This is a genomic window from Gilliamella sp. LMG 34361, assembly GCF_984569075.1.
Map to the genome: position 1 here is coordinate 2,590,781 of NZ_OZ474903.1, position 57,671 is coordinate 2,648,451.

General features: G+C 35.0%; 52 protein-coding genes, 1 tRNA gene and 1 pseudogene. 26 read left to right on the plus strand and 28 right to left on the minus strand.

What is annotated here, in order from left to right; translation table 11 throughout:
- Nucleotides 1-307 precede the first annotated feature (307 nt).
- Both ulaR and ulaG read left to right on the plus strand, forming a co-directional pair.
- On the plus strand, nt 308-1,069 hold the full coding sequence (ulaR, locus tag AC5LXI_RS12155; RefSeq protein WP_493442571.1) for an HTH-type transcriptional regulator UlaR: 762 nt from the start codon (nt 308-310) through the stop codon (nt 1,067-1,069).
- Between the two features lie 26 nt (nt 1,070-1,095).
- On the plus strand, nt 1,096-2,163 hold the full coding sequence (ulaG, locus tag AC5LXI_RS12160; RefSeq protein ID WP_493442572.1) for an L-ascorbate 6-phosphate lactonase: 1,068 nt from the start codon (nt 1,096-1,098) through the stop codon (nt 2,161-2,163).
- A 109-nt stretch (nt 2,164-2,272) separates the two neighbouring features.
- On the opposite strand, the gene recG is transcribed toward ulaG, so the two are convergent.
- From recG to pmbA, 6 genes are all read right to left on the minus strand, one after another.
- A complete protein-coding gene (recG, locus tag AC5LXI_RS12165) occupies nt 2,273-4,366 on the minus strand; it encodes an ATP-dependent DNA helicase RecG (protein WP_493442573.1) in 2,094 nt (697 codons plus the stop codon).
- A gap of 5 nt (nt 4,367-4,371) precedes the next feature.
- Entirely contained in the window at nt 4,372-6,480 is a 2,109-nt protein-coding gene (gene spoT / locus AC5LXI_RS12170) for a bifunctional GTP diphosphokinase/guanosine-3',5'-bis pyrophosphate 3'-pyrophosphohydrolase (RefSeq protein WP_493442574.1), read from the minus strand.
- Between the two features lie 19 nt (nt 6,481-6,499).
- On the minus strand, nt 6,500-6,790 hold the full coding sequence (rpoZ, locus tag AC5LXI_RS12175; protein WP_493442575.1) for a DNA-directed RNA polymerase subunit omega: 291 nt from the start codon (nt 6,788-6,790) through the stop codon (nt 6,500-6,502).
- Between the two features lie 160 nt (nt 6,791-6,950).
- Nucleotides 6,951-8,165: a CinA family nicotinamide mononucleotide deamidase-related protein gene (locus AC5LXI_RS12180; RefSeq protein WP_493442576.1), complete on the minus strand. Its 1,215-nt coding sequence runs from the start codon at nt 8,163-8,165 to the stop codon at nt 6,951-6,953.
- 37 nt (nt 8,166-8,202) lie between these two features.
- Nucleotides 8,203-9,939 carry a SulP family inorganic anion transporter gene (locus AC5LXI_RS12185; RefSeq protein WP_493442577.1) on the minus strand — a complete coding sequence of 579 codons (1,737 nt, stop codon included), beginning with the start codon at nt 9,937-9,939 and terminating at the stop codon, nt 8,203-8,205.
- 6 nt (nt 9,940-9,945) lie between these two features.
- Nucleotides 9,946-11,298 carry a metalloprotease PmbA gene (pmbA, locus tag AC5LXI_RS12190; RefSeq protein WP_493442578.1) on the minus strand — a complete coding sequence of 451 codons (1,353 nt, stop codon included), beginning with the start codon at nt 11,296-11,298 and terminating at the stop codon, nt 9,946-9,948.
- Nucleotides 11,299-11,375: 77 nt separating this feature from the next.
- Here pmbA and yjgA point away from each other — a divergent pair, with 77 nt between their 5' ends.
- The 3 genes from yjgA (at nt 11,376) to cspE (ending at nt 13,107) form a co-directional block, all read left to right on the plus strand.
- On the plus strand, nt 11,376-11,912 hold the full coding sequence (gene yjgA / locus AC5LXI_RS12195; RefSeq protein ID WP_493442579.1) for a ribosome biogenesis factor YjgA: 537 nt from the start codon (nt 11,376-11,378) through the stop codon (nt 11,910-11,912).
- 69 nt (nt 11,913-11,981) lie between these two features.
- Nucleotides 11,982-12,506 (plus strand): inorganic diphosphatase, encoded by a 525-nt coding sequence (gene ppa / locus AC5LXI_RS12200; RefSeq protein ID WP_493442580.1) that lies wholly within the window; start codon nt 11,982-11,984, stop codon nt 12,504-12,506.
- A gap of 391 nt (nt 12,507-12,897) precedes the next feature.
- On the plus strand, nt 12,898-13,107 hold the full coding sequence (cspE, locus tag AC5LXI_RS12205) for a transcription antiterminator/RNA stability regulator CspE (RefSeq protein ID WP_025315032.1): 210 nt from the start codon (nt 12,898-12,900) through the stop codon (nt 13,105-13,107).
- A 134-nt stretch (nt 13,108-13,241) separates the two neighbouring features.
- Here the strand turns inward: cspE and gapA are convergent, their stop codons facing one another.
- Nucleotides 13,242-14,240 (minus strand): glyceraldehyde-3-phosphate dehydrogenase, encoded by a 999-nt coding sequence (gene gapA / locus AC5LXI_RS12210; protein WP_493442581.1) that lies wholly within the window; start codon nt 14,238-14,240, stop codon nt 13,242-13,244.
- Between the two features lie 389 nt (nt 14,241-14,629).
- Between gapA and mutS the strand changes: the two genes are divergently transcribed.
- Nucleotides 14,630-17,188: a DNA mismatch repair protein MutS gene (gene mutS, locus AC5LXI_RS12215; RefSeq protein ID WP_493442582.1), complete on the plus strand. Its 2,559-nt coding sequence runs from the start codon at nt 14,630-14,632 to the stop codon at nt 17,186-17,188.
- 64 nt (nt 17,189-17,252) lie between these two features.
- Here the strand turns inward: mutS and dld are convergent, their stop codons facing one another.
- The 5 genes from dld to AC5LXI_RS12240 form a co-directional block, all read right to left on the minus strand.
- On the minus strand, nt 17,253-18,965 hold the full coding sequence (gene dld, locus AC5LXI_RS12220; RefSeq protein ID WP_493442583.1) for a D-lactate dehydrogenase: 1,713 nt from the start codon (nt 18,963-18,965) through the stop codon (nt 17,253-17,255).
- Nucleotides 18,966-19,598: 633 nt separating this feature from the next.
- Nucleotides 19,599-20,924, minus strand: coding sequence for a hypothetical protein (locus tag AC5LXI_RS12225; RefSeq protein WP_493442584.1), 1,326 nt, complete (start codon nt 20,922-20,924; stop codon nt 19,599-19,601).
- Between the two features lie 721 nt (nt 20,925-21,645).
- Nucleotides 21,646-22,995, minus strand: coding sequence for a hypothetical protein (locus AC5LXI_RS12230; RefSeq protein WP_493442585.1), 1,350 nt, complete (start codon nt 22,993-22,995; stop codon nt 21,646-21,648).
- Nucleotides 22,996-23,765: 770 nt separating this feature from the next.
- Nucleotides 23,766-25,097 carry a hypothetical protein gene (locus AC5LXI_RS12235; protein ID WP_493442586.1) on the minus strand — a complete coding sequence of 444 codons (1,332 nt, stop codon included), beginning with the start codon at nt 25,095-25,097 and terminating at the stop codon, nt 23,766-23,768.
- A gap of 728 nt (nt 25,098-25,825) precedes the next feature.
- Entirely contained in the window at nt 25,826-27,169 is a 1,344-nt protein-coding gene (locus AC5LXI_RS12240) for a hypothetical protein (protein WP_493442587.1), read from the minus strand.
- 685 nt (nt 27,170-27,854) lie between these two features.
- On the opposite strand from AC5LXI_RS12240, the gene rsfS reads away from it, so the two are divergent.
- The 9 genes from rsfS (at nt 27,855) to AC5LXI_RS12285 (ending at nt 34,987) form a co-directional block, all read left to right on the plus strand.
- Entirely contained in the window at nt 27,855-28,172 is a 318-nt protein-coding gene (gene rsfS / locus AC5LXI_RS12245; RefSeq protein ID WP_493444304.1) for a ribosome silencing factor, read from the plus strand.
- Nucleotides 28,173-28,176: 4 nt separating this feature from the next.
- On the plus strand, nt 28,177-28,647 hold the full coding sequence (rlmH, locus tag AC5LXI_RS12250; RefSeq protein ID WP_493442588.1) for a 23S rRNA (pseudouridine(1915)-N(3))-methyltransferase RlmH: 471 nt from the start codon (nt 28,177-28,179) through the stop codon (nt 28,645-28,647).
- A gap of 13 nt (nt 28,648-28,660) precedes the next feature.
- On the plus strand, nt 28,661-29,119 hold the full coding sequence (ybeY, locus tag AC5LXI_RS12255; protein WP_493442589.1) for an rRNA maturation RNase YbeY: 459 nt from the start codon (nt 28,661-28,663) through the stop codon (nt 29,117-29,119).
- An 86-nt stretch (nt 29,120-29,205) separates the two neighbouring features.
- A complete protein-coding gene (corC, locus tag AC5LXI_RS12260) occupies nt 29,206-30,078 on the plus strand; it encodes a CNNM family magnesium/cobalt transport protein CorC (protein WP_493442590.1) in 873 nt (290 codons plus the stop codon).
- Nucleotides 30,071-31,612: an apolipoprotein N-acyltransferase gene (gene lnt / locus AC5LXI_RS12265; protein WP_493442591.1), complete on the plus strand. Its 1,542-nt coding sequence runs from the start codon at nt 30,071-30,073 to the stop codon at nt 31,610-31,612. Before corC ends, lnt begins: the two co-directional genes overlap by 8 nt.
- A gap of 220 nt (nt 31,613-31,832) precedes the next feature.
- The gene (locus tag AC5LXI_RS12270; RefSeq protein WP_493442592.1) at nt 31,833-32,741 is read left to right on the plus strand and encodes a glutamate/aspartate ABC transporter substrate-binding protein; all 909 of its coding nucleotides are present in this window, start codon (nt 31,833-31,835) and stop codon (nt 32,739-32,741) included.
- 76 nt (nt 32,742-32,817) lie between these two features.
- Complete coding sequence (locus AC5LXI_RS12275) at nt 32,818-33,555, plus strand: amino acid ABC transporter permease (protein WP_493442593.1); 738 nt, start codon at nt 32,818-32,820, stop codon at nt 33,553-33,555.
- Between the two features lie 2 nt (nt 33,556-33,557).
- Complete coding sequence (locus AC5LXI_RS12280; RefSeq protein ID WP_493442594.1) at nt 33,558-34,259, plus strand: ABC transporter permease subunit; 702 nt, start codon at nt 33,558-33,560, stop codon at nt 34,257-34,259.
- Between the two features lie 2 nt (nt 34,260-34,261).
- Nucleotides 34,262-34,987, plus strand: coding sequence for an amino acid ABC transporter ATP-binding protein (locus tag AC5LXI_RS12285; protein ID WP_493442595.1), 726 nt, complete (start codon nt 34,262-34,264; stop codon nt 34,985-34,987).
- Between the two features lie 60 nt (nt 34,988-35,047).
- Here AC5LXI_RS12285 and recD read toward each other — a convergent pair whose 3' ends face one another.
- The gene (gene recD, locus AC5LXI_RS12290; protein WP_493442596.1) at nt 35,048-36,886 is read right to left on the minus strand and encodes an exodeoxyribonuclease V subunit alpha; all 1,839 of its coding nucleotides are present in this window, start codon (nt 36,884-36,886) and stop codon (nt 35,048-35,050) included.
- 24 nt (nt 36,887-36,910) lie between these two features.
- On the minus strand, nt 36,911-38,494 hold the full coding sequence (locus AC5LXI_RS12295) for a mucoidy inhibitor MuiA family protein (protein WP_493442597.1): 1,584 nt from the start codon (nt 38,492-38,494) through the stop codon (nt 36,911-36,913).
- Between the two features lie 233 nt (nt 38,495-38,727).
- Here AC5LXI_RS12295 and nadR point away from each other — a divergent pair, with 233 nt between their 5' ends.
- The gene (gene nadR / locus AC5LXI_RS12300) at nt 38,728-39,963 is read left to right on the plus strand and encodes a multifunctional transcriptional regulator/nicotinamide-nucleotide adenylyltransferase/ribosylnicotinamide kinase NadR (protein ID WP_493442598.1); all 1,236 of its coding nucleotides are present in this window, start codon (nt 38,728-38,730) and stop codon (nt 39,961-39,963) included.
- 2 nt (nt 39,964-39,965) lie between these two features.
- Entirely contained in the window at nt 39,966-40,670 is a 705-nt protein-coding gene (gene pnuC, locus AC5LXI_RS12305; RefSeq protein ID WP_493442599.1) for a nicotinamide riboside transporter PnuC, read from the plus strand.
- A 59-nt stretch (nt 40,671-40,729) separates the two neighbouring features.
- On the opposite strand, the gene AC5LXI_RS12310 is transcribed toward pnuC, so the two are convergent.
- From AC5LXI_RS12310 to AC5LXI_RS12335, 6 genes are read right to left on the minus strand one after another with little or no spacing between them, the layout of a single operon-like run.
- Nucleotides 40,730-41,356: a protein-L-isoaspartate(D-aspartate) O-methyltransferase gene (locus tag AC5LXI_RS12310; protein WP_493442600.1), complete on the minus strand. Its 627-nt coding sequence runs from the start codon at nt 41,354-41,356 to the stop codon at nt 40,730-40,732.
- A gap of 2 nt (nt 41,357-41,358) precedes the next feature.
- Entirely contained in the window at nt 41,359-42,378 is a 1,020-nt protein-coding gene (truD, locus tag AC5LXI_RS12315) for a tRNA pseudouridine(13) synthase TruD (protein ID WP_493442601.1), read from the minus strand.
- A gap of 27 nt (nt 42,379-42,405) precedes the next feature.
- Nucleotides 42,406-42,879, minus strand: a complete 474-nt coding sequence (gene ispF, locus AC5LXI_RS12320) for a 2-C-methyl-D-erythritol 2,4-cyclodiphosphate synthase (protein ID WP_493442602.1) — start codon at nt 42,877-42,879, stop codon at nt 42,406-42,408.
- Nucleotides 42,880-42,891: 12 nt separating this feature from the next.
- Nucleotides 42,892-43,593, minus strand: coding sequence for a 2-C-methyl-D-erythritol 4-phosphate cytidylyltransferase (ispD, locus tag AC5LXI_RS12325; RefSeq protein WP_493444305.1), 702 nt, complete (start codon nt 43,591-43,593; stop codon nt 42,892-42,894).
- Entirely contained in the window at nt 43,590-43,883 is a 294-nt protein-coding gene (ftsB, locus tag AC5LXI_RS12330) for a cell division protein FtsB (protein WP_493442603.1), read from the minus strand. The genes ispD and ftsB overlap by 4 nt, the downstream gene beginning before the upstream one ends.
- Nucleotides 43,884-43,904: 21 nt before the next feature.
- Nucleotides 43,905-44,222 carry a TusE/DsrC/DsvC family sulfur relay protein gene (locus tag AC5LXI_RS12335; protein WP_493442604.1) on the minus strand — a complete coding sequence of 106 codons (318 nt, stop codon included), beginning with the start codon at nt 44,220-44,222 and terminating at the stop codon, nt 43,905-43,907.
- Between the two features lie 193 nt (nt 44,223-44,415).
- On the opposite strand from AC5LXI_RS12335, the gene AC5LXI_RS12340 reads away from it, so the two are divergent.
- From AC5LXI_RS12340 to AC5LXI_RS12355, 4 genes are all read left to right on the plus strand, one after another.
- Nucleotides 44,416-44,503 (plus strand) — tRNA-Ser (locus AC5LXI_RS12340).
- A gap of 340 nt (nt 44,504-44,843) precedes the next feature.
- A complete protein-coding gene (locus AC5LXI_RS12345) occupies nt 44,844-45,179 on the plus strand; it encodes an integrase core domain-containing protein (protein ID WP_493442605.1) in 336 nt (111 codons plus the stop codon).
- A gap of 65 nt (nt 45,180-45,244) precedes the next feature.
- Nucleotides 45,245-45,547: a hypothetical protein gene (locus AC5LXI_RS12350; RefSeq protein WP_493442606.1), complete on the plus strand. Its 303-nt coding sequence runs from the start codon at nt 45,245-45,247 to the stop codon at nt 45,545-45,547.
- Between the two features lie 268 nt (nt 45,548-45,815).
- Complete coding sequence (locus AC5LXI_RS12355) at nt 45,816-47,129, plus strand: DUF6271 family protein (protein ID WP_493442607.1); 1,314 nt, start codon at nt 45,816-45,818, stop codon at nt 47,127-47,129.
- A gap of 309 nt (nt 47,130-47,438) precedes the next feature.
- Here the strand turns inward: AC5LXI_RS12355 and AC5LXI_RS12360 are convergent, their stop codons facing one another.
- Nucleotides 47,439-47,957: an NAD(P)-binding domain-containing protein gene (locus AC5LXI_RS12360; RefSeq protein WP_493442608.1), complete on the minus strand. Its 519-nt coding sequence runs from the start codon at nt 47,955-47,957 to the stop codon at nt 47,439-47,441.
- 496 nt (nt 47,958-48,453) lie between these two features.
- Between AC5LXI_RS12360 and AC5LXI_RS12365 the strand changes: the two genes are divergently transcribed.
- The 4 genes from AC5LXI_RS12365 (at nt 48,454) to AC5LXI_RS12380 (ending at nt 51,630) form a co-directional block, all read left to right on the plus strand.
- Entirely contained in the window at nt 48,454-48,684 is a 231-nt protein-coding gene (locus tag AC5LXI_RS12365) for a LuxE/PaaK family acyltransferase (RefSeq protein ID WP_493442609.1), read from the plus strand.
- Nucleotides 48,677-48,847 (plus strand): SDR family oxidoreductase, encoded by a 171-nt coding sequence (locus AC5LXI_RS12370; protein WP_493442610.1) that lies wholly within the window; start codon nt 48,677-48,679, stop codon nt 48,845-48,847. Before AC5LXI_RS12365 ends, AC5LXI_RS12370 begins: the two co-directional genes overlap by 8 nt.
- Before the next feature lie 69 nt (nt 48,848-48,916).
- Nucleotides 48,917-50,092, plus strand: coding sequence for an HlyD family secretion protein (locus AC5LXI_RS12375; protein WP_493442611.1), 1,176 nt, complete (start codon nt 48,917-48,919; stop codon nt 50,090-50,092).
- 8 nt (nt 50,093-50,100) lie between these two features.
- The gene (locus AC5LXI_RS12380) at nt 50,101-51,630 is read left to right on the plus strand and encodes a DHA2 family efflux MFS transporter permease subunit (protein WP_493442612.1); all 1,530 of its coding nucleotides are present in this window, start codon (nt 50,101-50,103) and stop codon (nt 51,628-51,630) included.
- 236 nt (nt 51,631-51,866) lie between these two features.
- Here the strand turns inward: AC5LXI_RS12380 and AC5LXI_RS12385 are convergent, their stop codons facing one another.
- On the minus strand, nt 51,867-52,343 hold the full coding sequence (locus AC5LXI_RS12385) for a hypothetical protein (protein ID WP_493442613.1): 477 nt from the start codon (nt 52,341-52,343) through the stop codon (nt 51,867-51,869).
- A gap of 119 nt (nt 52,344-52,462) precedes the next feature.
- Here AC5LXI_RS12385 and AC5LXI_RS12390 point away from each other — a divergent pair, with 119 nt between their 5' ends.
- Nucleotides 52,463-53,281, plus strand: a complete 819-nt coding sequence (locus tag AC5LXI_RS12390; RefSeq protein ID WP_493442614.1) for an AraC family transcriptional regulator — start codon at nt 52,463-52,465, stop codon at nt 53,279-53,281.
- 28 nt (nt 53,282-53,309) lie between these two features.
- On the opposite strand, the pseudogene AC5LXI_RS12395 reads toward AC5LXI_RS12390, so the two are convergent.
- From AC5LXI_RS12395 to AC5LXI_RS12420, 6 genes and pseudogenes are all read right to left on the minus strand, one after another.
- A pseudogene (locus AC5LXI_RS12395) lies at nt 53,310-54,144 on the minus strand (KilA-N domain-containing protein).
- A gap of 393 nt (nt 54,145-54,537) precedes the next feature.
- The gene (locus AC5LXI_RS12400) at nt 54,538-54,609 is read right to left on the minus strand and encodes a hypothetical protein (RefSeq protein WP_493444306.1); all 72 of its coding nucleotides are present in this window, start codon (nt 54,607-54,609) and stop codon (nt 54,538-54,540) included.
- Nucleotides 54,610-55,211: 602 nt separating this feature from the next.
- Nucleotides 55,212-55,400, minus strand: coding sequence for a hypothetical protein (locus tag AC5LXI_RS12405; RefSeq protein WP_493442615.1), 189 nt, complete (start codon nt 55,398-55,400; stop codon nt 55,212-55,214).
- A gap of 79 nt (nt 55,401-55,479) precedes the next feature.
- Nucleotides 55,480-56,076, minus strand: coding sequence for a putative type VI secretion system effector (locus tag AC5LXI_RS12410; protein WP_493442616.1), 597 nt, complete (start codon nt 56,074-56,076; stop codon nt 55,480-55,482).
- The gene (locus AC5LXI_RS12415; RefSeq protein ID WP_493442617.1) at nt 56,069-56,932 is read right to left on the minus strand and encodes a putative type VI secretion system effector; all 864 of its coding nucleotides are present in this window, start codon (nt 56,930-56,932) and stop codon (nt 56,069-56,071) included. The genes AC5LXI_RS12410 and AC5LXI_RS12415 overlap by 8 nt, the downstream gene beginning before the upstream one ends.
- A complete protein-coding gene (locus AC5LXI_RS12420) occupies nt 56,925-57,080 on the minus strand; it encodes a hypothetical protein (protein ID WP_493442618.1) in 156 nt (51 codons plus the stop codon). The genes AC5LXI_RS12415 and AC5LXI_RS12420 overlap by 8 nt, the downstream gene beginning before the upstream one ends.
- Nucleotides 57,081-57,671 lie beyond the last annotated feature (591 nt).

Below are 57,671 nucleotides of genomic sequence, written 5' to 3' on the forward strand. Positions count from 1 at the left end.
TTTAGCGTTATCCAAATCGGAGAAATGAATAACTATTACTATATTCCACAATCAAAAATAATCACTCAATGATTGTTTATGATTATTTTGACCGAGATCACTTTTCTTACACTATTATCTGAACAAATGTGACTTCTGTCACATTTTGATAAAAAACCGCAAGTAAAACTTAAAAATATAACTATTATTATCAATAAATTGTAGTAACAAGTTAAGATTATTGATTTAAACGATTGACAAATAAACAAACGAAAATTAATATCATTTTCAATCATAAAAAATCATATTTACTTAATAAGAGGCAATAATGAACGAAATATCACGACATAATGAAATTGTAGCGATGGTTAATGATCGAGGAATGGTAAAAGTCACCGAATTAGTTTCCTATTTTTCAATATCACCAGCCACGGCTCGTCGAGATATTACCAAGCTTGATCAAGATGGAAGAGTAAAAAAAGTTCGTAATGGAATTATGCGAATTGAAGTTGCAAAACCCATTTGGGCGCCGATAGGCAATAATAATACTGACCATTATCATGAAAAAGCACGCATTGCGATTAGAGCAGCTAAATTATGTGGAAGTGATGAAAATATCGTGATTAATTGTGGTTCTACAGCATTTTTATTAGGACGTGAATTATGTGGCAAGAATGTTTCAATCATCACCAACTATTTTCCATTAGCGTGTTACTTGATTGAACATGATCATGAAAACGTCATCATTATGGGGGGGTTATATAACAAAACACAAAATATTATTCTCAACCCAATCGCTAACATAACTGATTCTTATGCAGGTAAATGGATGTTTACCAGTGGTAAAACTTTAACACCTAATGGACTATATAAAAATGAAATATTAGGTGCGGTAGCAGAACAACAAATACTTGAAAAAATAGAGAAATTAGTCGTTGTTGTTGATAGTTCTAAGATAAATACCAAAGCAAATTCTGGCATGCTTTTTTGCCCGGTTACTAAAATTGATATTTTAATAACTGGCAAACAAGCAAATAAGGAAGTAATTGAAAGCATAAAGGAACAAGGCACAGAAGTGATTTTAGTTTAATAATTAAATTGTAAAAGGAACAAAGTATGAGTAAAGTAAACGAAATTACCAGAGAATCTTGGATATTAAACACCTTTCCTGAATGGGGAACTTGGCTTAATGAAGAAATAGAAACAACAGAAGTTAAACCTAATACGTTTACGATGTGGTGGCTTGCTTGTACAGGGATTTGGTTGAAATCAGCAGGTAATACTAATATCTCTGTCGATTTTTGGTGTGGTACCGGTAAAAAAACTCACGCAAATCCATTAATGAACAAACAACATCAAATGATGCGAATGGGTGGAGTACGTGAATTACAACCAAATCTTAGAACTAGCCCATTTGTTCTTGATCCTTTTGCAATCAAAGAGATTGATGCGGTAATGGCAACCCATGACCATGCTGATCATATTGATGTCAATGTTGCAGCGGCAGTCATGCAAAACTGCTCACCAAAAGTCAAATTTATTGGTCCTAAAGCCTGTGTTGAATTATGGAAAAGTTGGGGGGTTCCGGAAGATCGCTGTATCGTTGCCAAAGTAGGTGAAACTATCCAAGTTGGTGATATTACTATTCGCGTTTTAGACTCTTTTGATAGAACTTCATTAGTCACTCTACCGAAAGGTGTTTCATCCACCGATAAATCCATATTAGATGGTATGGATGATCGTGCCGTTAACTATTTATTCGAAACCTCAGGCGGATCACTTTATCATTCTGGCGATTCTCACTACTCGAATTATTATGCAAAACATGGTAATGATCATAAAATTGATGTTGCTTTGTTATCTTATGGAGAAAACCCACGCGGCGTAACAGATAAAATGACTTCATCAGATATTTTACGGGCAGCGGAATCGTTAAATACCAAAGTTGTGATTCCATTCCATCATGATATATGGGCAAATTTCCAAAGCGATCCTCGTGAAATTGAAGTCCTTTGGCAAATGAAAAAAGATCGTCTTGAATACAAATTTACGCCATTCTTCTGGCAAGTTGGTGGTAAATATACTTATCCAACCGACAAAAACAAAATGCACTATCAACACTATCGTGGATTTAGAGATATCTTTACCGATGAACCTGAACTCCCATACCGTTCATTCTTATAAAGTAAAACGATAAAACAAGCGGGCTTTGAATAATCTCAAAGTCCGTTTTTTTGCTTGTAATGCAATTTGTTATTTGATCTTAAGCCAAACTAAGCAATTAGTCATACAGCTAGGCATTGATATATTTCTGTCTTTCTGGCAACCAACATTCAATAAGTTGTTGCGCAGACTCTGGATAATCTTGTTGAATATAATATGAGGCTTGTTGGACATCGCTAATTAAATGTTGATCACGGATTAAATCAACCACTTTAAAGTTGGCGACCCCCATTTGTCTGGTGCCTAAAATTTCACCGCTTCCTCTGATTTCAAGGTCTTTTTGCGCAATAACAAAACCATCGCTACTCTCGCGCATCACTTTCATGCGCTGTTGAGCGATTTTACTCAGTGGCGCTTGATACATTAAGACACAATATGAAATGGCACTACCTCGACCAACTCGCCCTCGTAATTGATGTAATTGCGAAAGCCCTAATCGTTCAGCATTTTCAATAATCATCAAACTTGCATTTGGCACATCAACACCAACCTCAATGACAGTTGTTGCCACCAAAAGTTGCGTTTCTCCTGATTTGAACGCTTTCATGACAGCTTGTTTTTCGTCCGATTTCATTTTGCCATGAACTAAAGCGATCTTTAGATGAGGCAATAACATTCGCAACTCTTCAACCAACATTTCAGCTGCTTGCGCATCTAGCGTTTCAGACTCTTCAACTAAAGTACAAACCCAATAAACCTGACGATTATTAAGACAAGCATTATTCACTTTTTCAATAATCTCATCGCGACGTGAATTAGGTATAACAATAGTTGTGACAGGGGTTCGTCCGGGAGGTAATTCATCAATAATTGATACATCTAAATCGGCATAAACTGTCATTGCTAAGGTTCTTGGAATTGGCGTTGCCGTCATGATTAATTGATGCGGATGAAATTCATCTTTGGCTCCTTTTTCCCAAAGACTTAATCGTTGATTTACCCCGAATCGATGCTGTTCATCAATAATGACTAATCCTAAATGGTTAAAATTAACTTTATCAACAAACACCGCATGAGTGCCGATTAACATTGAAATTTCACCCAATTCGATATCATTATAGCGTAGTTGTTTATTTTTAGCGGTTAAGCGACCAGTAAGTAGCTCAACCTTTATCCCTAGTGGCTCAAACCATTGACAAAAATTATGAAAATGTTGTTCGGCTAATATTTCGGTTGGCGCCATTAAAACAACCTGTTGATTATTTTCAATTGCATTTAAAGCGGCTAACGCGGCAACTAAGGTTTTACCCGACCCTACATCACCTTGGACTAATCGCATCATTGGCACTGATTTTGCCATATCTTGATAAATATCCTGCACCACTCTTTTTTGCGCCTTGGTCGGTTCAAATGGTAATGCAGCAAGAAAAGGCTGAGTATAACGTTGAGTAACATGCATTGGGTAAGAATGTTGCCTTTGATTATCGAATTTAATCAGTAGCATACTTAAATGATAAGCAAGTAACTCTTCTAAAATAAAACGTTTTATTGCCTGATGGTCTCCAGCAATTAACCGATCAATATCGGTAGTTAATGAAGGATTATGAATAATGTCTAATGATTCAATGACAGGCAAATATCTGGAACTCAATGTAGCCGGTAAAATTTCATCGGGTGGATTGCGTTTTAACAATATTAATGCCGATTGTATTGTTTTACGAATGACATTCTGAGTTAATCCATAGGTCGTTGGATAAATCGGTGTGAATCGTTCTTCATCTACATCAGAAAAGCTAGAATGTTCTTCTTTTTTTGATTGAATTTTAAATTGTGGATGAATGATTTCCGGATATTGACTGCCATTCTTTATTTCGCCATAAGCACTTACCCATTTACCCGGTGCCAGCGTTGCTTTAATGCCCATGTTAAAATTAAGGAAGCGCAAAATTGCGATACCAGAATCATCTTGGATATGACACAACAACATTTTACGTTTAGTAAAAATGATTTCACTTTTAATAATTCGACCTTGAATAGTGGTCATCTCACCAATAACAACATCACCAATTGCTAAAGATGTCGAACGATCTTCATAACGGAGAGGAAAATGTAATAGAAGATCTTGAACAGATTTTATACCAAGTGAAAGGAATTTTCTCTCTAAACTAGGCCCAATTCCTACTAATTTTGCAAGCGGTATATGATTTAGTAAACGATCGGCCATAATAACTAATTAATATTACGTATCACACTTACCACATCTTGTTGGAGTGATAATTTTCGGATCAAATCATTAAGTTGCTGGGTATTTTTAACTTCAATCTGCAAAATAATGGTATATATTTGTCTATCTTTTTCTTCGGTATTCAACCATTGGATATGGGCTTTCTCATCATTAATGATAGAAAGAACATGCCCCAAAGAACCTTGATTATTAACAATATCTACCCAGATTTCTGCCACAAAAAACTGCTCAATATCAGGCGCCCATTTAAGCGATATATATTTTTCTGGGTTATTTTGATAACCACTGATATTGCGACAAGATTCATGGTGAACTGTTAAACCTTTTTCCGGACTAACATGACCGATAATCGGATCATTAGGAATAGGATGGCAACATCTTGAATAAGTGACTAATACGCCTTCAATTCCGGTTATAACTAATGTTTTATTGGTTTCAGATTGATTTGATAAAAGCGCTTTATGTTCAAGACCTTTGACAATAAAATAGCTCATAATATTGCCAAGTCCTATTTCAGCTAAAACATCATCAAACGAAGGTAGCTTAGTCAGCTCAACGATACGATCTTTTTGCTTATCGGTAAGTGAATCAATTCCACCCGATTTAATTAATGCCAAATTAAGTAATTTTCGCCCTAACAAAACGGCATCTTCTCGTTTCAAATTTTTTAATGCTTGACGAATACGCGATCTTGCTTTGGCACTCACCACAAAATTTAGCCAACTTGCGTTAGGACGACTTTCAGGGGAAGTAATAATTTCAACTGTTTGGCCATTACTCAACGGTTGAGAAAGCGGATAAGGTTTACGATCAACTACCGCGCCAATACATTGGAAACCAATATCAGAATGGACGGCATATGCTAAATCAACTGCTGTTGACCCTTCAGGTAATTGAACGATCCGACCTTTTGGTGTAAAAACATATATCTCTTTGGGAAAGAGATCTGACTTAACATTTTCAATAAATTCAAATGAATTACCCACACTTTGTTGAAGCTCTAATAAACTTTGCATCCAACGTTGAGCTTTAATTTGCGCGGTCGTGTTATTTAACTCATCATTCTCATTATAAATCCAATGTGCCGCAACTCCCATTTCCGCCATTTGATCCATATCTTCGGTTCTTATTTGCACTTCGACCGGTGTACCATGAGGACCGATTAATGAAGAGTGTAACGATTGATAACCATTTGCTTTAGGAATAGCAATATAATCTTTGAAGCGATTGAGTCGAGGTTTATATAGATTATGAACTAAACCAAGTACACGATAGCAAGTATCAACATTATCAACTACAATTCGGAAAACATATATATCCATAATTGAGTGGAAATGCTGTTCACGAAGTTGCATCTTTTGGTAAATAGCATAGATATTTTTTTCCAGTGCTTCCACTTGGGCATCAATATTTGCTTCAACTAAACGTCCATTAATTTCAGATAAAATTTGTTGAATAAGTTCCCTTCTAGTGCCGCGAGCAATTTTAACCACTTTTTCAAGAACTTTAGCACGATTAGGATACATCGCAGTAAAACCGAGTATTTCAAGCTCAGTTTTAATATGATGAATACCTAAACGATGAGCCAAAGGCGCATAAATCTCTAAGGTTTCTTTAGCAATACGACGACGCTTATCCGGTCTTAACGCACCAAGAGTACGCATATTATGCGTTCTATCAGCTAACTTAATTAAAATCACTCGCACATCTTCGGTCATGGCTAAGACCATTTTGCGAAAATTTTCAGCTTGCGCTTCTTGTCTATTTCTAAATTTTAACTTATCAAGTTTTGAAACGCCTTCAACGAGCACTGCAACATGTTTGCCAAATTTTTGGGTTATGTCTTGAAAGGTGACTGGAGTATCTTCGATGGTGTCATGCAAAAGTGCAGCGATAACGGTTTCATAATCCAGCCGCATATCGGCTAAAATAGTTGCCACAGCGACTGGATGAGTGATATAAGGTTCACCGCTAGAACGGAATTGTCCTTCATGCGCTTGCTTTGCAAAGAAATAGGCATCTTGAATTAATTCAACTTGTTTAGTTGGAAGATAAGATGCAACAACCTCTTTTAAGCTTTGAAAATATTGCATGGACAATTCTCAGCAATGTTTATTCGTATGAGGGAGTATTTTCTAAAAGTACTGTTTCATGAAGAGTATTACGCACTTCTAATTCTTCATCTTGACGAGCTTGAAATTCAGCTGTATCAAGAATCTGTTTATTTACAAACCCATTTTCAATTTCGCGTAAAGCAACGACAGTTTCTTTATCGTTTTCTTCTGGAATTAGTGGTGTTTTGTTTTCAACTTGTAATTGACGAGCACGCCTTGCTGCAACTAAAACGAGATCAAAGCGATTACCAATTTTTTCTACTGCATCTTGGACAGTTACACGAGCCATTTTTACCTCTAATATGTTAACTTATAAGCTTCAATTGAAAGATCTGTCATTGTACTTAATTTTGTAAGGTATTGTCCATAACTAATCTTACCAACAATTGAAAAACCATTGCTAAATTATTTGAAAAACGAAAAACCATATTACAAAACTATTAATAAAACTATTGTGTTAACTCTAACCAAACATTAGGCCCAATGATAGGCATATTTAAAAGATAACGACGTAAGCCATCCAAGGCAATCGCTGATAAAATTTGTTGCTGAATCTTATTACTTTGAGCTCGGCCAGTGTAGTTTAATTTAAAATGTAATACTTGATTTTTGCTAGCTATAACTAAAGTAAATTCAGTATTTTTTTCCTGAAAATTAACGATCCCAAGCGCAATATCCACTTTCTGATTACGCAATACTTGTGAAAAATAATCGATGGGTTCTTCCATCATAAAGGGGACTACTTCTGATTTAACTACTGGAGCATTAGCTTCCAACAATTGGTAACTAATCATCCCAGCCGATTGCTGTTCAATAACAACAATAGATTGATTATTTTCGTTTAATAATCTTGATACTACCTGAGCTAATCCTGATTCACTTCGATTAAAACCTTCAAAGAGTAAATTATCGGCAACAATCGACTTAATCCTCTGCCATAAGCTATCCATTTCGCGCTTTTTACTTTCTGGCCCCGTTAATTTCAGCTCAATAATAGGCATCGCTGCACGATAACCAACAGTGATAGTATCAGGAATATCTAATGTTGTCTCGATCGCCTGCCCTAAATCACTTTCGGTTCGCCCCATCGTAGTTAGCCGATAACAAAGTTTGCTTTCTGTTATTGGATAGATCGCCTTAATTTCTGGCAAAATCGAATTTCTAATCATCTCTTTAAATTCAGAAGGTACACCCGGCGTAAAAAATAAGAGACAATCATTTAACCTCATTTTAAAACCACATGCTGTGCCAATAGGATTATCAATTAACGTCGCACTTTGAGGTAACATAGCTTGTTTAATATTGCTTGAAGGCATCACTCTACCGCGATTAAGGAAATAACGCTCAACTGCCTTAAGCCATTGTTCATGTAAAACCAACGACTCATTATTAGCCTGAGCAGCAGCTTGTGCACTAAGATCATCACTAGTTGGCCCTAATCCACCATTCACAATTAAAATATCATTATGTAAGCTACGTTCTTGTAACGTATAGACCAATGTTAACAAATCATCACCAACCGTATGACGGGAGGTAAGGTTGATCCCTGCTTCAAATAAAAAATCAGATAACCAAGCTGCATTTGTATCAACAATTTGACCATATAAAACTTCATCACCGGTACTAAGCATTTCAATTTTGATCTGGTTTTTTATCTGATTCATAATTATCCCTAGCTAATTTAATATGATGATTAAAAATTTAATTATCAATATCCTCGTCAGTTTTACTTTCCATATGCTCTTTACTCTGTACTAATCTCACCGCAAAATAAAGATCATAAGCAAACTCAATATAATCGGTATCTAATTTAAGATTCATTTGCTTAAACCAATTCTTCAATGTTCTGCGTCGACCAGATAAAATGAGTACCACGTTTCTAACCTTTAACGATTTAACCAATTCATCAATCCCGATCAAAACACTCACATCTTTATAAATAAAGCAAGGTATAGCATCGACAATAACATAATTAATTGGCTCATTTGATTCATCAATATGACTAATAATCTTACGTTTAAAGTAAGCAATATTGAAATAAGTTAAAGGAGAATTAAATCGATAGATCATAGTATTACTTAGCGGATTAACATCAGGACCAATTGAATGAATTCGTCCGCCTTCATCAACACCTAGTAACTGGTCATTCGGTCTAAACACCCGACGCAAAAACAAAAACAAACCTAATAAAACCGCCAATGCCATACCTGGAATAATACCAATAACTAACACTGAAATTAGGGTTGTTAAACTTAAATAAAATGCATCACGATCGAATTTAAAAAATCGAATGATAGTCTGAAAATTAATAAGAGATAAAGAAGAATAAATTAAAATCACCCCCAACACACAGGTTGGAATATATTGTAATGGTGATAAAAAAAACAACACCACTAAGCCAATTAAGACAGCTGCAATAATTGATACTAATTGCGTTTTACCGCCATTAGCATCATTAACGGCGGTACGTGATGAGGTACCACTTACAACAAACCCTTGTGATAAGCCAGCGGCGATATTTGCCATCCCCAATGCTTTAAATTCAACATCGGCATTAGTTTCATAATTATTTTTAGAGGCAAAGCTACGAACCGTTATCATCATACTAACAAAACAGATAACTGCGATATTAAGTGAAGGAACCACTAAATCACGCATCAAACCTTTATCAAAATCTATCCATGACTCAGCAGGAATAAAATCACTACTTACACTACCAATAATCCGAACATTATAATGTTCAAAGTTAAATAACCAAGAAAGAAACGTCATAATAATTACAGCAAATAAAGGTGCCGGATAACGTGGTTTAAATTTTTTCAAAACCATCAAAATTACTAACGTAAACAACGATACCAACGTCGTCAATATATGAATTTCTGATATCTTAAAGGGTAAATAAACAATACGCTCAATTAAATAAGAGTAATCATACTTGAAGCCAAACGTCTTAGCTAACTGATCAACCATAATAGTAATAGAAATCCCATTAAGCAAACCAATTAAAATCGGCTGACTTAATAAATCGGCCAAGGCACCTAAATGAAGTTTACCCGCAATCAAGCACCAAATACCGATCATAATGGTCAACAGCACCACCAATTGCCAACGCAAAACCGGATCATTAGCCGCTAAAGGAAACACCACAGCAGCAACAACCGCACAAGTTGCCGTATCAGGGCCAACAATCAGTTGTTTAGAAGAACCAAAAAGCGCATAAACAATAAGTGGCAAAATTGTCGAATATAATCCCGCAATGGCTCCTACTCCTGTAAGCTCGGCATAAGCGATAGAAACGGGCAAAGAAACTGCTGCCACTGATAATCCGGCTTTGATATCAAAGCTAAGATATTCACGCTTATACCGCAATAAACTCATTAATCCTGGCATCCAAAAAATCAATTTTTGGAATAACGCGCTATTGGTAAACTTTCCCATGTTTGCCTATTTTCCTGCTATACTCATATTTTCTATTAATATTGATCCGGTTTGAATATTACTTCTCGTCTCAATATCATTACCTATTGCTACAATATTTCGGTACATATCCTTTAGATTACCCGCAACGGTAATTTCATTGATTGGGTATTGGATTATACCATTTTCCACCCAAAATCCAGAAGCACCGCGCGAATAATCACCAGTGACATTATTAACACCTTGCCCCATTAATGACGTAATGACAACACCTTTATCTAATTTTCTTAGCATTACATCAAAATCAGCATCAGTTTGGCTTGGTGAAACTAACCAATTATGGATACCGCCAGCATGTCCTGTCGATTTTAACCCTAATTTTCTTGCTGAATAATTACTTAACAGATAAGTTTGTAAAATACCTTCCTCAATAATATTACGCTTAACCGTTTTGGTTCCTTCACTATCAAAGGGTGACGAACCAACCCCCTTTAAAATATAAGGATCTTCTAAAATTGTCAGCCAAGCAGGAAAAACCGCTTTACTAACACTATCTAATAAAAAAGAAGATTTACGATAGATAGCACCACCGCTAATGGCGCCAACCAAATGCCGAATCAAACCAACAGCAACATTAGCACAAAATAGAACAGGAACTTGCATAGTTGGAATTTGCTTCGCACCTAAATGCGCAGCTGCCTTATCAGCGGCATGCTCACCGACCCAATTAGGTGATTTTAGCTGGTTAACATCGCGCGATGAGGTATATTCATAATTACGTTCCATTTGCCCATTTTGCTCAGCAATAACCGAACAAGAAAGAGAATGCGAACTCGCGCAATAACCTTGCAACATACCTAAACTATTACCATAAACATATACACCGTAACGGCTATTAAAATAACCACCATCAGAGCTTATTAAAGAAGACTTCGCAAGCGCACTACGTTCAGCCTGCTTTGCCTGTTCGATAGCATTATCAACATTTAAATCGCTTGGATAAAACAGATCTAAATCCGGTACTTCAAATGCCATTAAATCGGGATCACCTAAACCAGAACAGCTGTCGACTGACGTATAGTGCATAATATTAATCGCCATATCCACAGTTTGACTAATTGCCTGTGGCGATAAATCATTGGTCGAGGCACTACCCTTACGCTGATTTTGATAAACAGTGATACCTAATGCACCATCACTATTAAACTCAACATTTTCAATTTCACCTTCTCGGGTACTAACACTTATACCAGTAGATTGATTAATTGATACTTCAACGGCATCGACTCGAGCTTTCGCCTGCTTAATCGCATCGGCGACAATAGCGGACAAATGCTGCTTTTGACTTATCGCATCTTTTTTAATTTGTTCAATACTCATTTTATTATTTTCTACAATTCTGCTAGTGATACGTTATAATATGCCAGAATTCAATTTTAGTTAACAAAAGAAATAGCATGAATAACAATCGAGAGCCAAATTTAGAACCTGACTTCAATATTGACCTAGAAGATGACGAGATTATTTACGTCAGTAAAAGTGAAATCAAAAGAGATGCTGAGGCGCTTAAAAAGTTAGGTGTCGAACTTGTCAATTTAAGCAAAAATGAAATTGCCCAAATTCCTCTTGATGAAGATTTACTTTATGCAATTGAATTAGCGCAAAAAATAAAAAAAGAAGGCTATCGAAGACAAATTCAATACATTGGTAAACTACTTCGAAGTCGTGATATAGAACCAATTACATTAGCTTTAGATAAACTTAAAAATCGCCACAACCAACAAGTCGCCCTATTTCATCGATTAGAAATATTACGGGACGAACTCATTGAAACTGGCGATGCAGAATCAATTATTAGGCTATTTCCTTCCGCTGATAGACAGCAATTACGTACACTCGCACGTTTAGCAAAAAAAGAACTCACTGCTAACAAACCACCTAAAACAGCCAGACAGATTTTTCAATATTTAAAAGATTTGAGCAAAACACAGTAAGTTTTTATAATGTTGGCTTTATTTTTATCATTAAATACTATTCACACATAAAAGATAGAGGATACAAAAATGGGACTATTAAACGTACCAGCAGGTAAAGAATTACCAGACGACATTTATGTTGTAATCGAAATACCAGCAAATGCTGATCCAATTAAATATGAAGTAGATAAAGATACTGGTGCAGTATTCGTCGATCGTTTCATGGCAACAGCGATGTTCTACCCATGTAACTATGGTTATATTAACCACACATTATCCCTAGATGGTGATCCTGTTGACGTATTAGTTCCAACACCTTATCCATTACAACCAGGTTCAGTTATTCGTTGTCGTCCAGTTGGCGTATTAAAAATGACTGACGAAGCAGGCTCTGATGCTAAATTAGTGGCAGTACCACACACAAAACTAACCAAAGAATATGATCACATTAAAGATGTCGATGACTTACCAGAATTACTAAAATCACAAATCAAACACTTCTTTGAACAATATAAAGCACTTGAAAAAGGTAAGTGGGTAAAAGTTGACGGTTGGGACAATGCCGAAGCTGCTCGTAAAGAAATTATCGAATCTTTTGAACGTGCAAAATAATAACCATAATATTACAAAAAAGTAATCGTTTTATTGGGTCATAACAAAAATAATTATGGCTCATCTTTTTCGACTTTTTTTAACTTTCGAAATAACTTCAAATAGTTATAAAATCAATAATTTACCACAGATCAAAAAACGATCAATCACAAAAAAATCATAAAAAAAACTTTACTATAAGATGAAAAAAATGTCATGAAACTCTTGCTTTCGATTATAATTTATGAGGTAATAGTAACGGGCAAACAATAATAGCATTTTTATGGAAACGATTAACTTTTTAATCTAAGTAAAAATTGGTTATATTAGTTTATCAGTTGCTATAATAATGTTAATTAAGCCTAAACAGCCGATAAGGCAAATTATTAATTATTGTTAGGATGTCTAGTAAATGAATAAGAAAACAGGCCAAGTAAAATGGTTCAATGAAAGTAAAGGTTTTGGTTTTATTACTCCGGCTGATGGTAGCAAAGACGTATTTGTTCACTTCTCTGCTATCTCAGGCGATGGCTTTAAAACCTTAGCTGAAGGACAACAAGTCGAATTTGCGATCCAAGATAGCCCTCGTGGACCAGCAGCGGCTGAAGTTGTTGTTATCTAATTTTAGTTTAATTAAATAATAAAAGTAAAACGCCTATTTCTTCAAATAGGCGTTTTTTTATGCTTACAACTAATCATTCTAGCAAAAATAAAAAAGCGACCCAAGGCCGCTTTTTTAATAATTACAATTGTTTCTTATTTTTTAGAAACTACTGCAATTAAATCTAATACTTTGTTTGAATAACCAACTTCGTTATCGTACCAAGATACTAATTTAACAAAGTTATCGCTTAATTGGATACCTGCTTTAGCATCAAATACAGAAGTACAAACTTCACCTAAGAAATCTGTAGACACAACGTCATCTTCAGTATAACCAAGAACGCCTTTCATTGGGCCTTCAGCAGCAGCTTTGATAGCTTTACAAATATCTTCGTATTTAGCAGGTTTTGCTAAACGTGCAGTTAAATCAACAACAGAAACGTCTGGAGTTGGAACACGGAAAGCCATACCAGTTAATTTACCGTTTAATTCAGGGATAACTTTACCTACCGCTTTAGCTGCACCAGTAGATGATGGGATGATGTTTTGAGCAGCACCACGACCACCACGCCAATCTTTGTGAGAAGGACCATCAACAGTTTTTTGAGTTGCTGTAGTTGCGTGAACAGTAGTCATTAACGCTTCAACAATACCAAAGTTATCATTAACAACTTTAGCTAAAGGCGCTAAACAGTTAGTAGTACAAGATGCGTTAGAAACGATATCTTGACCTGCATATTCTTTATCATTAACACCCATTACGAACATAGGAGTACTATCTTTAGATGGGCCAGTTAAAACAACTTTTTTAGCGCCAGCTTGAATATGTTTACGAGCAGTTTCATCGGTTAAGAATAAACCAGTTGCTTCAGCTACAACATCAACACCTACTTCATTCCATTTTAAGTTTGCAGGATCTCTTTCAGCAGTAACGCGGATTGTTTTACCATTAACGATGAGTTTGCCGTCTTTAACTTCAACAGTACCGTCAAAACGACCATGAGTTGAATCATATTTAAGCATATAAGCCATATAATCAACGTCTAATAAATCATTGATCGCAACGATTTCAATGTCAGAACGTTTTTGTGCAGCGCGGAAAACAATACGACCAATACGGCCAAAACCATTAATACCTACTTTGATTGTCATAACAATTACCTTCTTTTTTGTTGTATATGATAAAAATAACTTAAAGTAAACTATCAAATTTTTGGGTCTTATTCAAGATCAATACGCACAATTAAATATGAATTAATTAAATTGTTTTAAAGGAACAACCAAATCAAATTAAATAATAATTAAAATCAATATATTAAGTTGGCATGTTTTTTTTCAGTAAACAAAAATAGTTATCTGAGATATCGCTTGCTCAAGATTATATCGACCAAAAACCGAATATATATTATTCTATGTGCATTATTCATATTTAAAGTAGTTTTCATAACAACAAATTTATAAATACAAAAAAGCGCGTAAATATGAACTATTTCGATTAAATATTAAATATTGATTTTTTTAGAACATAAAGAAATAACGCTATGACAGATAACCAAGATTTGACCGACCACACACCAATGATGCGACAGTATCTCAAGTTAAAAGCACAAAACCCTGATATTTTATTATTTTATCGTATGGGTGATTTTTATGAGATGTTCTATGAAGATGCCAAACGCGGTTCGCAACTCTTGGATATTTCTCTCACCAAGCGAGGCTCATCAAACGGTCAACCGATTCCGATGGCTGGAGTACCATATCATGCAGTTGAGAGTTATTTAGCCAAACTTATCTCGCTTGGTGAATCAGTAGCAATCTGTGAACAAATCGGCGATCCCGCAACCAGCAAAGGTCCCGTTGAACGTAAAATTGTCCGTATTGTTACACCGGGCACGGTCAGTGATGAATCATTATTAGAAGATCGCAAAGACAACTTGCTAGCGTGCATATGGCAACAAAAAAACCATTTTGGTTATGCTACTTTAGACATGAGTTCAGGTCGCTTTTTTGTATTTGAATGTGATAATCCAGAAGCAATACAAGCTCAATTACAACGAACCAGCCCAGTTGAGTTACTCTACCCTGAAGATTTTCAGTCAATGGATTTAATTGAAAATCGACACGGATTAAGAAGACGACCGATTTGGGACTTCGATCTTCAAAGCGCTAAACAACAACTTAATTTACAATTTGGCACCAATGACTTAGTTGGATATGGGGTGGAAGATTGCCATTATGCCTTATGTGCAGCAGGCTGTTTACTGCAATATGTCAAAGATACCCAACGCACAGCCATGCCACATATTCGCTCAATAGTTAAAGAATCTCCGGTTGACTTTGTGGTATTAGATGCATCTACTCGCAGAAATTTAGAGATCACCGAGAACCTATCAGGTGGCACAGAACACACCGTTGCAGATATCTTAGACAAAACCCAGACCGCAATGGGCAGTCGCATGCTTAAACGTTGGTTACATTCGCCAATTCGTAATCTAGCAATCTTACAAAATCGACAACATGCAATTAAAGAGCTACAAGACCATATCATTGATATACAACCGCTATTAAAACAAATTGGTGATCTCGAACGAATTTTGGCAAGATTAGCTCTACGCAGTGCACGCCCGCGCGATTTTGCTCGCTTACGCGATGCCTACAACCTATTACCACATCTCCAACAGATTTTATCGCAATTAAACGCACCATCACTCATTGCATTACGTGCCAAAATCAACCAATTTGATCAAATTGCCGATCTCTTAAATCGGGCGATTGTCCAAGCCCCACCTGTCATTATACGTGATGGGGGAGTCATTGCTGCCAGTTATCATCCAGAATTAGACGAACTACGTAACCTAGCTGATGGCGCAACCAACTACTTAGAACAACTTGAGATTCGAGAGCGCGAAAACTTAGGAATTGATACTCTGAAAGTAGGCTTTAATGCGGTACATGGTTATTACATCCAAATTAGCCGAGGTCAAAGCCACTTAGCACCAATACACTACACGCGAAGACAAACACTTAAAAATGTCGAGCGCTACATCATTCCTGAACTTAAAGAGTACGAAGATAAGGTCTTAACCTCAAAAGGCCGTGCATTGGCACTTGAAAAACAGCTTTATGAACAACTGTTCGATCTACTTATGCCAGAATTAGCCAATATGCAAACCAGTGCAGATGCTATCGCCGAACTTGATGTACTGACTAATCTTGCTGAACGAGCCCTAACACTCAACTATCATTGCCCAACGTTAACCAATCAAACAGGCATTGAAATCAAAGATGGTCGACACATTGTGATAGAACAAGTATTACAAAAACCATTTATCGCCAATTCACTATCTCTCTCATCAGATAGACGAATGCTGATTATTACTGGCCCAAATATGGGCGGAAAAAGTACTTATATGCGTCAAGCAGCTTTGATCGTCTTACTCGCTTACATTGGCAGCTTTGTTCCAGCGTCTAAAGCGACAATTGGCCCTGTTGATCGTATATTTACTCGAATAGGGGCATCAGATGACTTAGCTTCTGGTCGTTCAACCTTTATGGTCGAAATGACCGAAACTGCCAACATTATGCATAATGCTACGCCAAATAGCTTAGTATTAATGGATGAAATTGGCCGTGGCACCTCAACTTATGATGGACTATCATTAGCATGGGCATGTGCTGAAAATTTAGCGAACCAAATCAAAGCGATGACACTATTTGCCACCCACTATTTTGAGTTAACTCAATTACCTGAACAGATGCAAGGCGTCTATAATATCCATTTTGACGCCATAGAACACGACAACAGTGTTGCTTTTATTCATGAAGTTTCCGAAGGTGCAGCCAGCAAGAGTTTTGGTATAGCAGTAGCAGGACTTGCAGGTGTACCAAAAACCATCTTAAAACGAGCCAAGCAAAAGCTAAAAGAGCTAGAAGTCATCTCCAAACAATCGGCTAACAGCCATGTTGAAAGCTCACAGCTCACTTTAATCACTAATGCTGAGCCATCAGAAGTCGAATTTGCCTTACAGCAGATCGATCCTGATGCCCTAACACCAAAACAAGCTTTAGAAGCCATCTACCAACTAAAAAAATTACTCTAAATAAAACAAAAAAACCACCATTAAGTCAACAATGGTGGTATGAATGTCGAATTTAGCATCTAAATTATTTCCAAAATTTCTTCTTAGACGTCTTACCAATACCTGGATTAAAACTATTAGTTGGATCTAACTCATAATAGAAGTTTTTCAAATCTGAATTAGCATGATACAAATGACCAACATTATGTTCAGCTGGATATTGAGCACCACGCTGATCAAGTATCACCAACATCTCCTCTTCAACCTTGGCACAGTCAGTGCCCTTTTTAGCCAGATAGTCTTGATGGAACACCGAACAAAAAAAGTGACCATAATATAATTTATGAATAAAATGCTGACTAATATCTTCCGGTAAAGTCTCGAACCACTCTTTGTCATTACGCCGCAAAGCAATATCTAATGCCACTAAATCCTCGACGGTTTTCGTATGTATATTACGATAAACCGTAGCTGCGCCAGCGGTTGCAAAACGGTGCAACATAGCTGCTTGAGCTTCCTTATCATTACAACGGAAATAGCTTCCACTGCGCTTATTTGTTGGACTATTGGCAAAATAATCCTTTAAAAATGCCTCAGCTTCGGCAATACCATCGTCAGACATTTTCAAAATTAAATGGTGTTCATAACTGTCACGATAATCACGCATTGATTTAGGTAAATGGTTGGGTAACAACTTACAGACATTTACCGCAAACCAATCGGAAAAACTGCCAGAAAAAAAAGGGATTTTTTTCGCAATGCGATCAACCAAATTCTTAAACGCGTACAAACGAGGAATCATATCTGTTCCTAACTTCTTAATTGCTAGGAAAAGATGCTTACCATATACCGCCGCAATATCAAACGCATCACGATGAATATACTCACCAGAAATTGGTAGATTCTTAAAATTACCTAAAATATGACGACGAATATCATCAAGTTCACGAGTATTATTCGTTCCGATATAAAACACCGCAGTGTTTTCCTCTAAAGGAAACGTATCTAATCGCACCGCAAACACCATCAACCGACCAGCACTACCCGATGCTTCATAGTGACGAGCCGGATCAGCATTAAATCGTGCTGGCGTATCGGCGTCGATTTGCCGGACATGATCACAATAATGGTGATCATGCCCCAAACCCGCATTAGGATTAACATCTTTATCGGTATAAGCGCGTTTTTGCAGATTTTGTAAAATCGCATCTGGCCTATCGCCTAGTTCAATCCCTAAATGATTAACCAAATGCAACTCACCTTGCTCATTTAATTGAGCAAATAACGCCATTTGCGTATAAGCAGGACCTCTTTGAATTAACGCCCCACCAGAATTATTACAAACTCCACCCAAAACCGAAGCACCAATACAAGACGAACCGATCACAGAATGAGGTCCACGATGATATTTTTTTAGTTCTTTTTCTAGATGAAATAACGTACTACCCGGTAAACAAACTACCTGATCACCATTTTCTATCACTTGAATACCATCTAACCTACGGGTACTAACAATTACAATTGGCCGATCATAATCATTACCATCAGGCGTTGAACCGCCAGTTAACCCAGTATTAGCAGACTGCGTGATCACAATCACATCAGCCTCAACACAAGCTTTTAAAACTTGCCACTGCTCTAACAGTGTACCCGGAATAACAACTGCTAATGCATCCCCCACCCCAAAACGCGCACCTTGTCGATATGGTAAAGTACGACTTGCATCAGTTAAGGTATATTTATCACCAACAATATTTTTTAACTTCGCAACAAGGTCTGATGTACGATTCTCTGCCATTTTATGTTTCCTTATTTGGGTTATGGTTACACAAAAATTCAACCGTCACCGTCTATATTATAGCCAACTCAACTTATTGAAAAGAACCCATTACGCTTTACGGTGAGATAGATTAAAACTGACACAAAAAGCTAAAACCAATCTAAAATAAAAGATAACCATTAGCGTATTAAGCAGATTAAGGGGAAAAGAAGGTACTGATGAAGAGTAATCGTAGGTTTTCGAATTTCAATCCCTTTCTTTACTTTTTGTAACTTTTACATTCTTTTATGATTGTCTTCAATTATTGGTGGGGAAATTTGAGTTCAAAAACCCCGCTCCTCAACTTTTTTATTGATGATAAGAACGAAGTTAGATTTTGATATGACTAATTATAATGCTCTAAATGGTTACCTTCGGCAATAAAAGTAACAGTTTTATTACTCTAATATCTTCAATCTTCATTTTATATTGCTCCTTTAATATTCAGGTTTATACATCTAATACCATCCCTGTGATGGTGTCGGCTAGACTTCATTGTGCAATCTAACATTCCGCCAATACTGTCGGCTTACTCGCCTGCCTATCACAAAGCAACCATTCACTATTGGTTACTTTGTCGCTCCTGTCTATACCAATCATAGGTAATAAAAACTAAGGTGATACGCAAATACCATAGGACATGCCGCCGTTCCATACTTGACCGTCGTCCGGGTTGACTAGTACTCTTTCTTTCGTAAGATAATTTTTACTAGGATAGGCGTATTGATGGCCCTCAATAAAGTTGGCGTCAGCATAGCTTCGCATACGACCCCATTCAGTAAATAACCCTGCACCAATTCGACGCTGGTAATGATCACCCGGTGACGAAGGTGTAGCACCTATAGAACTTCCATTAACAGCGTTAGTTAAATCCGTAATGCTTGGAAGACGATAACCTATATTATTACACCATAATGTATGGTTATTAGATTCATAAAAACGTCCACGATTGACAAACCACTGCTTTAACTCAAAACCATACTTCACGACCGCCTGACCACTATTATCTCGTCCAACTAACTCAAACGTTTGCGGTAATGTGGGTTTATCTACCTGCTCAGAATTATTCTGAGCTAATTGCTCGCTTTTGGCAAAAGGTCCTGTTAGGGTAACGCGGACTTTTTCACCTGTAACATCCGGTGTCATAGTTACAGTGATACCCCCCTGTGTGATGGGGTCACCCCATTTTAAAGGACCGCTATTTTGTATCAACAAATCAAAATACAAATTATTAGCACCAGTAGTAGGGAAGTTTCGATGATAAGATGACGAATTGGTAGACTGAGGAATAAATCCGCTATAAACATCCCACTCTGAAGAAGGTCCTGCATATTTATCTTTACTATAGGTCATATCAGGCCTTGCAAAACAAACCCATGGCTCTCCTTCTGCTTTAGGTTTGATATAATAAGTTGCTCTACCCTCATCATAAGTGGTTCTATTTGGAACGCCACTACGAGTAGTAAGTATACGGTTACTCCCCGATACTCCTAGTTCAATTCTATAAGGTGCATTACAAATATTTAGTGTCTCGTTACGTGCTACACGATTATTATTCCTATCATAGATAGCTAAGGTAAAAGAAAAATTCCATCCTATTACAGAAAAATCACCATCGCCATCATTATCACCTGCATAATTATATGGTGGACGAATCAGTGTGCCAATCCCGACCCTATCTGCATTGATATCCGTTGGCATAAACGTACCAATATCGGCGAAAGTCTCTCCAGCATTAGGTAATTCGATAGGATTTGATGCACTTGAGTTATTTGTAGCTCGAGTGATGATAGTTCCATCGGATAGCGTTATCCCGAGTAATTCATCGGTATTAGTCGCACGTGTATAACCACCGTCGAAGGTTAAATATGGCGCGTGACCGTTGATAACATTACGTGTTTTAGCTGTTAATGCTTGACTGCAATAAGAAGTCAACATCAATAAAATAGATAATAAGGCTAAAATAACTTGCCGGAATAAAAGCCAGCCACGAATTAGTACTCCAGAAAGTCGGAAAATAGAGGAGAGATATTGAAGAGTACTACGAAAACTAGACCGATTTAAATTATAAGTTAGGCAGGTTTGGTGTTTGGTGTTTGGTGTTTAAAATTATAATGCATAGCGACAGCCTTGTCAAGTAATATTCTAATTTAATTCAATTTTTTCGCTATATCGGCAGTTCTCTAACCGATAAATTCACTTAAAAGTGTTTAAAAGTATATAGTTTAAACAACTTCATTCGCAACTGATTTTAATCGCTCAATTGTTAACTTTTGTAAAGAAAAGCGCGAAGTTAATCATTAAAGTAAATAATTAAAATGGAATGCCTACACTTTTTCATACTTAAGGCGTTATTAAATGCCATCGCGGTTAAATACGACAATATTGTACGCATAACCAAGGAAACGTTGTTTTTTTTCCGAGTAGCTTATCCCTTAAGTACAATTAGTGTATCCACTTCAATCTTCATTTTATATTGCTCCTTTAATACTCAGGTTTATACATCTAATACCACCCTTGCGGTAGTGTCGGCTAGACTTCATTGTGCAATCTAATATTAGTTCGCCAACACTGTTGGTTTATTCGCCTATCACAAATATTGGGTGCTTCGTTGTTCTTATCTCCCCCCCAACCTTTACGATTTAAGCGCTAAGAAGAATTAAGGATAGGCACAAATTAAATATACAGAATAATCGAGAGGTAAATAGCGGATCGCACCATCATTAGGATTCACTTTCGAACTAGTATCACTACTACTACTACTATTAGCCGCAGCCCCATATCCACCACTTTCGTCACTATATGCATACACAAAATTTGCACCAACATAGGTTGACATAACGCCCCATTCAGTAAATAGCCCTGCACCAATTCGACGCTGGTAATAATTACCCGGTGACGAAGGTGTAGCACCACGTCCACCTGCGTTAGTTAAATCCGCAAATATTGGATAACGATAACCATTCCCATTACATATTTTTCTGAGGGTACTAAAGCCAAATGACTTCTTCCCTCCATTAAAAAACCACTGCTTTAACTCAAAACCATACTTCACGACCGCCTGACCACTATTATCTCGTCCAACTAACTCAAACGTTTGCGGTAATGTGGGTTTATCTACCTGCTTAGAAGGATTTACTACTAATTGTTCGGGTTCGGTTACAGGTCCTGTTAGTGTAACGCGGACTGTTTCACCTGTAACATCCGGTGTCATAGTTACAGTGATACCCCCCTGTGTGATGGGGTCACCCCATTTTAAAGGACCGCTATTTTGTATCAACAAATCAAAATACAAATTATTAGCACCAGTAGTAGGGAAGTTTCGATGATAAGATGACGAATTGGTAGACTGAGGAATAAATCCGCTATAAGCATTCCACTCTGAAGAAGGTCCTGCATATCTACCTTTACTATAGTCCATATTAGGCTTTGCAAAACAGACCCTTGGTCCTTCTTCTCCTTTAGGTTTGATATAATAAGTTGCAGTACCACTATTATAAACGGTTTTATTTGGAACGCCATTTCGAGTAATAAGTGAAGTGCCGCCCCACCCTATACCTGCTCTGAGTTCAACTCTATAAGGTGCATCACAAATATTTAGTGTCTCGTTACGTGCTACTACACGATTATTATTCCTATCATAAATAGTAAAATAAAAAACCCCTCCTCCTATTGAAAAATCACCATCACCATCATCATCACCTGCATAATTATATGGTGGACTAATCAGTGTACTCATACTGACATTGTAGCCATTAATATCCGTTGGCATAAATGTACCAATATCGGCGAAAGTCTCTCCGGCATTAGGCAACTCGATAGGATTTGATGCACTTGAGTTATTTGTAGCGCGAGTGATGATAGTTCCATCGGATAGCGTTATCCCGAGTAATTCATCGGTATTAGTCGCACGCGTATAACCACCGTCGAAGGTTAAATATGGTGCGTGACCGTTAATAACATTTCGTGTTTTAGCTGTTAATGCTTGACTGCAATAAGAAGTCAACATCAATAAAATAGGTAATAAGGCTAAAATAATTTGCCGGAATGGAAACCAGCCACGAATTAGTACCCCAGAAAGTCGGAAAACAGAGGAGAGATATTGAAGAGTACTACGAAAACTAGACCGATTTAAATTATAAGTTGGGCAGGTTTGGTGTTTGGTGTTTGGTGTTCAAAATTATAATGCATAGCGACAGCCTTGTCAAGTAATATTCTAATTTAATTCAACTTTTTCGCTATATCGGCAGTTCCCTAACCGATAAATTCACTTAAAAAGTGTTTAAAATTATATAGTTTAAACAACCCTCTTCGCAACTGATTTTAATCGCTCAATTGTTAACTTTTGTAAAGAAAAGCGCGAAACTAATTATTAAAGTAAATAATTAAAATGGAATGTCTACACTTTTCATACTTAAGGCGTTATTAAATGCCATTGCTGTCAAATACGACAATATTGTACGCATAAGCAAGGAAACGTTGTTTTCTTTTTTCAGAGTAGCTTATTCCTTAAGTACAATTAGTGCAGCCTATCCACTTCAATCTTCATTTTATATTGCTCCTTTAATATTCAGGTTTATGCTTTTAATACCACCCCTACGATAGGGTCGGCTAGACTTCATTGTGCAATCTAACATTCCGCCAACACTGTCGGCTTACTCGCCTGCCTATCACAAAGCAACCATTCACTATTGGTTAATTTGTTGTTCCTGTCTATATCAATCATAGGTAATACCAAACCTGCCTAACTTATAATTTAAATAGGTCTAGTTTTAAAAACTAGGGTGATACACAAACACCATAGGCGGACGAAATGGTGCTCGATACGACACCGTCGTTCGGGTTGACTACTACTCTGTTACCTTCGTTCGTAAAGTAATATCCTCCGCTGGGGTAGGTATAGCTCTTAAAGTTGGCGCCAGCATAGGTTGACATAACACCCCATTCAGTAAATAACCCTGCACCAATTCGACGCTGGTAATGATTACCCGGTGACGAAGGTGTAGCGCCTATATAACCTCTACCAACAGCGTTAGTTAAATCCGCAATGCTTGAAAGACGATAACCTATATTATTACACCATAATATATGGTTATTAATATCAGATTCATAAACATTTCCACGATTAACAAACCACTGCTTTAACTCAAAACCATACTTCACGACCGCCTGACCACTATTATCTCGTCCAACTAACTCAAACGTTTGCGGTAATGTGGGTTTATCTACCTGCTCAGAATTATTCTGAGCTAATTGCTTGGCTACAGGTCCTGTTAGGGTAACGCGGACTTTTTCACCTGTAACATCCGGTGTCATAGTTACAGTGATACCCCCCTGTGTGATGGGGTCACCCCAATTTAAAGGACCGCTATTTTGTATCAACAAATCAAAATACAAATTATTAGCGCCAGTAGTAGGGAAGTTTCGATGATAAGATGACGAATTGGTAGACTGAGGAATAAACCCGCTATAAGCACTCCACTCTGAAGAAGGCCCTGCATATTTATCTTTACTATTGGTCATATCAGGCTTTGCAAAACAGACCCTTGGTCCTTCTTCTCCTTTGGGTTTGATATAATAAGTTGCTCTACCCTCATCATAAGTGGTTCTATTTGGAACGCCACTACGAGTAGTAAGTATACGGTTACCCCGGTTATCCACCGATACGCTTAGTCCAATTCTATAAGGTGCATTACAAATATTTAGTGCCTCGTTACGTGCTACACGATGATTATTCCTATCATAAATAGTAAAATAAAAACTCGCTCCTCCTATTGAAAAATCACCATCGCCATCATCATCACCTGCATAATTATATGGTGGACGAATCAGTGTGCCAATCCCGACCCTATCTGCATTGATATCCGTTGGCATAAATGTACCAATATCGGCGAAAGTCTCTCCGGCATTAGGTAACTCGATAGGATTTGATGCACTTGAGTTATTTGTAGCTCGAGTGATGATAGTTCCATCGGATAGCGTTATCCCGAGTAATTCATCGGTATTAGTCGCGCGCGTATGACCGCCGTCGAAGGTTAAATATGGTGCGTGACCGTTAATAACATTACGTGTTTTAGCTGTTAATGCTTGACTGTAATAAGAAGTCAACATCAATAAAATAGATAATAAGGCTAAAATAACTTGCCGGAATGGAAACCAGCCACGAATTGATACCCCAAAAAATCGGAAAATAGAGGAGAGATATTGAAGAGTACTACGAAAATTAGACCGATTTAAATTATAAGTTGGGCATGTTTGGTGTTTGGTGTTTGGTGTTCAAAATTATAATGCATAGCGACAGCCTTGTCAAGTAATATTCTAATTTAATTCAATTTTTTCGCTATATCGGCAGTTCTCTAACCGATAAATTCACTTAAAAGTGTTTAAAAGTATATAGTTTAAACAACTTCATTCGCAACTGATTTTAATCGCTCAATTGTTAACTTTTGTAAAGAAAAGCACGAAATTAATCATTAAAGTAAATAATTAAAATGGAATGCCTACACTTTTTCATACTTAAGGCGTTATTAAATGCCATCGATATCAAATACGACAATATTGTACGCATAACCAAGGAAACGTTGTTTTCTTTTTTCAGAGTAGCCTATTCCTTAAGTACAATTAGTGCAGCCTATCCACTTCAATCTTCATTTTATATTGCTCCTTTAATATTCAGGTTTATGCATCTAATACCTCCCCGCGATAGTGTCGGCTAGACTTCATTGTGCAATCTAAAATTCCGCCAATACTGTCGGCTTACTCGCCTGCCTATCACAAAGCAACCATTCACTATTGGTTACTTTGTTGCCCCTGTCTCTACCAATCATAGGTAATAAAAACTAAGGTGATACGCAAACACCATAGGAGTAGCTCGAACGATCTAAGTTCCCACCGCCTTGGTTGACTCCTATACCGTCTTTCGTAAAGTAATAACCTTCTTTATTGGAGGAGTATTCGTACTTAAAGTTGGCGCCAGCATAGTTTGACATAACGCCCCATTCAGTAAATAGCCCTGCACCAATTCGACGCTGGTAATAATTACCCGGTGACGAAGGTGTAGCACCGATATAACTTCCTCTAACAGCGTTAGTTAAATCCGCAATGCTTGAAAGACGATAACCTATATTATTACACCATAATGCATGATGGCCAATAATACCCATACGATTGACAAACCACTGCTTTAACTCAAAACCATATTTCACGACCGCCTGACCACTATTATCTCGTCCAACTAACTCAAACGTTTGCGGTAATGTGGGTTTATCTACCTGCTCAGAATTATTCTGAGCTAATTGCTCGCGTTTGGCAAAAGGTCCTGTTAGGGTAACGCGGACTTTTTCACCTGTAACATCCGGTGTCATAGTTACAGTGATACCCCCCTGTGTGATGGAGTCACCCCAATTTAAAGGACCACTATTTACTATCAATAAATCAAAATACAAATTATTAGCACCAGTAGTAGGGAAGTTTCGATGATAAGATGACGAATTGGTAGACTGAGGAATAAACCCTCTATAAACATCCCACTCTGAAGAAGGCCCTGCATGTCCATTTTTACTATGGGTCATATCAGGCTTTACAAAACAGACCCTTGGTCCTTCTTCTCCTTTAGGTTTGATATAATAATCTGCTCTGCCTGTACCATAAAAAGTTCTATTAGGAACGCCATTACGAGTAGTAAGTACATGTCCTATCGAAAGGTGCGAACTTGTACTGAGTTCAACTCTATAAGGTGCATTACAAATATTTAGTGTCTCGTTACGTGCTACACGATGATTATTCCTATCATAAATTTTTAAGTTAAAAGAAAAACTGTCTATTTTATTATTATTACCATTAAGTAGGACAAAATTACCATCGCCATCATCATCAGCCCCATAGTTATATGGTGGACTAATCAGTGCTTTAATATCGACCCCATCGTTATTAATATCCGTTGGCATAAACGTACCAATATCGGCGAAAGTCTCTCCGGCATTAGGTAATTCGATAGGATTTGATGCACTTGAGTTATTTGTTGCGCGAGTGATGATAGTTCCATCGGATAGCGTTATCCCGAGTAATTCATCGGTATTAGTCGCGCGCGTATGACCGCCGTCGAAGGTTAAATATGGTGCGTGACCGTTAATAACATTTCGTGTTTTAGCTGTTAATGCTTGACTGCAATAAGAAGTCAACATCAATAAAATAGGTAATAAGGCTAAAATAATTTGCCGGAATGGAAACCAGCCACGAATTAGTACCCCAGAAAGTCGAAAAACAGAGGAGAGATATTGAAGATTACTACGAAAACTAGACCGATTTAAATTATAAGTTGGGCATGTTTGGTGTTTGGTGTTTGGTGTTCAAAATTATAATGCATAGCGACAGCCTTGTCAAGTAATATTCTAATTTAATTCAATTTTTTCACTATATCGGCAGTTCCCTAACCGATAAATTCACTTAAAAGCGTTCAAAATTATATAGTTTAAACACCCTCCTTCGCAACTGATTTTAATCGCTCAATTGTTAACTTTTGTAAAGAGAAACGCCAAACTAATTATTAAAGTAAATAATTAAAAATAATGTTAACTAGAAAATAGTTCTATTTTTAAACCTTAAAATACCAATTTCAATGGGACATTTAAAAACTCGATGTACGTTTTGAGTAGTGAAAACAATGGTACTTTTTAGATGACTATACAATTTTACTATTGATAACCATTAAAAGTGCATATTGACAACAGGTTTAATCGGTTTTAATCGTCTAAAAATCCCCTTTCCTCACATTTTACTATTTGGGTCACGGCATTGAGATATGCTATTTTCAAATCGATTTTCAAAAAATATGTTATACTAGACTTTATTTAAAAGAGTAGAGAGTTTATTTTGCAACAATCATTACAAGATTTTATTATTGATAAAATTGATGATCTAAAAGGCAAGGATATTGTTACCCTTGATGTACGTAATAAGTCAAGTATTACCGATTATATGATTATTTGTACCGGTACTTCAAATCGTCATGTTTCGTCAATTGCTGGCCATCTGTTTGATGAGGCTAAGAAACAAGGTCATTTGGTATTAGGTATTGAAGGCCAAAATGATGCTGATTGGATTGTAGTTGATATGGATTCTGTAATTGTTCATATCATGCAAGAAGAGAGCCGACAATTATACGAACTTGAGAAGCTTTGGGGTTAGTCAAGTGAAAATACAGCTTATTGCTGTTGGCAACAAGATGCCAAGTTGGGTGACTACCGCTTTTGATGATTATCAATCTCGCTTTCCCAAAGATATGCCTTTAGAACTCATTGAAATCCCCGCAGGAAGACGGACTAAGAATGCCGATATTACTCGAATTTTAGATAAAGAAGGCGAGCAGATGCTAACGGTTTGTGGTAAGGGTAATCGCATTGTAACGTTGGATATCCCTGGTAAGCCTTATACAACTCATGATTTAGCTAAACAGTTAGAACGTTGGAAAACTGATGGTCGTGATGTTAGTTTGTTAATTGGTGGGCCTGAAGGGTTGTCCCCTGCTTGCAAAGCGGCTGCTGAACAGAGTTGGTCGTTATCACCCTTGACACTTCCGCATCCATTAGTACGCGTAATTGTATCTGAAAGTCTTTATCGTGCATGGAGTTTAACAACTAATCATCCTTATCATCGTGAATAGGTTGGATATTTGAATGTGTATTTTAGATTTGCAAATTGCTACCGAACAGCAAGATAATCTGCCAAGTGAGCAACAAATTATGCAGTGGTTAGAGGTAATATTACCACAGTTTGTGGATAAAGCTGAAATCACTATTCGGATTGTTGATAAGGATGAGAGTCAATATCTTAATCACACTTATCGCAATAAAGATAAACCAACAAATGTGTTGTCGTTTCCGTTTGAATCGCCAATTGAGATTGATGTTCCATTACTTGGTGATTTGGTGATTTGTAAACAAGTGGTTGAAACAGAAGCAAGCGAGCAACATAAGCCATTAACATCACATTGGGCACATATGATCGTGCATGGTTGTTTGCATTTATTAGGATATGATCATATTCTTGACGAAGAAGCCGAAGAAATGGAAAATATCGAAATCGATATAATGGCACAATTAGGATTTGATAATCCTTATTTATTAATTGATTAAGTAAACGTTTTTCAATAGTCTGTTTGATATTGAAATGATAAGAATAAATCTAAACTACGTTTGATAATTAGAAAGGAAGAGAGCAAATGAGTGATGATAATCACCGGAGGCCCAAAAAAGGGTTTACATTATGGTTAAGTCAATTATTCAATTCAGAACCAAAAGATAAAGATGAATTGATTAAAGTGATTCGCGAAGCAGAAGAAAACGAGCTTATTGATCCTGATACGCTCGACATGATTGAAGGCGTAATGGATATAGCCGATCAACGCGTTCGCGATATCATGATCCCCCGCTCTCAAATCGTAACAATCAAAGATAATTTTACCCTTGATGAATGTTTAGATATTATTTCTGAATATGGCCATTCACGTTATCCGGTTATTAGTGAAGATAGAGACCACATTGAAGGAGTGCTTTTAGCTAAGGACTTACTGATTTATATTCGACAAGGTGTTAGCGATTTTGATTTAAAGAATATCCTAAGACCAACGGTTGTAGTTCCTGAAAGTAAACGCGTTGATCATATGTTAAAAGAGTTTCGTATGCAGCGCTATCATATGGCGATGGCCATTGATGAGTTCGGAGGTGTTTCGGGCTTGGTGACGATTGAAGATATTTTAGAGCTTATTGTCGGTGATATCGAAGATGAATACGATGAGGTTGAAGATCGGAATATTCGCCGTTTATCACCGTCTATTTATTCCGTCCGCGCTCTTACGCCTGTTGAAGATTTTAATGAGATTTTTGGTACCTCATTTAGTGATGATGAAATGGATACTATCGGCGGTTTGGTGATGCAACATTTTGGACGATTACCAATTCGTGGCGAGACGATTTCTATCGATGGTTATCAGTTTAAGGTAACCATTGTTGATCGTAGACGAATTATTCAATTACATGTCACGATCCCTGAAGATGCAGCAGTACCTAATTTAGAGCATCAAGAAAATGCTTAAACAAATTGTATTAAGTCTACTTTTTGGTGCAGTTGCGGTATTTAGTTACTCACCCTTTCACATTTGGCCACTTGCCTTTGTATCATTTGCAGGTTTTTTATGGTTAATTGCTGATAAATCAAAAAAACAAGCCTTGTTGATTGGCTTTAGCTGGGGCATTGGTTACTTTTTGGCTGGCGTTCATTGGGTTTATATTAGTATTAAGCAGTATGGTGAAGTACCAACATCTGTCGCTATTATTATTTTAGGGCTGTTAATCGCCTATTTAGCGCTATATCCAATGCTATTTGCTTGGTTATTGAGAGCCAGTGATCGCATTTCGACTAGATTTTCGATAAGACAGCTTGTTTTGCTAGCGCCGATTTTGTGGCAAGTTACCGAATTTTTACGAGGTTATATTTTAACAGGTTTTGCTTGGTTAGAATTAGGATATAGTCAACTTGATAGTCCTTTACGCGGTTATTTCCCTCTCGTAGGAATTAACGGGGTGACATTAATGCTGACGATGTGTTGTGGACTGTGTGTTTATTGTTTGTACAACATCAAACGTTTTGCGTTTAAAAAGCACACATTTGGTGCAATTATCGCACTGTTTGCGATCGTTGTTGCACCAATTTCATTCAATTTAATTAATTGGACTACCATTGATCACTCACGCTCTGCTCATTTTACGTTGATTCAAGGCAATATTTTGCAATCAATTCGCTGGACTACCGAACAGTTGAACAAGACTTTACAAATTTATGCTTCATTAACTGAAAAGAACTTGGGCAAAGATAATATTATTATATGGTCTGAAGCCAGTATTACTGATTATGAGATAAATCAACAACCCTTTTTACAGTATTTAGATAATGAGGCAAGAGCTAATGGTAGTGAAATTGCGGTCGGTGTTCTCGATTATCGTATTGGGGATAATGGTTATCAAACTAATCCAGATATTTATAATACGCTGCTAGTTTTAGGTGAAAAGACACCATATCAATACCCTAATGCCAATCGATATCAAAAGCATCATTTAGTTCCTTTTGGAGAGTTTACCCCTTTTCAATCTTTGTTAGATCCCATTGCAGATGTGCTTGATATTCCTATGTCGTCATTGCAAGCCGGAGCAGAAAAGCAACCTCGACTTACGATGAAAGGGTTTAAGTTTACTACTGCAATTTGTTATGAAGTAATTCTATCTAATTTAATGCTGAAGAATTTTGCCCCTGATACGGATTTTTTATTAACCGTTTCTAATGATGCTTGGTTTGGTAATAGTATTGGACCAAAACAACATTTGCAAATGGCTCAAGCTAGAGCATTAGAGTTTGGTCGTCCAATGATTCGTAGTACTAATACAGGGATTACGGCGATCATTGATCATCATGGTCATGTCATTGAGCAGTTACCACAATTTCAAACCAAGGTTTTGAATTATACCTTGTCACCAACTGTCGGCTTAACCCCTTATGCTAGATTTGGGGAATTGCCTTATTATCTTATAATATCATTACTATTTATTTTGCTTTTTGTAAAAAAACGTCCCTAATCAAATTTTTGGCACAGATATTGCTTGTATATTATTGAAATTCAAAAAAATATCTATGTTAAAATTTCGTAAAAGTCTAGACAAATCTAGGCCGTAGCTTATCCTTTTAATCGATAAATATACAGTAAAAAGTACTTTTATAATGAAAAATAAGTTATAATATACCCCCTTTGTAAAAATATTAAATTTATTTAATATGATACAAATTAAACAGTAGGAGATGAGTATGAACAAAAAGACAAAATTATTAGTGTTATCATTAGCAATGCTTGGCCTAATGAGTGGTACCGCTGTTGCTGAAGAATTAAGTGGTACATTAGCCAAAATTAAAGATAGTGGTGTGATTGTTGTTGGTCATCGTGAATCTTCGATTCCATTTTCCTACTATAATGAAAAACAAGAAGTTGTCGGCTATTCACAAGATTATTCTAATTTAATAGTAGATGCTGTTAAAAAAGAGTTAAATATGCCGGATCTTAAAGTTAAATATTTACCGGTCACTTCTAAGACTCGTATACAATTACTTAATAACCACACTTATGATTTTGAATGTGGTTCAACAACAAACAATCTAGAACGTCAAAAAGTTGTTGATTTTTCAGATACTATTTTTATTGTAGGTACTCGATTCTTAGTTAAAGCGGACAGCAATATCAATAGTATTAACGATTTAAAAGGTAAAAATGTGGTGACTACTGCTGGTACAACGTCTGAAGTACGCCTAAATCAAATTAATAATCGTGATGGATTGAAAATTCGAATTATCGCGCCTACCGATCATGGCAATGCTTTTAAATCACTTGAAACTGGTCGTGCTTCAGCATTCCTTATGGATGACGCATTATTAGCGGGTGAACGTTCTAGAGCAATTAATCCAGCAGAATGGAAAATTATTGGCGAACCTTTATCCTATGAATCTTATGGCTGTATGTTAAGAAAAGGCGATACCCAATTTAAACAATTAATTGATAAAACCATTGCTAATGCACAAACATCAGGTAAAGCATTAGAATCATATAATCGTTGGTTCACACAACCTGTTCCACCTAGTGGGGTAAACCTAGAACTTGAAATTTCGCCGAAAATGGTCGAGCTTTTCGCGAATCCTAATGACAAAGCTTTAGATTAATAATCTATTAACTTACTAATCAACATACTGAATGTTAAACGCATTCAGTATAAACCAAATAAAAAATACATAAATTATGACTTTTAATTGGACTTTATTTTTTCAATCAACACCTTACGGTGATGGGATTTACTTTAATTGGCTATTGAATAGTGCCATGCTTACGCTTTCACTGGCTGCTACTGCTTGGATTATTGCTTTTATTCTAGGTTCAGTAGTTGGCATAATGAGAACTGTCGATAGCAAAATTTTGAATAGATTAGCTATTGGTTACATTGAACTTTTCCGTAATATACCATTATTTGTTCAAATGTTCATTTGGTATACAATCATGCCATTATTTTTAACGGGCAGCTTTAAGGAATGGTTTATACAAGAACTAGATCCTGATATTCAAACTTTTATATTGGTTTCTATTGCTTTAGGTTTATTTACCTCTGCACGAATTGCCGAGCAAGTTAGAACTGGAATTCAAACTTTACCAATAGGTCAAAGATATGCGGCTACTGCATTAGGGTTATCTAAATTTCAAACTTATAGATATATTCTTTTACCTAATGCCTATCGAAAAATAGTGCCTACTTTAACATCAGAGATGACCAATATTATAAAAAATTCATCTATTGCCTCCCAATTTGGAGGATTAAGAGAACTTGTCGGGTTAATTACATCAATGAATGATCAAACAAATAGTATCATTGAAATATTATGTGTTATAACAATAACTTATATGATTATCAATTATTCGGTTATTACGATTATGCGTTTTGTAGAAAAGAAAACACGTTTACCTAATATGATGAGTGGAGGTTAATTATGCAATTGTTTCAATGGATTGCTGATATACCTACACTTGTAATGAATAATTATCCTATATTATTACAAGGATTATGGTTAACAGTTCGAATCACATTTACAGCTATTGTAGTTGGCATTATATGGGGTACATTCTTAGCTTTGATGCGTTTATCCAATAATAAAATATTGAATAGTTTCGCAAAAATATATGTAACCACATTTCGTTCAATACCTTTATTATTGGTATTGATGTGGTTTTACTTTGCATTACCACAAATGATCAAACACCTATTTCATTTAGGACCAGATGCGGATATAGGAACAAGCTGTGCAATAATAGCTTTTACATTATTTGAAGCCGCTTATTACTCTGAAATTATTCGAGCAGGGATTAACGCTGTTAGCAAAGGACAATATCATGCCGCCTCTGCATTGGGAATGACAAGAAGCCAATCTATGCGTCTGATTATTTTACCCCAAGCGTTTAGAGCCATGGTTCCATTATTGCTAACTCAAGGCATTATTTTATTCCAAGACACGGCATTAGTTTCAACAATTGGTTTAGTTGATTTACTTGGTGCAGCAGTTAAGAGAATTGGTGAGAACATGGGTTCAACAGCTGAATACTCAATGATAATTTTCGTGGCTATAACCTATTTCATTATCTGTTTTGGAACTCCACGTTTAATTCGTAAAATAAGTTATTTTAAGAAGGGCTAAAAATGATTACCTTAGAAAATGTATCAAAATGGTACGGAAAATTTCAAGTATTAAAAAACTGTACTACCAGGGTAGGAAAAGGTGAAGTTGTTGTGGTATGTGGCCCTTCTGGCTCCGGTAAATCAACACTAATTAAAACCGTAAATGGTTTAGAGCCTATTCAACAGGGTAAAATTATTATTGATGGTACTGAGATTACAAACCCATCGACTAACTTAGCAAAGCTACGTTCAAAAGTGGGCATGGTGTTTCAGCATTTTGAACTTTTCCCGCATTTAACAATTTTGAAGAATTTGACACTGGCTCAAATTAAAGTACTTGGTCGATCAGATGAAGAAGCACGTGAAAAGGCACTTTCTCTTTTAGATCGAGTTGGTTTGTTAGCACATGCGAATAAATACCCTGCTCAACTTTCTGGTGGTCAACAACAACGTGTAGCGATTGCTCGTGCGCTTTGTATGGATCCGATTGTTATGTTATTTGATGAACCAACTTCTGCTCTCGATCCAGAAATGGTTAACGAAGTGTTAGATGTGATGGTTGAATTAGCCTATGAAGGGATGACGATGATGGTTGTTACCCACGAAATGGGCTTTGCGCGTAAAGTTGCGCATCGTGTTATATTTATGGATGCTGGTGAGATCATTGAAGATACCTCTAAAGAACAGTTCTTTACTAATCCACAATCTGATCGTGCTAAGGACTTTTTAGCAAAGATAATCCATTAATAAATACAAAAGCACCAGCTGTTATGGGTTGGTGCTTCCTTAATCAATCCTAATTATTTTCTATTTCGAATATTTTTTTATTTGTTCAACTAATCCGCTTTCTCGATGTATTTGGCTTTTAACCACACGTTCCAAAATTTTAGCATCAGCAAAGATTGATACTGCCTTTTTCGCTCGAGTTATTGCGGTATAAAGTAATGAGCGATTGAGTAATGGGGAGAATTCAGTTGGCAGTATTATATTGACATGATCGAATTCCGAACCTTGAGATTTATGTATTGTCATTGCATAGGCTGTTTCATGTTCTGGTAGTCGATAAGGTGAAAAGCCTTTAATTGTACCGTCCGAAAATGGGAAATAGACTCGCAATTTAGAACTATCATGTTCGGCAGTTAAGGTGATACCGATATCACCATTATATAAGCCTAATGATGTGCTGTTGCGTAAAATCATGATTGGTCGACCAATATACCATTGATCGCGATGGTTTAGCCTTATTAATTTATGTTTGGCTAATAATAGCTCAATTTGTTTGTTTAACCCTTCTACTCCAAACTTTCCTTCACGCAAAGCACATAGTAATCGACACTGTGTGAATTTAGTTAATACCGTGGCGATATCATTACTTCGATTGATAGCATTTAAATAATTTTTATAATGCTCTACACAGTCGTTTAAAACAGCTTGATAGGTTTGATTTGATAAGAGTTCATAATAACTGATATCTTGCAGCGTATTATCAGCAAGCAGCTTTTTGACATTAAGATACCGCCCCTCTTTTACTGCATTTGCTAGCAATCCAATACCGGATGATTCGTTAAATCGATAACTTTTTTTTAGCAAACAGATACTATCGGTGATCGCCATTGTTGGTTGGTCTGCGATTGGAATGGTGTAGCCAGTTAGTCTGCTAAGTTCATGAGCTCTTAATTGGCTATAACCATTTAAGATAAAGTCACATAAGTCACCAAATACTGCCCCCGCCTCAACCGATGAGAGTTGGTCTTTGTCACCCAGTAGAATTAGTCGAGCAGAAGCAGGTAAGGCTTCGATGATTCGCGCCATCATATTGAGATCAACCATTGAGGCTTCATCAATCACCAGAACATCAATATGCAATTGGTTATGTTTGTTATAACTAAATGAGCGATTATCAGTTTTGGCACCCAATAAGCGGTGTAGCGTAACTGCTTCAGTTTTAATATTCAGCGATTCAAACGATAGCTGTTCAATTGCTCGCCCTAATGATTCGGTTAGCCTTGATGCCGCTTTTCCTGTTGGTGCTGCCGACACGATTCGTGTTGTAGGGTTGTTTAATACGATCCCGGCCAGAATTTTAGCAACTGTGGTTGTTTTACCTGTACCAGGACCACCAGAGATAATGGCAACTTTACGTGTTAATGCAATAGCAACGGCAATTTTTTGCCAATCAATACTCGCGCTGTCGTAAATAAACAGTTGATTGAGTATCTGTTTTAAATCGATATTTGTTGTAATATCCAACTGAGTTTGATTGAAATATTGCGCAACAAAACCTTCATCTAACCACATGCGTTGAAAATAGAGTTTATTTTCAATAAACATTAAAGGCGCAAGCTGATCACCAAAACTAACTACATGTCTATTTGAAGCTAACTTAAGCACTGTAATCCAATCATCAATTTCTGGTGAATTAAGTTCTAACCAGATTTGTGGTTCAATATTTTGTAAGCGAGTAAGATCAAAGCATACATGCCCTGCTCTTACTTCCATACTTAATGATAAGACTAAAAAAGCAAAACGTTTGGCTGTAATTTCATCATCACAATCAATTTTATTAACCAAAAATTGAGCCAAATGCAGATCAAGTAAACTGATCTGACTGTTTTGCTTAAATTGTTCTAACCACGTTATTAACATTTTTTATACTTTGTTTTATAAGGTTTATAAACCATATATATCTTCTTCTTTATCATTAGGATAAGTGATTTTAAAGTTTAAATTAAGGTCTTTATTTTCACTTGGGTTTAAGGTGAATTTCCATGTTAATAAACCGGTCTGTTTATCATAATTTGCACCATCATATTTGATATCATCAAGTGTAACTGCTTTATTTAAAATGACCGGTAGTTGATCGTTTACGACAATGTTAATTGGTAATGTTTTGGTATTTTTGATACTAATAGTATAAGCATATTTTTCTGAAACATCATTACCAAATAATAATCGAGTCGAGGTTTCTTTAATATTGCGATTTCTCGAAATTAGGATACCCTTATCACGACCTAATGAAAAATCTAATGTCCCTTTTATTTTTTCGGTTGAAATATTGCTTTCGCCAACAAAGTTGCCACTGAAAAATATATTGGCTTTTCCTGATAATAAATTGAGTTTATCCCAATCATTTATTTGTGCTTGTAAGTATACGTTACTATCTAATTTAGGCATTGAGACATATTGATAATTTGCTTTAACTTCTTTAGTTTGTAAAGTAAGTATATTATTTTTACTATCATGTTTGATGGTATAAGGTAATTTAACAGCAAAACGGGTATTGATGCCTAATGTGTTAACATTGCCTATTTTATCTGGATTAACCAGTTGCGATTTTGATTCATGCTCTTCCCAAGAATCTTTTTCAGATTTAGAAAAAAATAAACCACTTTCTCTACTGTAAACGTCAATATGCCATGGAGTTAAAGCTGGTGGATTGATGCCTTTACTTGGATTAGATGTCGATAAACTGAAATCAACATTTTGCCAATCTAGACCACTATTTTGGTGGATATCTGCTTTATATGTTAATTCTAGTGGCGAACTGATATCAGCCACTCTGACATCATAAATAGGTTCCCAACCAGCATTGGTTGTGACATATGAAAGCGTAATAGGTAATGTCATATCCTTTTCAGAAACGACTTTTACTATAACAGCATTATGTAATTTTTCATTATTGGTTTGCTTTTCTTCTAATTGTGTTTGGTATTGGCTAATTTGTGCATCTAGCTGATCGACTTCTTTTTGTAATCGATTTTGTTCATTTAATGTCGTAGTTAAATTAGTTTTCACAAAATCTAATACATTTTTCATTGCTGTTAAGTCATCAGATCCATTTTTAGCTAAAATATCTAAACGATTTCCTTGTAAAAGTGAAATTTGTTCATTAATAGCTTTGAGTTGGATTCCTATCGTATCGCGTTTTTCCTGTAATTGATTTTGTTTTTCAATGATCGACTGAATGTCATCATCTTTACTGATATTTTCTAAATAGTTTTCATTCAATGATATCGATAATATTTGAACATTACTATTTTCACCAAAACCTACATTGATTGAATTAGGACTAACATCATTAGCAATACCTGTTAATACTATTTCACTTTCACCTTTAGTTAATGAAACAGTTGATTGTCCTTGTAATTCAGCCCCCTGAATAAATAGAGTCACTTTATTTAAAGTAATATTATTATTTGCCCAAGCGCTTCCTGACATCAGAGCAATTACTAATGCAATTTTTTTTATTTTCACTTCATTATTTCCTTATATTGTTTAGTTTTTACTTATTCAATCATTAGTTTTGATGTTATTTAAAATAACAAGATTATCTTTCTTTTCTAAGATAGAAAATAACCCTATTTTATATTTAATCTCTATTAAATTTAAATTAATTAAGCAAAATTATTTTTGTTTAATATATTGAACATTTATTAAAAATGATGTAAATTTTGTTTCATATGAAAAACAATAAGTAGGAGAGAAGTATGAATGGTTTTAGTTATCTGAAAACAGCCATAAAACGCAAAAATTTATCTTTACAAACAGTTGCTGATGCATGTCAAATGACCAAAGGTTATTTGAGTCAATTAGTTAATGATAAAATCAAAAATCCTAGTGCTCAAAAGTTACAATCACTTCATCGTTATTTGCAAATCGATTCTAACTGTAACAACAAAAAAGTAGGCGTGATTTTTGGTAAGTTTTATCCACTACATACTGGACATATTTATCTTATTCAACGAGCAATTAGTCAAGTTGATGAACTGTATGTAATTCTTTGTTCCGATACGATGCGCGATATGGCGCTATATGAAGAAAGCGCCATGTCTCGCCAACCAACTATCAACGATAGGATCCGCTGGTTATTACAAACCTTTAAATATCAAAAAAATATCCATATTGAGCTTTTAGAAGAAGATGGTATTCCCTCATACCCAAATGGTTGGAATGAATGGAGTGACCGCGTTAAAAAATTATTCAAGGAAAAAGGGATTAATCCTAGTTGTGTTTATTCTAGCGAGCCACAAGATGTGGTGATGTATAAGGATTTATTCGATTTAGACACCGTGCTTATTGATCCTACTCGTCGATTTATGCAAGTTAGTGGTACACAAATTCGCCAAGCACCTTTAAAAAACTGGCAATATATCCCAACAGAAGTGAGACCATTTTTTGTTAGAACAGTTGCTATTCTCGGTGGCGAATCTAGTGGTAAATCAACATTAGTCAATAAGTTAGCCAATATGTTTAATACCACTAGTGCTTGGGAATATGGACGCGATTATGTATTTTCTCAACTTGGTGGTGATGAACGAGCATTACAATATGCTGACTACGATAAAATTGCATTAGGACATGCACAATATATCGATTTCGCCATCAAACATGCCAACAAAGTATCATTTATTGATACTGATTTTATTACCACACAAGCATTTTGTAAAAAGTATGAAGGTAAAGAACATCCATTTTTACAAGCCATGATCAATAACTATCGATTTGATCTGGTTATTTTATTGGGTAATAACACGCCTTGGGTTGCCGATGGGTTACGTAGTTTAGGAAGTCCAAAACAACGAAGAGATTTTCAGCAACTACTTATCTCGTTATTAGAAAAAAATCATATCAATTATGTGCGAATCGATTCGCCTGATTATGAAGAACGTTATTTACAAAGTATTGAATTAGTCAATCAACTTATCAATGATGAAGAGTATTAATTATGAATAATTTAAGAGATGTTATTATTACCATGGGGCGCAATAGATTTTATCCATTGTTTTGTCTTATCTGTGTCACAGTTGCATATGTATATACTGATCCATTTAATAATTTTGACTTGCGCTACGCAGTATCATACGCTGGAGCGTTTTGTGGATTATTATGTGTAATCTTATTAGCTAAACGAAAAAATTTAGGTAATGTGCTCGGTATGCTTGCAGTAATCGCTGAATGTTGTGCTAATTTTCTTGGTGGCAATATTGGTGCAGGTTTACCAACTTTTTATTATTTTGGTTCACATATTTATGGATTATTCACTTGGCAAAAAAATCTAGATAATAATAAAAGTGTTAAAGTTCGTTCCTTAAATGAAAATGCATTTTTATATGCGTTAATATTCTTAATCGTTGCAGCATTTTTTAATATTTATCTAACAAACGAAATTGGTGCGACAAATACTTCATATCAACTTATTACTAACTGCTTTATATTCGGCTTGGGTGTTGTTGCTCAACTATTATTAATGATGAGATATGCATTCAATTGGTATTTGTGGGTTTTATTAAATGTGTTAGTTATCGGCTTGAATATTTATACTGACAATGTTGTGATTGCAACCCAATATTTAATTTACCTATTTAATGCAATTTACGGTATTTGTGAATGGAAGCTTTCTGAAGACAAGGTAAAACAATTAGAAAGTTAATCATAAAAGTCATTTAATCAAAAAATAGAAAATAATGTATTATTTTCTATTTTTTGAATTTATTCTACATCCCCATCAATAAGTGGCACAAATTTTACTTCACCCATATTTTTGGTAATAAAATTGCCACCATTACGTTCAATTAACTGTAACATTTGTTTATTTTTACCCACAGGTAATACTAATCGCCCTTTATCAGCTAGCTGTACTAGAAGGCTTTTTGGTACTTCTGAAGCCGCCGCTGTAACAATTATGCCATCAAATGGACCTCGTTCTGGCCAACCTTGCCAACCATTTCCATGGCGAGTTGAAATATTATGAATATCTAACTGCTTTAAACGTCGCTTAGTGTTCCATTGTAAGCTTTTTATTCTTTCTACTGAGCAAACATGATCAACAAGCTTAGCTAATACAGCGGTTTGGTATCCTGAACCAGTACCAATTTCAAGGACTTTAGCGTTCGGTGTTAACCTTAATAATTCAGTCATTTTTGCAACAATATAAGGTTGAGAAATAGTTTGACCACTACCTATTGGTAATGAACGATCATCATAAGCTTGATGAGAAAGCGCTTCATCAACAAAATTTTCACGCGGTATTGAAGCTATAGCATCTAAAACTCGATCATCTTTTATTCCCTGTTGGCGCAATAACTTAATCAAAACCTGCATTTTTGAACTTTGCATTACTAATTTCCAATTATTAATTCGCGTAAAACACTTGTAGCATAACAACCAGAAGGCAAATAAAAACTGATCTCTATATTATTATCACGAACCCATTGCCATTTTAACTCTTCGGGGCGTAATAATATTGAGCGCCTACTTGTTTCCATTCGTTCTTTTTTAAATAATTGTTCAAAACAAGACCAACGTTTTAAACAATTTGTTTCAAATTCTAAAGCAATTGATGTGGTGCTCAATGGTGAATCCCCGACCATTGGCGCTGTAATATTAATTTCACCATTTTGCAAACGTTGTTGTAAAAGTAATAGCTCCTCAGTTTTAGATAAAAACCAACTATTACTTTTAGATAATTGTAATATATCACCATCAAGGACTGTTTGTTCAATATTTTGTTCAATTCTTTGGCTTACTATTTGATTAAAAATTGCACTACGAGCAGCTGAAAGATAAAAACTCCTTTTTTTACGGTCTTTAACTGAAATTTCACCACTTGCCCATTTTATTGCTTGGGTGATGTTATTTTGATCTCGTCCAAATCGTTGTTCGCCAAAATAATTAGGAACACCATGTTTTTTAATTAAATTTAATTTTGATTCAATTGCTTGTTTATCACTTATGTTTCTTAAAACAATTTTAAAGCGATTTCCTTTTAAAGCGCCTATTTTCAATTTTTTATTGTGCCGATTAATTTGTAATATACGACAACCCGTTAAATTAAATTGTGTAAAATCGGGTGTTTCTTTACCAGGCAAATGTAAACTGAACCATTGCTGGGTGATAGCTTGGCGATCTTTAAGGCCGGCATAACTAACATTTTTTGCTGAAATACCAACATACTTAGCTAGCTGCTCGGCGACAAAGATCGTGTTGTAATCTTTCTTTTCTAAATAAACTAAAACATGTTCACCTTCACCAGTTAACTCAAAACCAAGTTCTTCAATAACCATGAAATCTTCATATTGCTGTTTATATAAACCATGAGTTGTAGGTTTACCATAAAAATAATTAAGTTCTGTTAACACTTTTTAAGCCTATCATCTGTTTTATATTCACTTTTTTGCTAATAGTACTACCGCTTCACAAGCTATACCTTCTTTACGACCAGTAAAACCTAGTTGTTCTGTGGTGGTTGCTTTAACACTGATTTGATCAAAATGTACTTTCAAATCTTCAGCAATATTAACCCGCATTTGATCTATATGAGGTCTCATTTTAGGTTCTTGAGCAATAATAGTTGTATCTAAATTAACTAACTCAAAACCTTTAGATTGAACAATTCGGTAGACTTCTTGCAATAAGAATCGGCTGTTTATACCTTCGTATTTTGCATCGCTATCAGGGAATAGTTTACCAATATCACCCAAAGCCAATGCGCCAATTAAAGCATCACAAATGGCGTGTAATACTACATCGCCATCAGAATGAGCAATAAGTCCATATTGATAAGGAATTACTACTCCAGCTAAGATAATTGGTCCTTCACCACCAAATTTGTGAACATCAAATCCATGACCTATGCGCATAATCTACCTATATTAAATTTGATTAGTTAAATAAAATGATGCCAAACTTAAATCTTCTGGACGAGTGATTTTTATGTTATCTCGACGGCACTCAATCAATAATGGATGGCCTCCACAATACTCAATCGCTGATGCTTCATCAGTAATTGGGACATGATTGTTTAAGGCTTTACTTAAACATGCTTTAAGTTCACCTGCGTTGAATAGCTGAGGTGTCGCAGCTCCCCATAAATAAGTGCGATCAACGGAGTAGTTAATGATATTTGGATTATCAGTGTAAGCTTGCTTAATAGTATCACTCAGAGGCGTTGCTAGTATTCCGCCTTTATTTTCTTGTAAGACTTTGTTAATCAATTTAGTGATATCTTCGTGAGTAACACAAGGTCTTGCGGCATCATGGACTAATGCCCACTGATTTTCAGCAACTAAATTTAAACCAGCTAAAACAGAATCGGCACGAGTTTCACCACCATAAGTGACTTTAACTTTTGATGCGACGTCGAGTGTACAAAAAAGTTTATCTTCCGGGCTTATCACCACTACCACTTGGTTAATACTAGGGTGAGTTAATAATTTTTGTAAAGTGTGTTCCAAAATGGTCATTGGACCAATTTTTAAATACTGCTTAGGTAATTGACTATCCATGCGACAACCAATTCCTGCGGCAGGAACGATTGCGATAATATCACTATTATTTGTCACGTAATGCCTTATTGTTTTGAGTTAGAATCAATGATTATTCGATAAAAATACTCATCAGGTTTAACCATACCCAAATGGCTTCGAGCTCGTTCTTCTATTGCTTCATAACCTTTTTGTAAATCGTCAACTTCGGCAAACATCTGTTCATTACGAGCTTTTAACTTATCATTTTCTTTACGTAGATTTTCAAGCATTTGCACATTTTCTTGGTAATCATAAAAATTATTCTTACCATACCACAATGAGTACTGCAAATACCCTAGCACCAGAAGTAATATAAACGGGAGTTTCCACCTAATCATGAGTTTAATTGTTCCCTTAACTTAAATACATTTAACAGGTTTAGGTAAGCCTGCAAGTTTAGTTGCTTGTTTAGCTGGACCATCAGGGAATAATTTATATAAATATCGGCTATTACCTTTTTCTTGACCAAATTTTTTTTCCATTGCCTTAACCAAGGCTCGGATTGCAGGGGAAGTTTTGTATTCTAAATAAAAATCACGAACAAATAAAATTACTTCCCAATGAGCATCAGTTAGTTCTATAGACTCTTTTATAGCTAATTGAGGCACCAAATCAACAGTCCAATCCTGCCAGTTCTTTAAGTAGCCTTTTTCATCGGTTTCTATTTGATTTAACATTTTTCAAAACATAGTTTGATATTTGCAGGGTATTATACTCAATAAATAAGATTCCAACACTAGTTTTGGTGGATAAACCATCATGAATTACTGAAATTCACTCTAATTTGGCGAAAATTAAAGCAGTTGATGAAAAATATTAAATTAGCTATTTACAAATAAGTCCGTCTCCTTTAATATTCACAGCCATTGCGGAAGTGTGGCTGAGCGGTTGAAAGCACCGGTCTTGAAAACCGGCGAGGGGCGACCCTCCCAGAGTTCGAATCTCTGCGCTTCCGCCATTTATTTTGGTGGTAAATTCCAGTATTGTCAAAAGAAGTCCATTCAAACCTATATTATCAAGGGTTGGAGTGGATTTTTTTTTGCTTTTAATTTTGTTATCAATTCCAGACTCATCCAGACTAACCCATTTCAATCCGTGCTTAAAACGCCCAACAAAACGTCCAATGAAAAATACTCGAACTGTTTTGTTTTTTTTATTAAATCCGATTATCTCTCTCTGCATAATTCAACACATTAAAAAAATGTTGGGGGATTGTTCATGGCAAGGTTAATTGAAAAACTGACAACATTATCTGTGAAAAAAATAAATATTGAGCCATAAAGGATGTCCTTACGATAATGCTGTTGCTGAAGCGACATTTAAGACAATTAAAACTGAATTTGTCAAAAAAAGAGATATTCACCAATACTAATGAACTACGACAACGTTTTTCTGCTTATGCATATTGGTACAATAACAATCGGCTGCATTCATCATTAGGTTATTTGACGCCGATGGCATTTAATAAACAGTTACCCCTTAAGGTTGATCTATTTTACAATGAAATTGATAAAATATACCAAATTGGTGTCATAGGTTATGGCGGTATATTTCCAGCACCACAGAGTTGTTTTGTTCTTGAAGAAATAATTTTTAATCTAAAAATTATCCATGATATAGACATAAAAAAATAATAATCCCTTCACTTTTTTCTTGCAAACTTTCTGTAGAAAACCTAAATAAGTATCTGAAAACAGAAATGACTACTCAAATAATTGTAATGCAAGAGTTTAGAGAGTTGGGTTATCGCTTATTTAAAGGTAGTGTGAGAACAGATATTAGATGCGCAGAAAAAAATCAAATAACAGTTCATTGTTATAATAAAAATAATCGTAGTGAATTAATGTTTTTTTATGATTTATATATAAAAACCATGAAAAAAGTTAATGCTAATTATTGTATCAGTTTGCCTTTAATCGAAGATTTGCTTAATGATGAAAGAAATGCAGAACAATATTTAGCTTACTATAATGGCAAAATTGTATCAGGTAGTATTATATAAAATCAAAAAATAATATCTTTTATTGGATAAACGCTAATGATAGTGTTTCGTTGAAATTTAAACCAAATCATAAAGTACTCTCCCATATTATTACTAAGTATTCAGATATTGATTATATCAACTTGGGGGTTTCACATAGTGATACATCAAGACAATTTAAAAAACATGGGGAGCTAAGGATTTTAAATATTATGTGTTTGAAAAATCATTTTAAATATTATCGTTTGTTAAAAAATTAATTATTAGTTCAATTAACTAAGGAGTAACTATGAAATCAGTATTTTTTATACCAACAAATAGAAGTATTAAAGATAGTGTTAGTAGTTATATTAAGGAGATTTTATACGCAAATGATGTCTTGCAAGTTAATATTCCTTTAATTGTAGTTGAAACCAATGAATTTTCATCTATAGAAAATAATGAAATTATTAAATCATTAAAAAATCAATATCCAAAATTGAATATTCTACATCTATCTGTTGATGTACAGAAAAAATACTTTAAGTCACTTTTTAAAGGTATGGATGATGATTTCTATAAGATTTTTACTTATACAGGTACCGATTATGCTACTGCTATGAATAAATTAGGTTTATTTGCTTGTTCAATGGGGGCTAACGCCTATCATAGAAGAGATTCTGATACTTGTTTGTTATTTGATAGAAGGAGTGAAGCTAGGGAAGTCTATCCAATTGAGTATGAGTTAAAGTATTTAGGTAAACCAATAATGGAAATAGTTAATGACTTGGATATCAAAAATCTTAAACAAGATATAAACAATAAAAGACGAATATTTGTGGTTGGTGGGAATTACTTAGGTGAGTGGAATCTTGATGTAAAAGATTTTGCAAAAGTGTCGTATGACTATGTTTATAAAATATATGAACTACTTGGTTTTAAATCTGAGCATATTATTGATATTTGCGATGATATATTCAAATTAGAGCAACCCGTTCCTCAAAATGATGTTATTTCCTTAGTTACTTCTGTTGACGATGGGTGTAATCCTGACTGTGGTAATGTTAGTGTCTATCGACTATTTGAGTTTCTACCAAACTTACCTGGTAAAAATACATTAGCAGCGGATTATTTCGCTTTTGATACCTCGACTGCATTAGGCTACCCATCTGTACATCATACTAGACCCGTGTTTCATGATTATCATGATGAAAGATTTGAGTATGATAAAAAACTAAAATATTGGTATGGAATGTTAAAATTTGCAGATTATTTTTCATTATATGGAAGTATCTATAATGATAAGCTTATTGATAACTTTTGTGATTATGATGATTGCTTCGTTTCTCAACAAATGTGTGAGTCTCTTTCTGAAAAAATAGCATTATTTGCTTCTAATGATACTAAAAGAGAAGAGCATATAATCAGAATTATTGATGAAGTATTATTAAAATTCGATGAAAATTATTCAAAGATAGGACAAGAATTAAGGAAAGTTACTACAAAATGTATTGCCGAATGTAATGAAGAATACTTCTTACACGTTAAACTCTTAAAAAACTGGAGTAAAATCATAGTGCAGGCCAAGAACATTAGTTTAATGGATTTTATTGTTGATCATTAAGCATAATTAATATGCTGAGGTGCTGTTATGAACAATACAAATAATAGAGAATTTGAAATTGCAATAATAGGAATGGGGTATGTCGGTTAACCTCTTTCCCTTGAATTTTCTAAAATTTATAAAACAATAGGTTTTGATATTGATAGCAAAAAAATCGAGAGATTAAAAAAACATATAATACTTCAAATATGACCTACTGTAGCGATGATTTACTTAATTCTAATTTTTATATAATTGTTGTTCCGACTCCTATTGTTACAAGGTATAAAATTTCGTTTCCTAAGCCAACGACTTATAATGCTTCGAGAGTCAGAATTTAAAATAGACATTTTTTTTAAATAAAGCTAATGTGTTTATTCCAAACAGTTCCTGGGGAGCAAATGGACGAGGAGAGACACAAAACAAAGTTACATTATGTGTTTCAGCTAACTCTTTATCAACTTGGCAGCCACTAGCACCATCACCAATTATTGCAATATTTTTTGAAGACAGTTGTTTTCGATTTTGATACTGATCTATTGTCAGCTGCTGTATCTCTACTGGAATATCTCTGGAAATATCAAGAATATTAACTTTCTGATTTGCCCCTGTTGCATTGACCAAACACTTTGCTTGAAAAGTTTCTCCATCTTGAGTTTTTAAAGAATAAATTTGATCATTATATTCTACAGAATATACATTTTTATTTAGCAATACAGGTAATTTGTTATATTGAGCGTAAAACTCTAAGTAATCAGCCACTTCATGCTTATCTGGATACCCTTTTTGATCACCCGCCATAATTAAATCTGATAGCTGATTCATTGCTCTTGGTGTAAACAACCGCATACTATCTGGTCATCTACGCCAGACGTCTTCTATACGTTCATCTCTTTCTAATATAAGAACAGTGATATTTTTTTAGTCAGAAATGATGATAAACACTGTCCAGCTTGTCCAGCACCAATGATTACACAGTCGTAAGTCATGAATTTTATCCTCTAATTGATATATGTTGGGTGAGCGTATATCAATTCAAAGGTTATTTAATTGAATAAACTAGCTATATTAGATTTCTCATTCTTTTTTTTAAATGAAAATAATTGTCAAAGAATAAATAACTATTTGAAATATAAAGAGTTAAATAAATCAATGATTTTTTCATAAAATGAAGTCAGCTTATTTGTTCAAGACAATATTACTCACCCATTTATACAATGCGGTTAACTTTTCACAATCTAATAACCAAACAAGAGATGAAGTAACATAATGGAAAATAATATTGTTAAATTATATAAAGATATACAACAACAGGGGTTTGACCCATTAAAGCTTTTGATTGCTTTTGATTGCTGATGTTGATAAATTATATAGATTATCAACATCAGAACAAAAAGAGTTAAAGCTATGTTTAATTAAGGATATAGTTGTACATCATTTTGAAAATAACCCCTATTATAAAAAACTTTGTGAAGAGCAGGGTTTTGTCCCTTCTGATGTTAAAGTTTTCGATGAATTAACCAAAATTCCATTGATGCCGGTTTCGGTGTTTAAATCTGGAGATAATTATGAGTAAAAATGTGTCGAGTAGTGCATACAAAAATATGATCAAAAAAATTCCTTTAGGTCGTATAGGTTCAACCAAGGAAGTGGCTATGTCTGTGAATTTTTTACTCGGCTGTGGGGGTAATTATATTACGGGTCAAACTCTAGTTATTGATGGTGGAATGTCTGCTTAATGAAACAGCATTTTGTGATGCTGTTCATAGAAGCAATGATTAAAATGAAAGATGTAAATGGAGTGTACGATGGAAAACAACACCGATGGACGACAATTAAATAGTTTAAAACGATATAAAAAATTGATTATTTTATCTGTTATTTTCCTAGTTTCAGGGATAGGATACTTCATTTTTTGGTACATGTTTTCTCGGTTTACAGAATCTACAGATAATGCGTATGTTATGGGAAATCAAATTCCAATTCATACTCAAATAAGCGGAGGAATCTCCTCCATTTACGTTGATGATAATGACTTTGTGAGAAAAAAAGATGTTATCGCTCAATTAGAATCAATTGATGCTGAAAATAATTTTAGTTATGCAAAAAATGAATTAGCCAAGGTAATAAGAGAAATTCAACAGATCAAACTGACAACTGAAAAATTGTCAGCAAGTATTCAATTAAAGCAAGCGACATTAGATAAATTAGAAAAAGATTTAGCTCGCAGAGAAGGCCTTTGGTCTCGTAATGCTATTTCAAAAGAAGAAATAGAGCATGCTAGGCAAGATGTATTAATTGCGTTAAATGACTTAAAAATTTCCAAGCAAGAGTTAGAAATTAATAATGCCCTATTAATGCAGAATTCATTATTAGAACAACCACGTATTCAGCAAGCTATTTCTAAACTAAAGGAAGCTTGGCTTAACTTAAAACGAGTAACAATTGTTTCCCCTGTCACTGGATATGTTTCGAGGCGCCAAGTCCAAGTTGGAACACAGGTTAATAGAGGAGAACGATTATTAGTTATTGTTCCTTTGGATCAAGTTTGGGTAGAAGCTAACTTTAAAGAAGTTCAATTAAAACACATTCGAATAGGACAAAAAGTTAAGTTAACTAGTGATTTTTATGGAGATGATATTAAATTCGACGGGGTGATTACAGGAATTGCTATGGGAACGGGAAGTGCATTTTCGTTATTACCAGCACAAAATGCAACAGGAAATTGGATTAAAGTAGTTCAGCGTTTACCTGTTCGTATTGAATTGAATAAAGAGCAAATTAAGGAATATCCATTACGGGTAGGGTTATCTATGTATGTAACAGTCGATACCAGTGATGTAAGTGGAAAATTACTTACTGATATTTCACCTCAAGAAATTAAATATCAAACAGATGTACTTGCTTACGACTTAGATGAATTCGAGCAACTAGTACGAGAAATTATGCAAAATAACTTAATTTTAGAGAGTAATATTCAGTGAATCATAAAATGTCACCATTATATCTATCAGGTGCAAAATTAATTGGGCTTATTGTTGCATTGGCAACAGTGGCCTTCTTACAAATTTTAGATTTAACCATTGCCAATGTAGCACTTTCTACTATTGCTGGAAACCTAGGAACATCAAGTAGCCAAGCAACATGGGTAATTACATCATTTGCCGTATCCAATGCCATTTCAATTCCTATATCTGGATGGCTAGCTAAGTACTTTGGAGAAGTTAAATTATTTTTGTTTTCAATTTTGTTGTTTGTATTTGCTTCTTGGTTATGTGGTGTCTCCAACAGCCTTGAAATGTTAATTATTTCACGAGTACTACAAGGTGCGGTTTCTGGACCAATTATTCCTCTTTCTCAAAGCTTATTATTAGCTAACTCTCCAGATTCCAAAAAAAATATGTCTTTAGCAATATGGTCGATGACTATTATTATTGCTCCCGTCTGTGGACCTATTTTGGGTGGATGGATAAGTGACAATTTATTTTGGGGCTGGATTTTTTTACTAAATGTGCCAATTGGTCTAATAGCTTGGATAAGTACTAAAATATTATTAAAAGGACGAGAAACAGAAATAAGTAAATCTCGAATAGATACTATCGGGCTTGCTTTATTAATATTTGGTGTTGGTAGTTTACAACTTATTTTAGATAGAGGGAAAGAACTGGATTGGTTTAATTCATCTGAAATTATTATTTTATCTGTGATAGCGTTAGTAACACTTTCTTTTTTTGTTCTTTGGGAAATGACATCGAATCATCCTATTGTTGATCTATCTTTATTTAGATCAAGAAATTTTACAGTAGGGACGATTTGCATAAGTTTGGCATTTTTGCTACATATAGGAACATTAGTTATGCAACCACAGCTATTACAACGAGTTTTTGGTTATACTGCAACGTGGGCAGGATTAGCATTGTCTCCCATCGGTTTAGTTCCTATCGTTCTTGCTCCAATAGTCGGCCGTTTGGTTCCTTATTTAGATATGAGGAAGCTTGTGACTTTTGGTTTCATTGTTTTTGCTGTGTGCTTTTTTTGGAGAGCTTACTCGTTTGAGCCTAATATGGATTTTTCGAGTTCTGCATGGCCCCAATTCTATCAAGGATTTGCGATAGCTTGCTTTGTTATGCCTTTGAATATAATAATTTTAACTGATATACCTTCTCACAAGTTAGCGGCAGCAGGAAGTTTATTTAATTTTTTTAGAACATTATCTACTTCCATTGGTACTTCTTTAACAAATTCATTATGGGAACATCGTGAAGCAATTCATCACAATCAACTAACTGATCTAATGAATCAAAATATACAAACGCTAGAATACACATATCGGCAGTTTCAGTTGCTAGGTTTTTCTGAAACTCAAGCCTCGGCAAAGCTCGCACAAAATATTACTAATCAGGGGCTGGTAATCGCAACCAACGAAATTTTTTGGCTATATGGAATTATTTTTCTACTATTAATCATAGTTGTTTGGTTTGCAAAATCAACCATTACATCAAAGAATGAAATAGAAAAATAGTTGGTTAGATAAGTACGTAAGTCATAACAAGATTATAATATTTTGAAAAATAAAAATGAACTTCAAAAACTTTATTGATCGGATTACCTACATGTAATGTACATGTTTTTTTTCTTTGTTTATACCTATGCAAAAAATATTTTCATATGAAAGTGTAATACCAGTTGAGCTAAACGCCTTATATAAACGCTCTTGGGCTGAAAATAATAAAGTAATGTAATGTGTTATGTCCATTATCATGTCACTGGGAGTAGGCATTTTAAGATCGTTTGACTTAAATCAATTGTTTTTTGAGTGGACATTATTTTTTCTATATCAACTCTTATGCTTTGAACCTCATTTGAGTGTTTTATTGTAACCGCAGTTACAAAATTATTAGAGTGAGATATTGAACCAGCTATGTTTTTAGGCCATAAAACGGCTCCGTTGGAACTCTTTAGTCTCCAGTAATATTCTCCTCCATCACGCAATAAGTTTTCTAATGCCGTAGCAGAACACACTCTACCAGCTAAGAACTCTATTTTTCTTCTTACTGGAAAGTATTGAATATCTTTTTTTAATTTTAATGGTAAATCATCAAAATTATTAATATTATCTACTGAAAAATGGCAAAAAGATTGCGGAATATTTTGAGATCCTATAATAAAGTTTTTGGTGATAGGTTTAAAATAGCCAAAAATACGTTTGGATTGTTCTTGATTAACTTTATACATGATATGTGCTATCCTTTAGTTAGTTTAAGTTAATCGAATTACGTATATATAGTCTTTACATATGGTTTATGTTACTGTTTTTAATGACAAGGATGTTTATTTAGCAAGGATAAAATATCATGTTAGACAATGATTTGTTAGTTAAAGTGCACCGACAAAATTTATCTACATTGCTTTTTATAAACAATATCACGACGGATTGGCATCGTCACCCTTCTCTTCAATTGACAATATCATTGCACAATATGTCTTTTGAGTTAGAAACACCAGATGAAAAAAAAGAGGTGTTTGGTTTTATTATTCAATCAAATGCTCCCCATAAACTGAGCGCACCAGATGTCTGTTGTATTAATTTGCTTATTGGCCCAGAAGATCCCTATTATCACTTATTATCGCATTTTACTGAAACTAATCCTGTTTATTTTCTTACTAAAGAAGAAGCATTAAAAATTGCCAGTTATTTTATAAAATCTGTTACTATTAGCCAACCATTTGAGCTTTATCATATCTATAAGTTATTATGTGAGTCAGATCCTAATTGTTCATGTGATCAAGATAACCGCATTAATAAAGCAGTCTCTATTATTTCATCATTACCCATAAAACAAATTTCATCGAGGGAAATCGCCGAAAAAATACACCTTTCTGAAAGTCGCTTTCTTCATCTTTTTCGTTCTGAGTTGGGTATTAATTTCAGGGGTTATCTATTGTGGAAAAGATTACAGGATGTAATTGATATACTCGACTCCCCTACAACACTGACAAAATTAGCCAGTGATATGGGATTTTCTGATTCGGCTCATTTTAGCAGAACATGTTTATCTAGTTTGGGGCTGAGACCATCACAACTGAAACGAGCTTTAATAATTGATAATAATGACATTATGTGTGGAAAACATTACTGTTTGTACAGCGTATTTCAGGCATTACATACCTAAAATACACTGTATTATCGTTTATATACTACTAACTGAATATAAGATTCTTCGTTTCAGAAATATTGACCAAAGATTGCATTTGATTAATCGCAATACCATTGAGTTGTATCAAGCGTTCGCAAGCACTGATACCTTGATGAATTAAGACCGAGTTAATACTTTCCAGATTAGATAAAACGACTAATTACTCTAATGTAGCAACATTACGTATGTTTCCTTTTTTGATCAGGATTGGCTTGTCGCCATTTTGCTGCTGTCATACCAAACAAAGCCATATTCAGTAAGTCTGCTTCACTGGCATACACTCTCCCTGTTTGTGCATTTGTTAATTGTATCGGAATCAAGTGTTCTTTAATGGCATCTGTATGTATGCGGTAGTTGACCTTTGCCAAAGTACCTTGGAAATTCCATTCCAGTGACATTACTTTGGCTTCTTCATCTTTAAATCTTTGAAATTCTTTAATTAGATAAAGCTTGAGTTCAAGGCTAAGCCATGAGCCGAACTCAAAAGCAATATCTTTATGGGCATAAGTGCCACCGTAACAACCTGGCTTGGCTTGTAGGCCAATAGCTCCGGTGAGATCACTCCATTTCTTAGCAGAGAGGTAGAAACTGTTTCGACCTGCTTCATTTTTAATTCCCTCAAATTCGAGGGAATTAAAACAGCAGTTATTAATTTTTTCCCATACACCTAAAAATAGTACTGTGTCTTTATTTTTCAGCCATTACTCAATTAAAGCACTACCACCCTCAATGTTTTTCACCATATCAGTCAGTGAAATATAATCTTGCTCATGATTGTTTGTAATCGTAATAGGCGGTCCTTGCACCACAATACTACGGCTTTTCTTGGTGTTTCCAATTGGCAGATCAAAAACGCCTAATGGGTTTGATTGGTTCAACTTTATCAGTATATTTAACAAACTCAACCAAGAAAAGCTAAAATAGTTAGCCAATAAATAATTTGAGACACTCAAAATAAGTTCTATATTTGAACATCCAATGGGATTTTATGGAAATTTTTTTAACGTATAAATATTATTAAGAATCAATATTATAGATTTATCGACGGGTGGATTTTATTTTTTCTGCGCTTCCACCAGCTCGCTGATTATAGGGTAAGTAAAACTATATTTAATGCCTATAAGTGCACGGTCAGATTACACCAAATCAATACTCCAATTTAAAATTTATTTTTCCATAACTATATACTTACTTTTTTATGAATTTCATAGCTACTTTACTATCTTTTTTCCTTAAACTAACACATCGATCGTTTGGCCATCTTGATCAACGGCTCTCCACAAGTAAACGCGTTTACCATTGATTTTACAAAAAACTCTTCCATATCAATATGCTCACCATCACGTTTGATGTGTTTAATTCGTTTAGCATAAAGTTTTCCAAATTTAAGGCATCAATAACGAATGGTTCCATAAATCACAGAGATACCTTTTTGTATCATGACGAGTTCAATATCGCGACAGCTTAACGTAAAACGATAATTGAGCCACACATAATGACTAATAATAGTGGCTGAATAACGATGACTTAAATAGTATTACTTGTTTTCATCTTCACGATTCTACAAAAGATGAGTTAGTTTGACAGTATCCATTGAAAACTAACACCAACCAAGCTTAGCAAGAAAAAAGTGCGTAAATTTAAATCATTAAAACAAGCCCAATTATTCTTATCATATTTTGGTAATATTTACGATCGTTCCAATTGTGCAAGAAACTTATGCTTAGTTAAAACCTTTCGAATTTTAGTTGAATGCCGATTTAAGGAATAAGGTATAATTACTCAAATTGTACCTAAAATTCAGAATTTAAGGTTAGCTATCAAATAAAGTTCGCCGTTAAAAGTTAATTTGACAGAACCTTATAAATGCAAATTACATAGTTAATCTTATAATTCAAATTAACTTTTACTCATCATAATCTTCTGTACGAATCACCTTAATATACTCGGGTATTGGTGGCGCTTCGCGGTAGAAAGTGACCCATTTAGCCCCTTTAGGGGGTTGTTGTTTATATTGGGCGCTGTTGATATCAACATAAAAATTTGGTGAATTTTCATCTCGATAGGCATAAAATTTATAAAACTCAGCCTCCATATCCACTCGCTTAGGATGGGCATAGCCCAATGTAGCAAAGATTTTATCCGCAATGTGAGAGTTTTTGCCAAGGATACTTTTATGTAAAAAATAGACTAAAAAAATAGACTAAAACAATAGATAAAATATATACAACAACCATCATTGTTATCTCTTCCCAACCTAAAAAAATATAATATTTATCTATTGGTGTACTGATTAACATAAAAATAATCATAAAAATAAAGACAACAGACAACAGTAATGTAGCAAATTTTAAAGCACTTTTATTTCCCGCTTTTGTTCCCTTAGTTGCCCAAGGATGTAACCACAGTCGATGATCAATTAATCGACGTAGTGCATAAGCAAAATAACTGCCATCACTTCGAGGTTCGACCACCACTTCCACCTGATCACCATTATTAAAAAAGACTCGACAGAATATGCCTTCAATAATATTCGACCCCATTTTACAACGAAAATATTGGACACTATTTAAAAATTCCGCTGCTTCTTCGTTACTATCTGTGGTATTTAATTGGCTTGCGGCGGCAACCACATCGCCTAAAAAAAATAATCCCAGTGCAGGTAAACCGGCTAATTTGCGGGTTTTTAGGAACTGCTGCTCGGTATCAAATACCTCTAGTTCGGAAACGATTCCGGTTATGAATTGATAATATTTGTCATTATTAATCATCGTCTTTCGATTTCATATCCTCAGATTTTGTACGAATCACCTTAATATACTCGGGTATTGGTGGTGCTTCGCGGTAAAAAGTGACCCATTTAGCCCCTTTAGGGGGTTGTTGTTTATATTGGGCGCTGTTGATATCAACATAAAAATTTGGTGAATTTTCATCTCGATAGGCATAAAATTTATAAAACTCAGCCTCCATATCCACTCGCTTAGGATCGGCATAGCCCAATGTGGCAAAGATTTTATCCGCAATGTGAGAGCCTTTGCTAAGGATACTTTTATGTAAAAAATAAACCAAAACACCTAATAAAATATCTAAAACCAGTATCACAGGTAGAGCAATCAGAAAAATATAATATTCATCTAAGGGTGTATTAATAAGCATAAAAATAATTGTAAAAACAAAGATAACCGACATCAGTAATACAGCAAATTTTAAAGCACTTTTATTTCCCGCTTTTGTTCCTTTAGTTGCCCAAGGATGTAACCACAGTCGATGATCAATTAATCGACGTAGTGCATAAGCAAAATAACTGCCATCACTTCGAGGTTCGACCACCACTTCCACCTGATCACCATTATTAAAAAAGACTCGACAGAATATGCCTTCAATAATATTCGACCCCATTTTACAACGGAAATATTGGACACTATTTAAAAATTCAGCCGCTTCTTCGTTACTATCAGCGGTATTTAATTGGCTTGTGGCGGCAACCACATCGCCTAAAAAAAATAATCCCAGTGCAGGTAAACCGGCTAATTTGCGGGTTTTTAGGAACTGCTGCTCGGTATCAAATATCTCTAGTTCGGAAACTATTCCGGTTATGATTTGGTAATACTTGTCATCATTAATCATCGTCTTTCGATTTCATATCTTCAGATTTTGTATGAATCACCTTAATATACTCGGGTATTGGTGGTGCTTCGCGGTAAAAAGTGACCCATTTAGCCCCTTTAGGGGGCTGTTGTTTATATTTGGGTGCTGTTGATAATCTAATGAGCATTCAAATAACCGTTGGCTGATAGTTAGCGCATCAGTGGATAATCTCGTTTTGTCAATTATTGGATACGAAGTTAATGGCATAATCAATTACCTATTAGTCCAGAGCCAATATGCAGGCTGATTTTGGATTTGTTCATTCATTGTTCTTTTACAATTAATTTTTCTAAAGATATTTTCTATACAATATAGGTTATCTAATTAACCTCTAAAAAAGTAGAGGATTTTTTAGATAAAATCAATGATTTTTTTGTTAAGTTATCACTGTAATTTGTTATTTGTGTTAATAATAATTTACGAATACGGATTCCCGTAGACAATATCAGGAACGAGAATGGTGGAAGCATTAAATAAGTTACCATGCACTTTCTTGGATATTATCAAATTGTTTTACATAACTTTTACAGATTATATATTGAAGAAATTAAAAATATATGAAAGTATGAATAAATTGTATTGTAATAACTAAATTAAGCTATTCATCGCAACGGGTTATTTTAATACAGCAGAAAATTGTAAATAATTGTAAATTATATAATAAAAAAAATAATTTTACGTAAAATATTATCTAATACCATTAATTGAAATAGGTTAC

Excerpts from the sequence above, each read along its gene's own strand:
- AC5LXI_RS12415 (WP_493442617.1), bottom strand. The coding sequence starts at position 56,932 with ATGATTAATGATGACAAGTATTACCAAATCATAACCGGAATAGTTTCC.
- AC5LXI_RS12270 (WP_493442592.1), top strand. The coding sequence starts at position 31,833 with ATGAGTATGAACAAAAAGACAAAATTATTAGTGTTATCATTAGCAATG.
- AC5LXI_RS12370 (WP_493442610.1), top strand. The coding sequence starts at position 48,677 with ATGAGTAAAAATGTGTCGAGTAGTGCATACAAAAATATGATCAAAAAA.
- AC5LXI_RS12350 (WP_493442606.1), top strand. The coding sequence starts at position 45,245 with ATGACTACTCAAATAATTGTAATGCAAGAGTTTAGAGAGTTGGGTTAT.
- AC5LXI_RS12390 (WP_493442614.1), top strand. The coding sequence starts at position 52,463 with ATGTTAGACAATGATTTGTTAGTTAAAGTGCACCGACAAAATTTATCT.
- AC5LXI_RS12385 (WP_493442613.1), bottom strand. The coding sequence starts at position 52,343 with ATGTATAAAGTTAATCAAGAACAATCCAAACGTATTTTTGGCTATTTT.
- ftsB (WP_493442603.1), bottom strand. The coding sequence starts at position 43,883 with ATGATTAGGTGGAAACTCCCGTTTATATTACTTCTGGTGCTAGGGTAT.
- gapA (WP_493442581.1), bottom strand. The coding sequence starts at position 14,240 with ATGACAATCAAAGTAGGTATTAATGGTTTTGGCCGTATTGGTCGTATT.
- rpoZ (WP_493442575.1), bottom strand. The coding sequence starts at position 6,790 with ATGGCTCGTGTAACTGTCCAAGATGCAGTAGAAAAAATTGGTAATCGC.
- ybeY (WP_493442589.1), top strand. The coding sequence starts at position 28,661 with ATGTGTATTTTAGATTTGCAAATTGCTACCGAACAGCAAGATAATCTG.
- AC5LXI_RS12360 (WP_493442608.1), bottom strand. The coding sequence starts at position 47,957 with ATGCGGTTGTTTACACCAAGAGCAATGAATCAGCTATCAGATTTAATT.
- AC5LXI_RS12185 (WP_493442577.1), bottom strand. The coding sequence starts at position 9,939 with ATGGGAAAGTTTACCAATAGCGCGTTATTCCAAAAATTGATTTTTTGG.
- recG (WP_493442573.1), bottom strand. The coding sequence starts at position 4,366 with ATGGCCGATCGTTTACTAAATCATATACCGCTTGCAAAATTAGTAGGA.
- AC5LXI_RS12275 (WP_493442593.1), top strand. The coding sequence starts at position 32,818 with ATGACTTTTAATTGGACTTTATTTTTTCAATCAACACCTTACGGTGAT.
- nadR (WP_493442598.1), top strand. The coding sequence starts at position 38,728 with ATGAATGGTTTTAGTTATCTGAAAACAGCCATAAAACGCAAAAATTTA.
- dld (WP_493442583.1), bottom strand. The coding sequence starts at position 18,965 with ATGGCAGAGAATCGTACATCAGACCTTGTTGCGAAGTTAAAAAATATT.
- AC5LXI_RS12335 (WP_493442604.1), bottom strand. The coding sequence starts at position 44,222 with ATGTTAAATCAAATAGAAACCGATGAAAAAGGCTACTTAAAGAACTGG.
- AC5LXI_RS12280 (WP_493442594.1), top strand. The coding sequence starts at position 33,558 with ATGCAATTGTTTCAATGGATTGCTGATATACCTACACTTGTAATGAAT.
- AC5LXI_RS12375 (WP_493442611.1), top strand. The coding sequence starts at position 48,917 with ATGGAAAACAACACCGATGGACGACAATTAAATAGTTTAAAACGATAT.
- AC5LXI_RS12410 (WP_493442616.1), bottom strand. The coding sequence starts at position 56,076 with ATGATTAATAATGACAAATATTATCAATTCATAACCGGAATCGTTTCC.
- ppa (WP_493442580.1), top strand. The coding sequence starts at position 11,982 with ATGGGACTATTAAACGTACCAGCAGGTAAAGAATTACCAGACGACATT.
- AC5LXI_RS12380 (WP_493442612.1), top strand. The coding sequence starts at position 50,101 with ATGTCACCATTATATCTATCAGGTGCAAAATTAATTGGGCTTATTGTT.
- cspE (WP_025315032.1), top strand. The coding sequence starts at position 12,898 with ATGAATAAGAAAACAGGCCAAGTAAAATGGTTCAATGAAAGTAAAGGT.
- ulaG (WP_493442572.1), top strand. The coding sequence starts at position 1,096 with ATGAGTAAAGTAAACGAAATTACCAGAGAATCTTGGATATTAAACACC.
- lnt (WP_493442591.1), top strand. The coding sequence starts at position 30,071 with ATGCTTAAACAAATTGTATTAAGTCTACTTTTTGGTGCAGTTGCGGTA.
- AC5LXI_RS12285 (WP_493442595.1), top strand. The coding sequence starts at position 34,262 with ATGATTACCTTAGAAAATGTATCAAAATGGTACGGAAAATTTCAAGTA.
- AC5LXI_RS12230 (WP_493442585.1), bottom strand. The coding sequence starts at position 22,995 with ATGTTGACTTCTTATTGCAGTCAAGCATTAACAGCTAAAACACGAAAT.
- AC5LXI_RS12420 (WP_493442618.1), bottom strand. The coding sequence starts at position 57,080 with ATGCTCATTAGATTATCAACAGCACCCAAATATAAACAACAGCCCCCT.
- recD (WP_493442596.1), bottom strand. The coding sequence starts at position 36,886 with ATGTTAATAACGTGGTTAGAACAATTTAAGCAAAACAGTCAGATCAGT.
- pmbA (WP_493442578.1), bottom strand. The coding sequence starts at position 11,298 with ATGAGTATTGAACAAATTAAAAAAGATGCGATAAGTCAAAAGCAGCAT.
- AC5LXI_RS12240 (WP_493442587.1), bottom strand. The coding sequence starts at position 27,169 with ATGTTGACTTCTTATTGCAGTCAAGCATTAACAGCTAAAACACGAAAT.
- mutS (WP_493442582.1), top strand. The coding sequence starts at position 14,630 with ATGACAGATAACCAAGATTTGACCGACCACACACCAATGATGCGACAG.
- AC5LXI_RS12345 (WP_493442605.1), top strand. The coding sequence starts at position 44,844 with ATGCTGTTGCTGAAGCGACATTTAAGACAATTAAAACTGAATTTGTCA.
- pnuC (WP_493442599.1), top strand. The coding sequence starts at position 39,966 with ATGAATAATTTAAGAGATGTTATTATTACCATGGGGCGCAATAGATTT.
- corC (WP_493442590.1), top strand. The coding sequence starts at position 29,206 with ATGAGTGATGATAATCACCGGAGGCCCAAAAAAGGGTTTACATTATGG.
- yjgA (WP_493442579.1), top strand. The coding sequence starts at position 11,376 with ATGAATAACAATCGAGAGCCAAATTTAGAACCTGACTTCAATATTGAC.
- AC5LXI_RS12235 (WP_493442586.1), bottom strand. The coding sequence starts at position 25,097 with ATGTTGACTTCTTATTACAGTCAAGCATTAACAGCTAAAACACGTAAT.
- AC5LXI_RS12310 (WP_493442600.1), bottom strand. The coding sequence starts at position 41,356 with ATGCAAAGTTCAAAAATGCAGGTTTTGATTAAGTTATTGCGCCAACAG.
- AC5LXI_RS12405 (WP_493442615.1), bottom strand. The coding sequence starts at position 55,400 with ATGGAGGCTGAGTTTTATAAATTTTATGCCTATCGAGATGAAAATTCA.
- spoT (WP_493442574.1), bottom strand. The coding sequence starts at position 6,480 with ATGCAATATTTTCAAAGCTTAAAAGAGGTTGTTGCATCTTATCTTCCA.
- AC5LXI_RS12355 (WP_493442607.1), top strand. The coding sequence starts at position 45,816 with ATGAAATCAGTATTTTTTATACCAACAAATAGAAGTATTAAAGATAGT.
- ispF (WP_493442602.1), bottom strand. The coding sequence starts at position 42,879 with ATGCGCATAGGTCATGGATTTGATGTTCACAAATTTGGTGGTGAAGGA.
- AC5LXI_RS12225 (WP_493442584.1), bottom strand. The coding sequence starts at position 20,924 with ATGTTGACTTCTTATTGCAGTCAAGCATTAACAGCTAAAACACGTAAT.
- AC5LXI_RS12180 (WP_493442576.1), bottom strand. The coding sequence starts at position 8,165 with ATGAATCAGATAAAAAACCAGATCAAAATTGAAATGCTTAGTACCGGT.
- ulaR (WP_493442571.1), top strand. The coding sequence starts at position 308 with ATGAACGAAATATCACGACATAATGAAATTGTAGCGATGGTTAATGAT.